Annotated in this window: 53 protein-coding genes, 3 tRNA genes and 1 riboswitch (2 of these 57 running past the window's edge); of the genes, 18 read left to right on the top strand and 38 right to left on the bottom strand. The window is 58.0% G+C overall.

Going from position 1 to position 56,366, the window contains the following annotated elements; translation table 11 throughout:
• Positions 1-810 carry the 5' portion of a GTP 3',8-cyclase MoaA gene (gene moaA / locus LAC65_RS04850; RefSeq protein WP_039383320.1) on the bottom strand. It extends 177 nt beyond the left edge of the window, so the window shows 810 of its 987 coding nt (coding positions 1-810); its start codon is at positions 808-810; its stop codon lies off the left edge, out of view.
• A riboswitch (molybdenum cofactor riboswitch) is annotated at positions 799-934 on the bottom strand. (Overlaps the previous gene by 12 nt.)
• Before the next feature lie 190 nt (positions 935-1,124).
• Here moaA and LAC65_RS04845 point away from each other — a divergent pair.
• A complete protein-coding gene (locus LAC65_RS04845) occupies positions 1,125-2,027 on the top strand; it encodes a gluconeogenesis factor YvcK family protein (RefSeq protein WP_039383318.1) in 903 nt (300 codons plus the stop codon).
• Positions 2,028-2,114: 87 nt separating this feature from the next.
• Here LAC65_RS04845 and uvrB read toward each other — a convergent pair whose 3' ends face one another.
• Complete coding sequence (uvrB, locus tag LAC65_RS04840) at positions 2,115-4,136, bottom strand: excinuclease ABC subunit UvrB (RefSeq protein WP_039383316.1); 2,022 nt, start codon at positions 4,134-4,136, stop codon at positions 2,115-2,117.
• 898 nt (positions 4,137-5,034) lie between these two features.
• On the opposite strand from uvrB, the gene LAC65_RS04835 reads away from it, so the two are divergent.
• A complete protein-coding gene (locus LAC65_RS04835; RefSeq protein WP_039383313.1) occupies positions 5,035-5,751 on the top strand; it encodes an ABC transporter ATP-binding protein in 717 nt (238 codons plus the stop codon).
• A gap of 22 nt (positions 5,752-5,773) precedes the next feature.
• Here LAC65_RS04835 and bioD read toward each other — a convergent pair whose 3' ends face one another.
• From bioD to bioB, 4 genes are read right to left on the bottom strand one after another with little or no spacing between them, the layout of a single operon-like run.
• Positions 5,774-6,442 (bottom strand): dethiobiotin synthase, encoded by a 669-nt coding sequence (gene bioD / locus LAC65_RS04830; protein ID WP_039383312.1) that lies wholly within the window; start codon positions 6,440-6,442, stop codon positions 5,774-5,776.
• Positions 6,439-7,194: a malonyl-ACP O-methyltransferase BioC gene (bioC, locus tag LAC65_RS04825; protein WP_039383310.1), complete on the bottom strand. Its 756-nt coding sequence runs from the start codon at positions 7,192-7,194 to the stop codon at positions 6,439-6,441. Before bioC ends, bioD begins: the two co-directional genes overlap by 4 nt.
• Positions 7,178-8,326, bottom strand: a complete 1,149-nt coding sequence (gene bioF, locus LAC65_RS04820; RefSeq protein WP_039383309.1) for an 8-amino-7-oxononanoate synthase — start codon at positions 8,324-8,326, stop codon at positions 7,178-7,180. The genes bioC and bioF overlap by 17 nt, the downstream gene beginning before the upstream one ends.
• Complete coding sequence (gene bioB, locus LAC65_RS04815; protein ID WP_039383306.1) at positions 8,327-9,358, bottom strand: biotin synthase BioB; 1,032 nt, start codon at positions 9,356-9,358, stop codon at positions 8,327-8,329.
• Positions 9,359-9,443: 85 nt separating this feature from the next.
• Between bioB and bioA the strand changes: the two genes are divergently transcribed.
• Positions 9,444-10,736, top strand: a complete 1,293-nt coding sequence (bioA, locus tag LAC65_RS04810; protein ID WP_039383304.1) for an adenosylmethionine--8-amino-7-oxononanoate transaminase — start codon at positions 9,444-9,446, stop codon at positions 10,734-10,736.
• Positions 10,737-10,803: 67 nt separating this feature from the next.
• Entirely contained in the window at positions 10,804-11,280 is a 477-nt protein-coding gene (locus LAC65_RS04805) for a kinase inhibitor (RefSeq protein WP_039383301.1), read from the top strand.
• A gap of 69 nt (positions 11,281-11,349) precedes the next feature.
• Here LAC65_RS04805 and pgl read toward each other — a convergent pair whose 3' ends face one another.
• Positions 11,350-12,336 carry a 6-phosphogluconolactonase gene (gene pgl, locus LAC65_RS04800; protein ID WP_039383299.1) on the bottom strand — a complete coding sequence of 329 codons (987 nt, stop codon included), beginning with the start codon at positions 12,334-12,336 and terminating at the stop codon, positions 11,350-11,352.
• A 148-nt stretch (positions 12,337-12,484) separates the two neighbouring features.
• Here pgl and LAC65_RS04795 point away from each other — a divergent pair, with 148 nt between their 5' ends.
• Positions 12,485-13,303: a pyridoxal phosphatase gene (locus tag LAC65_RS04795; RefSeq protein WP_039383296.1), complete on the top strand. Its 819-nt coding sequence runs from the start codon at positions 12,485-12,487 to the stop codon at positions 13,301-13,303.
• A 15-nt stretch (positions 13,304-13,318) separates the two neighbouring features.
• Here the strand turns inward: LAC65_RS04795 and modC are convergent, their stop codons facing one another.
• The 4 genes from modC to LAC65_RS04775 form a co-directional block, all read right to left on the bottom strand.
• The gene (modC, locus tag LAC65_RS04790) at positions 13,319-14,377 is read right to left on the bottom strand and encodes a molybdenum ABC transporter ATP-binding protein ModC (protein ID WP_039383294.1); all 1,059 of its coding nucleotides are present in this window, start codon (positions 14,375-14,377) and stop codon (positions 13,319-13,321) included.
• Entirely contained in the window at positions 14,377-15,069 is a 693-nt protein-coding gene (gene modB, locus LAC65_RS04785) for a molybdate ABC transporter permease subunit (protein WP_039383292.1), read from the bottom strand. The genes modC and modB overlap by 1 nt, the downstream gene beginning before the upstream one ends.
• Positions 15,066-15,839, bottom strand: a complete 774-nt coding sequence (gene modA, locus LAC65_RS04780; RefSeq protein WP_039383290.1) for a molybdate ABC transporter substrate-binding protein — start codon at positions 15,837-15,839, stop codon at positions 15,066-15,068. Before modA ends, modB begins: the two co-directional genes overlap by 4 nt.
• A 151-nt stretch (positions 15,840-15,990) precedes the next feature.
• A complete protein-coding gene (locus LAC65_RS04775) occupies positions 15,991-16,149 on the bottom strand; it encodes an AcrZ family multidrug efflux pump-associated protein (RefSeq protein ID WP_039383289.1) in 159 nt (52 codons plus the stop codon).
• A gap of 118 nt (positions 16,150-16,267) precedes the next feature.
• Here LAC65_RS04775 and modE point away from each other — a divergent pair, with 118 nt between their 5' ends.
• The 6 genes from modE (at position 16,268) to gpmA (ending at position 22,991) form a co-directional block, all read left to right on the top strand.
• Complete coding sequence (gene modE / locus LAC65_RS04770) at positions 16,268-17,050, top strand: molybdenum-dependent transcriptional regulator (protein WP_039383286.1); 783 nt, start codon at positions 16,268-16,270, stop codon at positions 17,048-17,050.
• Between the two features lie 74 nt (positions 17,051-17,124).
• Positions 17,125-18,609 carry a molybdate ABC transporter ATP-binding protein ModF gene (gene modF, locus LAC65_RS04765; protein WP_039383283.1) on the top strand — a complete coding sequence of 495 codons (1,485 nt, stop codon included), beginning with the start codon at positions 17,125-17,127 and terminating at the stop codon, positions 18,607-18,609.
• A gap of 258 nt (positions 18,610-18,867) precedes the next feature.
• Entirely contained in the window at positions 18,868-19,911 is a 1,044-nt protein-coding gene (galT, locus tag LAC65_RS04760; protein ID WP_039383281.1) for a galactose-1-phosphate uridylyltransferase, read from the top strand.
• A complete protein-coding gene (gene galK, locus LAC65_RS04755) occupies positions 19,912-21,060 on the top strand; it encodes a galactokinase (protein WP_039383278.1) in 1,149 nt (382 codons plus the stop codon).
• The gene (gene galM / locus LAC65_RS04750) at positions 21,054-22,088 is read left to right on the top strand and encodes a galactose-1-epimerase (protein WP_039383276.1); all 1,035 of its coding nucleotides are present in this window, start codon (positions 21,054-21,056) and stop codon (positions 22,086-22,088) included. Before galK ends, galM begins: the two co-directional genes overlap by 7 nt.
• Positions 22,089-22,238: 150 nt before the next feature.
• Positions 22,239-22,991: a 2,3-diphosphoglycerate-dependent phosphoglycerate mutase gene (gene gpmA, locus LAC65_RS04745; RefSeq protein ID WP_039383274.1), complete on the top strand. Its 753-nt coding sequence runs from the start codon at positions 22,239-22,241 to the stop codon at positions 22,989-22,991.
• Positions 22,992-23,048: 57 nt separating this feature from the next.
• On the opposite strand, the gene aroG is transcribed toward gpmA, so the two are convergent.
• Entirely contained in the window at positions 23,049-24,101 is a 1,053-nt protein-coding gene (gene aroG, locus LAC65_RS04740) for a 3-deoxy-7-phosphoheptulonate synthase AroG (protein ID WP_039383273.1), read from the bottom strand.
• Between the two features lie 295 nt (positions 24,102-24,396).
• On the opposite strand from aroG, the gene LAC65_RS04735 reads away from it, so the two are divergent.
• The 4 genes from LAC65_RS04735 to zitB all read left to right on the top strand — a co-directional run bounded on the left by LAC65_RS04735 (position 24,397) and on the right by zitB (position 29,430).
• On the top strand, positions 24,397-24,750 hold the full coding sequence (locus tag LAC65_RS04735; protein ID WP_082032651.1) for a YbgS-like family protein: 354 nt from the start codon (positions 24,397-24,399) through the stop codon (positions 24,748-24,750).
• Between the two features lie 105 nt (positions 24,751-24,855).
• Positions 24,856-25,440: a response regulator transcription factor gene (locus tag LAC65_RS04730; protein ID WP_039383269.1), complete on the top strand. Its 585-nt coding sequence runs from the start codon at positions 24,856-24,858 to the stop codon at positions 25,438-25,440.
• On the top strand, positions 25,422-28,496 hold the full coding sequence (locus LAC65_RS04725) for a hybrid sensor histidine kinase/response regulator (RefSeq protein WP_039383266.1): 3,075 nt from the start codon (positions 25,422-25,424) through the stop codon (positions 28,494-28,496). Before LAC65_RS04730 ends, LAC65_RS04725 begins: the two co-directional genes overlap by 19 nt.
• The gene (gene zitB / locus LAC65_RS04720; RefSeq protein ID WP_039383263.1) at positions 28,471-29,430 is read left to right on the top strand and encodes a CDF family zinc transporter ZitB; all 960 of its coding nucleotides are present in this window, start codon (positions 28,471-28,473) and stop codon (positions 29,428-29,430) included. The genes LAC65_RS04725 and zitB overlap by 26 nt, the downstream gene beginning before the upstream one ends.
• Here zitB and pnuC read toward each other — a convergent pair.
• Both pnuC and LAC65_RS04710 read right to left on the bottom strand, forming a co-directional pair.
• Positions 29,427-30,146 (bottom strand): nicotinamide riboside transporter PnuC, encoded by a 720-nt coding sequence (gene pnuC / locus LAC65_RS04715; protein WP_039383260.1) that lies wholly within the window; start codon positions 30,144-30,146, stop codon positions 29,427-29,429. The genes zitB and pnuC overlap by 4 nt on opposite strands.
• 155 nt (positions 30,147-30,301) lie before the next feature.
• Positions 30,302-30,805: a methylated-DNA--[protein]-cysteine S-methyltransferase gene (locus LAC65_RS04710; RefSeq protein ID WP_039383258.1), complete on the bottom strand. Its 504-nt coding sequence runs from the start codon at positions 30,803-30,805 to the stop codon at positions 30,302-30,304.
• Between the two features lie 159 nt (positions 30,806-30,964).
• On the opposite strand from LAC65_RS04710, the gene LAC65_RS04705 reads away from it, so the two are divergent.
• Complete coding sequence (locus LAC65_RS04705; RefSeq protein ID WP_039383254.1) at positions 30,965-32,446, top strand: AlkA N-terminal domain-containing protein; 1,482 nt, start codon at positions 30,965-30,967, stop codon at positions 32,444-32,446.
• A 191-nt stretch (positions 32,447-32,637) separates the two neighbouring features.
• Here LAC65_RS04705 and LAC65_RS04700 read toward each other — a convergent pair.
• The 13 genes from LAC65_RS04700 to cydA all read right to left on the bottom strand — a co-directional run bounded on the left by LAC65_RS04700 (position 32,638) and on the right by cydA (position 41,934).
• Positions 32,638-32,713: transfer RNA gene (locus LAC65_RS04700), tRNA-Lys, on the bottom strand.
• A 32-nt stretch (positions 32,714-32,745) separates the two neighbouring features.
• A tRNA-Lys gene (locus LAC65_RS04695) sits at positions 32,746-32,821 on the bottom strand.
• A 50-nt stretch (positions 32,822-32,871) separates the two neighbouring features.
• A tRNA-Lys gene (locus tag LAC65_RS04690) sits at positions 32,872-32,947 on the bottom strand.
• 166 nt (positions 32,948-33,113) lie between these two features.
• Entirely contained in the window at positions 33,114-33,902 is a 789-nt protein-coding gene (gene cpoB, locus LAC65_RS04685) for a cell division protein CpoB (protein ID WP_039383252.1), read from the bottom strand.
• A 9-nt stretch (positions 33,903-33,911) separates the two neighbouring features.
• A complete protein-coding gene (pal, locus tag LAC65_RS04680) occupies positions 33,912-34,439 on the bottom strand; it encodes a peptidoglycan-associated lipoprotein Pal (RefSeq protein ID WP_039383250.1) in 528 nt (175 codons plus the stop codon).
• Positions 34,440-34,506: 67 nt separating this feature from the next.
• The gene (gene tolB / locus LAC65_RS04675) at positions 34,507-35,802 is read right to left on the bottom strand and encodes a Tol-Pal system beta propeller repeat protein TolB (RefSeq protein ID WP_039383247.1); all 1,296 of its coding nucleotides are present in this window, start codon (positions 35,800-35,802) and stop codon (positions 34,507-34,509) included.
• A 117-nt stretch (positions 35,803-35,919) separates the two neighbouring features.
• Positions 35,920-37,275: a cell envelope integrity protein TolA gene (tolA, locus tag LAC65_RS04670; RefSeq protein ID WP_039383246.1), complete on the bottom strand. Its 1,356-nt coding sequence runs from the start codon at positions 37,273-37,275 to the stop codon at positions 35,920-35,922.
• A 25-nt stretch (positions 37,276-37,300) separates the two neighbouring features.
• On the bottom strand, positions 37,301-37,729 hold the full coding sequence (gene tolR / locus LAC65_RS04665) for a colicin uptake protein TolR (RefSeq protein ID WP_039383244.1): 429 nt from the start codon (positions 37,727-37,729) through the stop codon (positions 37,301-37,303).
• A gap of 13 nt (positions 37,730-37,742) precedes the next feature.
• A complete protein-coding gene (gene tolQ / locus LAC65_RS04660) occupies positions 37,743-38,429 on the bottom strand; it encodes a Tol-Pal system protein TolQ (protein WP_039383242.1) in 687 nt (228 codons plus the stop codon).
• On the bottom strand, positions 38,426-38,830 hold the full coding sequence (gene ybgC / locus LAC65_RS04655) for a tol-pal system-associated acyl-CoA thioesterase (RefSeq protein WP_039383240.1): 405 nt from the start codon (positions 38,828-38,830) through the stop codon (positions 38,426-38,428). Before ybgC ends, tolQ begins: the two co-directional genes overlap by 4 nt.
• Before the next feature lie 251 nt (positions 38,831-39,081).
• Entirely contained in the window at positions 39,082-39,195 is a 114-nt protein-coding gene (cydX, locus tag LAC65_RS04650; protein WP_071668990.1) for a cytochrome bd-I oxidase subunit CydX, read from the bottom strand.
• Positions 39,196-39,210: 15 nt separating this feature from the next.
• The gene (gene cydB, locus LAC65_RS04645) at positions 39,211-40,350 is read right to left on the bottom strand and encodes a cytochrome d ubiquinol oxidase subunit II (protein WP_039383238.1); all 1,140 of its coding nucleotides are present in this window, start codon (positions 40,348-40,350) and stop codon (positions 39,211-39,213) included.
• Between the two features lie 12 nt (positions 40,351-40,362).
• The gene (gene cydA, locus LAC65_RS04640) at positions 40,363-41,934 is read right to left on the bottom strand and encodes a cytochrome ubiquinol oxidase subunit I (protein ID WP_039383237.1); all 1,572 of its coding nucleotides are present in this window, start codon (positions 41,932-41,934) and stop codon (positions 40,363-40,365) included.
• Positions 41,935-42,382: 448 nt separating this feature from the next.
• On the opposite strand from cydA, the gene LAC65_RS04635 reads away from it, so the two are divergent.
• Positions 42,383-43,080 (top strand): IS1 family transposase gene (locus LAC65_RS04635; RefSeq protein WP_223429336.1). Its coding sequence is split into 2 segments (ribosomal slippage): positions 42,383-42,632 and positions 42,632-43,080, totalling 699 coding nucleotides; the frame shifts between segments, so codons are not numbered across the junction.
• A gap of 181 nt (positions 43,081-43,261) precedes the next feature.
• On the opposite strand, the gene sucD is transcribed toward LAC65_RS04635, so the two are convergent.
• From sucD to sdhC, 8 genes are all read right to left on the bottom strand, one after another.
• On the bottom strand, positions 43,262-44,137 hold the full coding sequence (gene sucD, locus LAC65_RS04630; protein WP_039383236.1) for a succinate--CoA ligase subunit alpha: 876 nt from the start codon (positions 44,135-44,137) through the stop codon (positions 43,262-43,264).
• Positions 44,137-45,303, bottom strand: coding sequence for an ADP-forming succinate--CoA ligase subunit beta (gene sucC / locus LAC65_RS04625; protein ID WP_039383235.1), 1,167 nt, complete (start codon positions 45,301-45,303; stop codon positions 44,137-44,139). The genes sucD and sucC overlap by 1 nt, the downstream gene beginning before the upstream one ends.
• A gap of 67 nt (positions 45,304-45,370) precedes the next feature.
• Complete coding sequence (gene odhB, locus LAC65_RS04620) at positions 45,371-46,585, bottom strand: 2-oxoglutarate dehydrogenase complex dihydrolipoyllysine-residue succinyltransferase (RefSeq protein ID WP_224144843.1); 1,215 nt, start codon at positions 46,583-46,585, stop codon at positions 45,371-45,373.
• Between the two features lie 15 nt (positions 46,586-46,600).
• Positions 46,601-49,408 (bottom strand): 2-oxoglutarate dehydrogenase E1 component, encoded by a 2,808-nt coding sequence (sucA, locus tag LAC65_RS04615; RefSeq protein WP_039383231.1) that lies wholly within the window; start codon positions 49,406-49,408, stop codon positions 46,601-46,603.
• A 206-nt stretch (positions 49,409-49,614) separates the two neighbouring features.
• The gene (locus tag LAC65_RS04610; protein WP_039383229.1) at positions 49,615-50,331 is read right to left on the bottom strand and encodes a succinate dehydrogenase iron-sulfur subunit; all 717 of its coding nucleotides are present in this window, start codon (positions 50,329-50,331) and stop codon (positions 49,615-49,617) included.
• A 14-nt stretch (positions 50,332-50,345) separates the two neighbouring features.
• On the bottom strand, positions 50,346-52,112 hold the full coding sequence (gene sdhA, locus LAC65_RS04605) for a succinate dehydrogenase flavoprotein subunit (RefSeq protein WP_039383226.1): 1,767 nt from the start codon (positions 52,110-52,112) through the stop codon (positions 50,346-50,348).
• Entirely contained in the window at positions 52,113-52,460 is a 348-nt protein-coding gene (sdhD, locus tag LAC65_RS04600) for a succinate dehydrogenase membrane anchor subunit (protein WP_039383223.1), read from the bottom strand.
• Positions 52,454-52,843, bottom strand: a complete 390-nt coding sequence (gene sdhC / locus LAC65_RS04595) for a succinate dehydrogenase cytochrome b556 subunit (RefSeq protein WP_039383221.1) — start codon at positions 52,841-52,843, stop codon at positions 52,454-52,456. Before sdhC ends, sdhD begins: the two co-directional genes overlap by 7 nt.
• Positions 52,844-53,475: 632 nt before the next feature.
• On the opposite strand from sdhC, the gene LAC65_RS04590 reads away from it, so the two are divergent.
• Positions 53,476-54,759, top strand: coding sequence for a citrate synthase (locus LAC65_RS04590; protein ID WP_039383219.1), 1,284 nt, complete (start codon positions 53,476-53,478; stop codon positions 54,757-54,759).
• A 71-nt stretch (positions 54,760-54,830) separates the two neighbouring features.
• Here LAC65_RS04590 and nei read toward each other — a convergent pair whose 3' ends face one another.
• The 3 genes in view from nei to LAC65_RS04575 are tightly spaced (at most 12 nt apart) and all read right to left on the bottom strand, a layout consistent with a single transcriptional unit that may run on beyond the window.
• Positions 54,831-55,619 (bottom strand): endonuclease VIII, encoded by a 789-nt coding sequence (gene nei / locus LAC65_RS04585; protein WP_224144842.1) that lies wholly within the window; start codon positions 55,617-55,619, stop codon positions 54,831-54,833.
• Between the two features lie 12 nt (positions 55,620-55,631).
• Positions 55,632-56,279 (bottom strand): pyroglutamyl-peptidase I, encoded by a 648-nt coding sequence (gene pcp, locus LAC65_RS04580; protein WP_039383214.1) that lies wholly within the window; start codon positions 56,277-56,279, stop codon positions 55,632-55,634.
• A 7-nt stretch (positions 56,280-56,286) separates the two neighbouring features.
• Positions 56,287-56,366 carry the 3' end of a DUF979 domain-containing protein gene (locus LAC65_RS04575; protein ID WP_039383212.1) on the bottom strand. The gene runs 937 nt beyond the window's last position, so only the last 80 of its 1,017 coding nucleotides appear in the window; the start codon falls outside the window, past its right edge — the gene reads right to left on this strand; it ends in the stop codon at positions 56,287-56,289.

Below are 56,366 nucleotides of genomic sequence, written 5' to 3'. Positions count from 1 at the left end.
CAGTTTACCGGTGGCCGAGACGCGCAGCCGGTTGCAGCTGGCGCAGAAATCTTTTTCATAAGGCATAATCAGGCCGACCTCACCCTGATAGTCGGGATGACGAAATACCTGTGCCGGCCCGTCGCTGCGGCCGCGCGGCTGCCGCTGCCAGCCCTGCACGATCAGCCGGTCGCGGATCACCTCACCGGAGATATGGTGACGCCGGAACAGATCGCCCCCTTCACCGGTTTCCATCAGCTCAATAAAACGCAGCTGAATCGGACGCGTGCGGATCCAGGCCAGAAACGTATCCAGACTCTGGCTGTTAACATCACGCATCAGCACGCTGTTAACTTTGACTTTTTCGAATCCGGCGTCAAACGCGGCGTCGATACCGGCCATGACCTCAGCAAATTTGTTCTGCCCGGTGATGGCATGAAACTGCCGCGCATCCAGGCTGTCCACGCTGACGTTAATGTGCGTCAGCCCTGCATCGCGCCATGACTGTACGTCACGCGCCATGCGATAGCCGTTGGTGGTCACCGCAATCTGTCGCAGCGCGGCGTTTTCACGCACGGCAGCGATGATGTCGGTAAAGTCGCGACGCATCGAGGGTTCACCGCCGGTAAGCCGGATCTTCTCCGTTCCCGCCGCGGTAAAGGCGCGGGTCACCCGGCGGATCTCATCCAGCGAGAGAAAGCTTTTGTTGCGGGTACTGCCAGGCTTGTAGCCGTCCGGCAGACAGTAAGTACAACGGAAATTACATACATCCGTGATCGACAGGCGCAAATAGTAGAAGCTGCGCGCCCAGGCATCTGTAAATTGTGGCACCTTAACACCTTTCCAAAGTCGGGAGATGCAGGCATTTCTTTCTGCACCCTGGCAGCATGACGCTGCGGCCAGGCGGCCCTATCATTTGACTTAGGCGCGCAAGGCTTGGGAGTTTGTTGTCATTGAGGACAACGCGGTCTCTGGATGGTAGCGCGCTTTGCGTCAGTCAGCCAGTCACTGCGTGCGTTGTATAACATGATATATAACGATTTTTCGCGGCATTATCGCAGCAGAATAGGCTAAACTGCGCCACATGACGCTGCCCCCGGCAGCAAAGAATTGGCTTTCAGCGCAGTGGACCGATAAGGAGCAGCATGAATCGAACGCTGGCAGATTTAGATCGCGTGGTGGCACTGGGCGGCGGACACGGCCTGGGCCGCGTCATGTCAGCGCTGGCGCCGCTGGGCTCGCGACTCACCGGTATAGTGACCACCACGGACAATGGCGGCTCCACCGGACGTATCCGCCGTTCAGAGGGGGGGATCGCCTGGGGAGACATGCGCAACTGTCTTAATCAGCTGATCACCGAGCCCAGCGTCGCTTCCGCGATGTTTGAATACCGTTTTGCCGGTAACGGCGAACTGGCGGGCCACAATCTTGGCAACCTGATCCTGAAAGCGCTGGATCATCTCAGCGTGCGTCCGCTGGAAGCGATTAACATTATCCGCAATCTGCTCAAGGTTGATGCGTTTCTCATCCCGATGTCAGAGCAGCCGGTTGATCTGGTCGCGCAGGATGCAGAAGGCAACATGGTGTATGGCGAAACCGCGATTGATGAGATGCGTCAGGCGCCTCAGGCGCTGATGCTGCATCCGGCGGTTAATCCCACCCGCGAAGCGCTGGACGCCGTGGCTGAAGCCGATCTGATCCTGATTGGCCCGGGCAGTTTCTATACCAGCCTGATGCCGATTTTGCTGATGGAAGAGATGGCGCGCGCGCTGCGGCGTACGCCCGCTACGATGGTATTTATTGGCAATCTTGGCCGCGAGCTTAGCCCGGCAGCCGCCCGTCTTAGCGTGGCAGATAAGCTGGCCATTATGGAGCAGGCGATTGGTAAACGGGTTATTGATGCCGTAGTGATCAGCCCGACTGCCGACACGCAGGGTCTGGCGCAGCGCATTATTGTGCAGGAGCCGCTGGAAGCTGAAGATATCCGTTATCGCCACGATCGACAGCTTCTGCGCCTGGCGCTGGAGCACGCCATCCAGGCGCTTTAAAGCCGCCAGCCGTATAAATACGCCAGGGCCGCATAAATGCGGCCCATGTGGAATGCGGCTCCTGCGGAATGCGGCACGGGTTGGTGGTTATGAGGCGGCAATAAACAGTTCGCGCAGCTCATGCAGCCGGTCGCGCAGGCTGGCGGCTTCTTCAAACTCCAGGTTTTGCGCATGCTGCTGCATCTGCGCTTCCAGTTCGTGAATTTTCTTCTGCATCGCCTGTGGCGTAAGCGCCAGGTAATCAGCATCATTCTCTGCTGCCGTGCGCGTGGCCGTTTTGCCTTTGCCGCGCGTTTTCACCACGTTTTTGCCCAGCTCAAGAATATCCGTGATCTTCTTATTCAGCCCCTGCGGCACAATGCCGTGCTCGGTGTTGTAGCGCTCCTGCTTCTCGCGACGTCGCTCTGTCTCTTCAATCGCGCGTGCCATAGAGGGCGTGATTTTATCAGCATAAAGAATCGCTTTGCCGTTCACGTTACGCGCTGCACGACCAATCGTCTGGATCAGGGAGCGTTCTGAACGCAGGAAGCCCTCTTTGTCGGCGTCGAGAATCGCCACCAGGGAGACCTCCGGCATATCAAGTCCCTCACGCAGCAGGTTAATCCCTACCAGCACGTCAAACTCGCCCAGGCGCAGGTCGCGAATAATCTCCATGCGCTCAACGGTATCGATATCAGAGTGCAGATAGCGCACCTTCTCACCATGCTCTTCAAGATATTCAGTGAGGTCTTCAGCCATACGCTTGGTCAGCGTCGTCACCAGCACGCGTTCGTTGATCTCCACGCGTTTGCGGATTTCAGAGAGCAGATCATCCACCTGTGTGCCGACCGGGCGCACCTCAAGAATGGGATCGAGCAGACCTGTCGGACGCACTACCTGATCGATCACTTCCGTGCCCGATTTTTCCAGCTCATATTTACCCGGCGTGGCGGAGACATAAATGGTCTGCGGGGCCAGCGCCTCAAACTCTTCAAACCGAAGCGGACGGTTGTCCAGCGCGGACGGCAGGCGGAAGCCGTACTCCACCAGCGTCTCTTTACGCGCGCGGTCGCCGCGATACATGCCGCCAATCTGCGGAATCGTGACGTGCGACTCATCCACCACCAGCAGACCATCGGCCGGCAGATAGTCAAACAGGGTCGGCGGCGCTTCACCCGGTCCGCGTCCCGAGAGATAGCGGGAGTAGTTCTCAATCCCCGAGCAGTAACCCAGCTCGTTCATCATCTCCAGGTCAAACTGGGTGCGCTGCGTAATGCGCTGCTCTTCCAGCAGCTTGTTGTTTTCCAGCAGCACCTTACGGCGCAGGGCCAGCTCATCTTTGATCTCTTCCATCGCCTGCAGGATGCGCTCGCGCGGCGTAACGTAGTGCGTTTTGGGATAGATGGTAAAGCGCGGGATCACTGACTCAATTTGTCCGGTAAGCGGATCAAATAGTGAGAGCCGCTCAACCTCTTCATCAAACAGCTCCACCCGCAGAGCCATATCGTCGGACTCCGCCGGGAAGATATCGATCACCTCCCCGCGCACGCGGAACGTACCGCGCTGAAACGCCTGATCGTTACGCGCATACTGCAGCTCAGCCAGACGCCGTAAAATACTGCGCTGATCGATGATCATACCGCGCGTCAGATGCAGCATCATTTTCAGATAGAGATCGGGATCGCCCAGACCATAAATTGCCGAGACCGACGCGACCACGATGACATCGCGTCGTTCCAGCATCGCTTTGGTGGCGGAGAGGCGCATCTGCTCAATGTGCTCGTTCACCGCCGCATCTTTTTCAATAAAGGTGTCAGAACTCGGCACATAGGCTTCAGGCTGATAGTAGTCATAGTAAGAGACGAAAAATTCTACCGCGTTGTCCGGAAAAAACTCTTTCATCTCCCCATAGAGCTGCGCCGCCAGCGTTTTATTAGGCGCCAGAACCATCGTCGGCCGGTTGAGATCGGCAATCACATTGGCAACGGTAAAGGTTTTGCCCGATCCCGTTACGCCGAGCAGGGTCTGATGCGCAAGGCCATCTTCCAGCCCCTCCTCCAGACGGCGGATCGCTTCAGGCTGATCGCCTGAAGGCTTAAAGGCGGAGTTGAGTTTAAAGACTTTGCTCATGATTTCAGAATTCCTGCTGAAGAAAAGGGCTGGCAGGCTGATAATTCTACTCTGCTATGGCGATTTTGCCAGAAAAAAACACTGGATATATTTACAGATAAACGCCACGATGGTCCTGCTGCCCGTGGCGCCGCTTCAGAGGCATTAAAGCGGCAGCTGGCTAAAATATGTCGCGCCAGGTTATCCCCAGGCGGGCCGGGCTTTTAACAATTGTCAAGAGAACGTCATTAAAATGCAGCGGTAAACTTCAGCCGGAGTTTTACAGGCTTGCTTTTAGATAACATACTGAATTTAATGAAAATAGACCAAAAGCCCAGTTTCGCAGCATAATGTATCCAGGCCGCGTATTTCCTCGCTTGCGCCCGGTTTTCAGTCGCTAATGCACAAGGTTATCCACAGGAATAGTGGATAAGTGAAGCCAGCCCCGAGCCCGCAGGCTGTGTATAAAAAATCCCGCCCTCTTCTGCGCTAACAAAAAAATTTTTTTTATGATTATTTTTCCAGCAGGGCTGGCGCAATTAACTATTCTTTTTTGATTCCACAGCGCCGCCACGCCTGGGCTGCGCTGTTTTCCTGCACTGGACCGCTGCCTTATTAATGAACAGATGCACCAGAAAAGCTTAGTAATCAGCACCGTCAAAGTGCAGCAGCTTAATCACCCCTTTTCACAGTTAAGATTTCCTGATGTGTAAGGCACAATTACGGGCATTTATTAACGACAGAAACGCAGGATTATCGATCTGGCCCGTTGATTGCATCTCTTTTCCGGCGGCAGAACATTCAGGTTTAACAGGGACGCCCTGATGTCTGATACCACCGCGTTACTTAATCTGTCACTGCATGCCAGACGACACAGAGCGGGTGCATTCAGGCTAACTATCTGTAAGGAGAAGATCAGATGCTGAGTTTACGTTCGGTGAATCAGTTTTATGGCCAGAATCAGATTCTGTGGGATGTCGATCTTGATCTGCCTCCGGGATCCTGCACTGGCGTGCTGGGCAGTCCGGGGATGGGGAAAACCACGCTGGTAAACTGCATTATGGGCCATCTGCCGGTCAACAGCGGCTCTATCTGCTGGCAGGAGGCGGGCTATCCGCCGGAGAACCTGTTGCTGCAGCCCGCCGTGCAGCGGGCGCGGATGGGCATCGGATATGTGCCGCAAAAGCGCCATATCTTTACGCAGATGAGCGTTGAGGACAATCTGCTGATCGCCCTGCTGGCGGCTGAAGATGATCGCAACCGCGCCATTCCGGAGATGGTGTTTGAGCTGTTTCCCGCGCTCTATTCACTGCGCCATCAGCGCAGCGGTGAGCTGCCGGTTAATCTGCAGCAGCAGCTGGCACTGGCGCGCGCGCTGGTGCTGAAACCGCGCCTGCTGATCCTCGATGAGCCTTCCGGTACGATGTCGCCGTGGCTGGAGGAGGAGACGGGCAACCTGATCCGGCGGCTCAACCGGGAGTATGGTCTGACCATCCTGCTGCTGGAGCAGCACGTCTCGTTTATACGCCGCGTCGCCGACTACTTTCTGCTGCTGCACCGCGGACGTAATGTGGCGCAGGGGCGCGTTGCGCAGCTGGACGATCTTACCGTGAACAAATGGCTGACGCCGACCTGATCTCTTAAGGGATGCTTATCGCTCAGGGCAGCGTCAGGTAGCGTCCGCAGGTCGCCTGCTCCGTCCCGGACGCCAGCCAGGGGATTTCGCCCAGAAACGGCGCGTCGATGCGCTGGCGCAGCGACGCAATATATTCACGATGCCGCTTGCCCGGCGGCTGAATATCGTTTGCGATCCAGCCTGCCAGTGGTAAGCCGGCTGCCTTGATCGCCGCAGCGGTCAGCATGGCGTGATTAATACAGCCCAGCTTTACGCCCACCACCAGGATCACCGGCAGCTGCTCTGCGATGACCCAGTCCGCATAGGTCTGCGTCTCAGAAAGCGGCGTAAACCAGCCGCCCGCCCCCTCAACCAGCAGCCATTCAGCCTGCGCTTCCACGCTGCGCAGACCCGCCGAGAGCTGTGCAAAGTCGATCGGCCTGCCCTCTTCTGCGCTCACGATATGCGGTGAGGTCGGCTCCATAAATGCCAGCGGGTTAACCTGTTCATAGCGCAGCGGCACGCTGCTGTAGCGCTGCAGCGCCAGCGCATCGCTGTTGCGCACGCCCTCCGCCGTCATCTCACAGCCCGACGCTATCGGTTTATACCCTGCCGTACGCAGCCCGGCAGCGCTGGCCGCCTGCAGCAGCGCGCCGCTGGCAACTGTTTTTCCCACTTCGGTGTCGGTTCCGGTGATAAACCAGCGTTTCATTTTTGCAAAACTCCATACATCAGGTGATAAGTGAGGCGATAGCCCTGTTCATCCTGCGGCCAGTACCGCTCAAGCTGCGCCAGCTGCTGACGCGTCAGTACGCTGTTGCTGCGTCCGCCGTGCAGGTGGGTCGCGCCAATTCCCTTCAGCGAGCGCATCGCACTCAGCGCATCCGGAAAGTGCAGCGTGATGATCTGCTGCGTGCTGCGCAGCGGCTGCGCCCGCGCGGCAGCGGTAACCTCACCGGCCTGAAGAAAGCGGTTGGCGTGACGACGGGAATCTATCGCTGCCCATGCGCGATCCACCTCCGGCAGCGATCCCGCCAGCAGCGTGGAAAAAAGCGCGGTGCCGCCGGGCCGCAGCACGCGATAAAATTGCTGCAGAGCCACGCTCAGATCGCTGCTCCACTGCACCGCCAGGTTGCTCCAGACGCCATCCACGCTGCCGTCAGCCAGCGGCAGCCGGTCGATATCGCCCTGCAGATAATGGTGTGCCGATCGCTGGGCGCGCGCGGCGTCCAGCATCGGCAAAGAGAGATCGAGCGCGGTTACCCGACGGTCGCGATCGCGCCAGTACCGGCTGTACCAGCCGGTGCCGCAGCCGGCATCGAGCAGGTGCGGACCAAATCCGGCTGGCGCACAGGCCAGCAGCGCATCGCCGCTCAGGCGCTGCAGCGCGGCGTGCTGCTCATAGTGTGGCGCGGCGCGGCCAAACGCCTGCGCCACCGCCTGCTTGTTAACCTGCAGCGTCATACAGCGCCTCCAGCAGCGCGTCGATATCTTCCGGCTCATGCGCCGCCGTGAGGGTAATGCGCAGCCGGGCCGTACCGGGCGGCACGGTAGGCGGACGGATGGCGCTGACCCAGCATCCCGCCTGCGCCAGCCGCTGCGAGAGCGCCAGCGCGGCCGCGTTCTCCCCCACAATCAGCGGCTGAATGGCGCTCTCTGAGGCGGGGAGGCTCCACGGCAGCTGCGCTGCGCCGGCGCGAAAGCGGCTGATATTGGCCCGCAGTCGTGCCCGCAGCGCATCGCCCTGCTGCACCTGCTGCAGCGCCGCCAGCAGCGCGCAGCACTGCGCCGGCGGCATGGCGGTAGAGTAAATAAGGTGGCGCGAGAACTGTTCAACGTAATCGGCGGTCGCATCATCGCACAGCAGCGCTGCGCCGCTGACGCCAAAGCCTTTGCCAAACGTCACCACCAGCAGCTCGGGTTTTACCTGCTGCTGCCAGCAGCTGCCGCGCCCCTGTTCACCGCTCACGCCAATGCCGTGCGCGTCATCGACCAGCAGCCAGCCGTCCGCAGCCCGGGTCGCCGCAGCAATCTCCGCCAGCGGTGCGCTGTCGCCATCCATGCTGAAAACGCCTTCGGTGACCACCAGCGTGGCGCCCGCCCCCGGCTGCGCCAGCAGCTTTTGCAGACCTGCCGGCTGATTATGCGCAAAACGCCGCAGCGTGGCCGGGCTGTGACTGGCAGCATCCAGCAGCGACGCGTGCGCCAGTTTATCCGCCACGATGCGGTCCTGCTTTTGCGCCAGCAGATGCACAATCGCCTGATTAGCGGCAAAGCCGGAGATAAACAGCAGCGCGCGTGAATAGCCGAGCCAGCCTGCCAGCTGCTGCTCCAGCTCTGCGTGATAACGGCTATAGCCGGTCACATACGCGGACGCCCCTGCCCCGGCTCCCGCCTGCGCCGCACCCTGCTGCCAGGCCGCAATCACCGCCGGATGCTGGCTCAGCCCGAGATAGTCGTTACCGGAGAAGTGGCGATAGCGCTGACCGTCCAGCGTGATTTCCCGCACGCTGTTCTGCTCAACACAGCGCCGGTAGCGCCAGCCTTCCGCGTCCCGGCGCGCCTGCAGCGCTTCGGTAATACGTTCAGCCCACATTTACACCGCCGCGTTGTAAAACTGCGGCGTGTCGGCCTCAGCCAGCTGCGCCTGCAGCTGATGCTGCTGTGCCTTATCCCCGCTCGCGGTTGTGGTATGTTCCGGATTCAGCCCCAGCTTGCGGAACAGGATCAGATCTTTATCCTCCTCCGGATTGGGCGTGGTCAGCAGTTTGCAGCCATAGAAAATAGAGTTAGCGCCCGCCATAAAACACATCGCCTGCGTCTGCTCGCTCATCTGCTCACGCCCCGCTGAGAGACGCACGTGCGAAGAGGGCATCATGATGCGCGCTACGGCGATAGTGCGGATAAAATCAAACGGCTCCACGTCAGCGTTATCCGCCATCGGCGTGCCTTTGACTTTTACCAGCATGTTGATCGGCACGCTCTCTGGCGGCACCGGCAGGTTTGCCAGCTGCACCAGCAGTCCGGCGCGATCCGTCACCGTTTCACCCAGACCGACAATGCCGCCGGAGCAGACCTTGATACCGGCCCTACGCACTTTATCCAGCGTATCGAGACGCTCCTGGTAGGTACGGGTCGTGATGACGCTGCCGTAAAATTCCGGTGAGGTATCCAGGTTATGGTTGTAGAAATCGAGTCCGGCCTCTGCCAGACGCTGCGCCTGGTTTTGTTCCAGCGTCCCCAGCGTCATGCAGGTTTCCATGCCGAGCGCTTTCACGCCCTGCACCATCTGCTCCAGATAAGGCATATCGCGTTCGTGCGGGTTTTTCCATGCGGCGCCCATGCAGAAACGGCTGGAGCCGGCCGCTTTAGCTTTACGCGCCGAGGCGAGCACCGCCTCCACCTCCATCAGCCGTTCTGACTCCAGTCCGGTTTTGTAGCGCGCGCTCTGCGGGCAATATTTACAATCTTCCGGGCAGGCGCCGGTTTTAATCGACAGCAGCGTGCTGACCTGTACCTGACGTGGGTCAAAATGCTGGCGATGCACCTGCTGCGCCTCAAACATCAGTTCCAGAAAAGGTTTATCAAACAGGGCCTGGGCCTGGGCCAGTGTCCAGCGGTTAGCCATTACATACTCCAAAAAGGGGTTCATCCCGACAATGATCGTGGTTATACTTGTAAACTAAATCTTTTCAAAATGGTTTACAAGACAGATGTTCACGCCTGACGACCTCGATTTTGACCGCCAGCATATCTGGCATCCCTACACCTCAATGCGCGACCCGCTGCCCTGTTATCCGGTGGTGGCTGCCCAGGGTTGCCAGCTGCAGCTGGCAGATGGACGCGAGCTGGTTGACGGTATGTCGTCATGGTGGGCGGCGATCCACGGCTACAATCATCCGCGTCTCAACCAGGCACTGCAGCAGCAGATGGCGCAGATGTCACACGTGATGTTCGGCGGTATTACCCATCCGGCAGCAGTCGCGCTGAGCCGTCAGCTGGTGGCGATGACGCCTGAAGCGCTGGAGTGCGTGTTTCTGGCTGACTCCGGATCCATTGCGGTGGAAGTCGCGATGAAAATGGCGCTGCAGTACTGGCTGGGTCGCGGCGAGAGGCGCCAGACATTCCTGACGCTGAAGCGCGGCTATCACGGCGATACGTTTGCGGCGATGGCGGTATGCGATCCGGAAAACTCAATGCACAGCCTGTGGCGTGGCTATCTGCCGGAGCATCTGTTTGCCGCTGCGCCGCAGTGCGGTTTCACTGATACATGGGATGATGCCGATTTCAGCGACTTCGCCCGGCTGGCGGAGCAGCACCATCGCGACATTGCCGCGGTGATCCTGGAACCGATTGTGCAGGGTGCGGGCGGGATGCGCTTTTACCATCCGCGCTATCTGCAGCAGGTGCGGGCGCTGTGCGATCGCTACGGGCTGCTGCTGATCGCCGATGAGATCGCCACCGGCTTCGGCCGCAGCGGCAAGCTGTTTGCCTGTGAACACGCGGGCGTGACACCCGATATTTTATGCCTCGGCAAAGCGCTGACCGGCGGGATGATGACGCTCGCCGCCACGCTGACCACGCGCGAGGTGGCTGACACCATCAGCCGCAGCGCCGCTGGCTGCTTTATGCATGGCCCGACCTTTATGGGCAACCCGCTTGCCTGCGCGGTCGCGGCTGAAAGTCTGGCCATGGTGGCGGAAGGAGAGTGGCAGACGCAGGTCGCGGCCATTGAGCAGCAGCTGCAGCGGGAGCTGCTGCCGCTGCAGCTGCATCCCGCCGTGGCGCAGGCGCGCGTGCTGGGTGCCATTGGCGTTATCGAAACGCATCAGCCGGTGAATATGGCCGCGCTGCAGCAGTTCTTTGTTGAGCGCGGCGTCTGGATCCGCCCGTTTGGCCGGCTCATCTATCTGATGCCACCTTATCTGATTTCTGCGCAGGCGCTGAGCCAGCTCACCCGCGCCATTCGGGACGCGCTGGATCACGCTGGCCATTTTCAGCCCTGACGCCGCTGGTATCTGCTGCGCTTTTGCACCATGATGACCTTCCGCGATTAGTAAAAAAGGAGGAGTTATGCGCCTGTTTAGTCAGGATTTTAACGACGGCGATAAGATGCCAGAGCGCCACGTGTTTAACGGCATGGGTTATCAGGGCGATAACCTGTCGCCCCATCTCGCCTGGGATGAGGTGCCGGAAGGCACTAAGAGCTTTGTTGTCACCTGCTACGATCCCGATGCGCCCACCGGTTCCGGCTGGTGGCACTGGGTGGTAGCCAATATTCCGGCTGACGTCACCGTGTTGCCGCAGGGCGCCGGTTCCGGCGTGGCGGAGCTGCCTGAAAGCGCTATCCAGACCCGTACCGACTTCGGCCAGACCGGCTACGGCGGCGCCGCACCGCCGCAGGGTGAATCACACCGCTACATTTTCAGCGTGCACGCGCTGGACGTGGAGACGCTGGATGTGGATGAAGGCGCCAGCGGCGCAATGGTCGGCTTTAACGTGCATTTCCATGCGCTTGCCAGCGCATCGGTTACGGTAAAATACGCCTGATCGCACCGGGCGCGCTTCGCTGCGCACCCTGATAAAGGTCGCCTCTGAGGGCGACCTTGCGTGACATCATTACGCCAGCGCGAGGATCGCTACCCACATCGGCCCCTGCCCGACCGCATAACGCGCCAGCGGCTGCAGCAGGCCACGCTCCGCAATCCGGTACACTTCAATATGATGCGATTTCTGTCCCGCAGCCACCAGGTAAGCGCCACGGCTATCGATATTAAAACCGCGCGGCTGCGTTTCCGTTGGCTGATGGCCCTCAATGGTCAGCGCATCGCCCGCTTCACTGACGCTGAACACGGTAATCGTGCTGCTGGTGCGATCGCAGGCGTAGAGCGACCGGCCATCCGGTGTGATATGAATATCTGCCGCCCAGCGTGTGCCACTGAAATCAGCCGGCATCATATCCAGACTTTGTACGCACCTCATCTCGCCCTGCAGTGACCAGACATCCACCGTGCTGTTGAGTTCATTGACCACATAGCCATAAGCGCCGCCGGGATGAAACGCCATATGGCGCGGGCCTGCGCCTGCGGCAGTATTGACGTCTGCCTGCGCGTGCGGCGTCAGCGTGCCATCCTGATGCAGCTGAAAACGGCAGATGCGATCCTGCTTCAGCGCCGGCACCAGCAGCGTCTCGTTATCCAGGTCGATGTTGGCGGAGTGGCATCCCTCAAGGCCGTTGATCACCTGCGACGGGGCCTGCGGCAGGCCGTTCTCATCCAGCGGACTGATGCTGACGCAGGCGTCGTTATAGGAGCCGCAAAAGAGAAACCGGCCTTCGCGATCGGTGGAGATATGCGTCGGGCTGCCTGGCAGCGGCGCTTCACCCGCCAGCGTCAGCGTTCCGTCTGCGGCGATGCGGTAGGCGAGCACGCGAAAATCGGGACGTACGCCCACATAAAGAAAATCTTTTTTCGGGCTCACCACCATTGGCTGCACCTGACCGGCCACATCGGTAACCTGCAGTAGCGTCAGCGCGCCATCTTCCTGAAGCTGCCAGGCGTGGATCTGCTGGCTCTCGGGACTGGCGGTATACACGACTTGTTTCATGCGTTTTTCCTTATTCGCTGCCTGATGAAAGGGATAACTGTAGCCTGTTTCAGCCGGCTACGCTGGCGGGATTTTTGCCCGCTTTTTTGTCTCAGCGCGGCTGGCAGGTGTAGACTTGATGCCTGGTTATTCAAAGACGGAACCCGTAATGAGCTATCGCGTAATCGCCCTCGATCTGGATGGCACCCTGCTGACACCCAATAAAACTATTCTGCCTGAATCTCTGGAGGCGCTGGCCCGCGCGCAGCAGGCGGGCGTTAAAGTGCTGATCGTTACCGGTCGCCATCACTGCGCTATCCACCCTTTTTATCAGGCGCTGCAGCTTGATACACCCGCAATCTGCTGTAACGGTACCTATTTGTATGATTATCAGGCAAAAAAAGTGCTGGCCGCCGATCCGCTGGCGAAAAGTCAGGCTGCAAGGGTAATAGAGATGCTTGACGAGGAGAACATTCACGGTCTGCTGTACGTCGACGATGCCATGCTCTACCAGGAGCCGACCGGTCACGTCACCCGCACGCTGAACTGGGCGCAATCGCTGCCGGAAGCGCAGCGCCCGCTGTTCCTGCAGGTGCCCAGCCTGGCGCAGGCGGCGCAGGATGCTGAAGCGATCTGGAAGTTTGCCCTGTCACATCCGGATACCCGCGCATTACAGCAGTTTGCTGAACGTACCGAAGCGGAGCTGGGCCTGGCGTGTGAATGGTCCTGGCACGATCAGGTTGATATCGCCCAGGCGGGTAACAGCAAAGGCAAACGCCTGGCGCAGTGGGTGGAGAGCCAGGGCTTCAGCATGCAGGAGGTGCTGGCGTTTGGCGATAACTATAACGACCTTAGCATGCTGGAGCAGGTGGGGCTGGGCGTGGCAATGGGCAACGCCGATGATGCCATCAAAGCGCGCGCGGCCGAGGTGACCGGCACCAACCTTGAGCCGGGCATTGCAGAGATTATTCGCCGGGAAGTGCTGTGACGGCAGCCGCCTCCGTCAGGCAATAACTGAAACGCTTTTGAGCTGGACATAGAGCCACTGATCGACGCGAATGCCCAGCTCATCGCGTGCCCACGGCGTGATGCGTGCCCAGAGCTCGCTGCTGCCGATGCGGACCCTGACTTCGACCTGATCGTCAATATCCAGCAGCTCCATGACCTGCGCAGGCAGAATGTTACGCACGGAGGTATGCTGGGCTGGCTGCAGCGCCAGTGAGACATCGGCTGACGCGATGCGAATGCGCAGCGTGCTTTTTGCTGGCAGGTTAACGCGACTCACCCAGATATGCTGATCGCCCAGCAGCAGTGCGGTCATGGGATAGTAAGGATGCTGCTCCAGCACCTGCACGCGCAGCACGCTGGTGCGTTCGCTGACCGGCAGCCAAGGGCGCATTGCGCTGCTGCTCCAGACTTTCTCCAGCGGGCCTGCCGCTTTAACGCTGCCGTTATCCAGCACCAGCACATTGTCCGCGAGCTGCACAATCTCATCCAGGCTGTGCGAAACGTAGAGCACCGGCACGGCAATCTGCTTTGTCAGCTGCTGCAGCCACGGCAGCAGCTCACGCTTGCGCGGCAGATCCAGTGACGCCAGGGGTTCATCCATCAGCAGCAGATCGGGCGCACTCAGCAGCGCCCGGCCAATCGCCACGCGCTGTTTTTCACCGCCTGAAAGCGTGGCCGGAAAGCGATCCAGCAGCGCATCCAGTCCCAGCAGCGTCACCAGCTGCGCAAACTGCGGCTTCATTGATGCGGCCATGCTGTACTGCAGATTGCCGCGCACCCGATAGTGCGGAAAGAGTCGCGCGTCCTGAAACACATAGCCGATACGCCGCTGCTCCGGCGGCAGATTGATGCCGCGCGCGCTGTCAAACAGCAGCCGCTCATTGATCTGTATGCGGCCCAGCTGCGGCTGGGTCAGGCCGCTGATAGCGTTGATCAGCGACGTTTTACCCGCGCCCGAGACGCCAAACACGGCGGTAATACCGTGCGCCGGCAGCGTCGTATCCAGCTCCAGCAAATGATCACCCAGCCGCTGGGAAAACTGCAGCGTCAGCATCAGGCGATCCCCCAGCGTTTGCGGCCCCAGCGCGCCAGTAATTCTGACGCCACCAGCGACAGCAGCGCCAGTGCGATAGCCACCGCACAGAGCCGCGCGGCGGTGCTTTCTGCACCCGGCGTTTCAATCAGGGAAAACATCGCGGAAGGAATGGTACGGGTTTCTCCGGGGATATTGGAGACAAAGGTGATCGTGGCGCCAAACTCCCCCAGCGAACGGGCAAACGCCAGCACGGTACCGGCAATAATGCCCGGCAGCGTCAGCGGCAGCGTAATAGTAAAGAAGACCCGCCAGCGCCCCGCTCCCAGCGTTCGCGCGGCCTGCTCCAGCCGGGTATCCACCGCCTCCAGCGCCAGCCGGATGGCGCGCACCATCAGCGGAAATGCCATCACCGCCGCCGCCAGCGCCGCACCGCGCCAGCTGAAGGCGAAGGTAAAGCCAAACCACTCCCAGAGCCAGGCACCGATCGCGCCGCGACGTCCCAGCGCCAGCAGCAGCAGATAGCCCACCACTACCGGCGGCAGCACCAGCGGCAGATGCACCAGGCTATCGAGCAGCGTTTTACCCGGAAAACGGCAGCGTGCCAGAATCCAGGCCATGAGAATGCCAAACGGCAGGCTGCACAGCACCGCCACGCAGGAAACTTTCAGGCTGAGCGCAACAGCCTGCCACTCGGGATCGCTCAGTATCATTTTTTCGGCGTAAATCCATACTGTTTAAAAATAGCTGCGGCCTCAGGTCCCTGCAGATAGTGCCAGAAGGCGCTGACCGCCGCGTTCTGATGCGCTTTGACTATGGCCATCGGATACTCCACCGGCGGATGAGAATCGGCGGGAAAACGCCCGGCTACAACAACCTCTTTACTCGCGACGGCGTCAGATCCATACACGATGCCATAGGGGGTTTCGTTACGCTCAACCAGCGCCAGCGCGGCGCGCACGTTGCTGGCTGGCGCAAGCTGTGACGCGAGCTGCTGCCAGGCGCCCAGCTTCTGCAGCGCTGCTTTAGCGTAAATCCCGGCGGGCACATGTGCCGGATCGCCCACCGCCAGACGCTGCCCCTGCAGCAGATTTTTCCAGTTGGTGGCGGCAGAGATGGTTACGGGTGCCGCGCCGGCAGCTTTAGGCGCGATCAGCACCAGATCGTTACCCAATAGCGTTACGCGCGTCTCCGCTTCAATGCTCTGCTTTGCCGCCGCATCATCCATCCACTGCTGATCGGCAGAGATAAAGAGATCGGCCGGCGCGCCCTGTTCAATCTGGCGTGCCAGCGTGGAGGAGGAGGCAAACGAGGAGACCACTTCGGTCCCACTCTGCTGCTGATAGCGGGTAGCGATCTCCTGCAGCGCATTGGTCAGTGATGCTGCAGCAAACACCGTAATTTTATCAGCCGCCACCGCCTGGCCCGCCAGCGAAAGGGTCAGCGTAGCCGTAGCCAGCCAGTAAGAAGATTTGTTCAGCATGTAAGACTCCCTGTTTCGTTGTATACCGAATGATACAACGCCTGGGCAGATGCCGCTATGCGCAGCATGCGGATAAATATTATCAGAGTGGGTATCGGCAGGAGCGGACGGAAATTGATAAAAAAACGCCCGCAGCGTGCGGGCGGGTCAATCAGTGCTGTGAGCTTTTCGCCGGGCGGTCATTGCGGCGGCCAAATTTGGAGATAATGTTAAACACCTCTCCGAGGCCGTAAATCAGACCCAGCATAATCGCCATCACAATCGGCACCATGATGACCGCGACGGCCAGGCTTTTTATCAGTTCCAGCATGGAAACCTCACGCAGAATTTAAAAAAGTGATTGTAGCGGCAGCGGAAAAAAAGGCACTGCCCTTTTCGTGCTTTTACTTTACGCCGTACACTACCCGCTTCCGACTAAAGGAGCTGACATGCAAGCCGATCTCTCACTTCATATTCGTCTTCAGCAGAAACTGTTTGCCGATCCGCGCCGTATTGAACTGCTGCGGCGGGTTGCTGAGACGGGGTCAATCAGTCAGGGTGCCCGGCTGGCGGGCATCAGTTATAAAAGCGCCTGGGACGCCATCAACGAGATGAACCAGCTGGCGGATGAGACGCTGGTTGAGCGGGCTACCGGCGGCAAAGGCGGCGGCGGCGCCCGTCTGACGCGCTATGGCGCACGACTGATCCAGCTGTTCGATCTGCTGGCGCAGATCCAGCAGAAAGCGTTTGATGCCCTGCAGCAGGATAACCTGCCGCTCGACAGCCTGCTGGCTGCGATTGCGCGCTTCTCGCTGCAGACCAGCGCGCGTAATCAGCTGTTTGCCACCGTGCGCAGCCGTGATAACCGGCCGGTGCAGCAGCATATTGAGGTGGTACTGGCCGATGGCGTGACCCCGGTTAACGTGGCGCTGACCGCGCGCAGCGCGCAGCGGCTGCAGCTGGTACCCGGAAAAGAGGTGCTGGTGCTGATTAAAGCGCCGTGGATCCGGCTCGGTGACGAAGGAGAACCCGGCGATAACGCCCTCTCTGCTCAGGTCAGCGCCATTGAAGAGGGAGAAGAGATGAGCGAAGTGCTGCTGACGCTGAGCGGTGGTGAAACGCTGTGCGCTACCCTGAGCGCAGCGCAGCTGGCGCAACAGCCGCTGCGGCCAGGCGACGCAGTCACCGCCTGCTTTAGCGCTGAACAGGCGATTATTGCCACGCTAATCTGACGCCTCTGCCCTGATTGACTTCCGTAGCAGCGGCCGTTACAACAGTAACAACGATGCACAAACCGGAATACATCATGTCTTTATTGCATATTTCGCAAGGCACATTTCATCTTAGTCACCATCGCGCGCTCAGCATTAACGCGCTGACCGTTCAGCGCGGTGAGAGCTGGGCCTTTGTTGGCGCTAACGGCAGCGGTAAATCTGCCCTGGCCCGGGTGCTGGCAGGTGAACTTAACGCGGGAAAAGGCCACTTCAGCAGCGATTTTCGCCGGCCGATCCGCCTCTCATTTGAGCAGCTGCAGCAGCTGGTGAGTGAGGAGTGGGAGCGCAATAACACCGATATGCTCAGCGAAGGGGAAGAGGATACCGGCCGCACCGCTGCAGAGATCGTCCAGGCGGACGTCAGCGATGAAGCCCGCTGCCGCGCGCTGGCGCAGCAGTTTGGTATCCAGGATTTGCTGGATCGCCGCTTTAAATATCTTTCTACCGGTGAAACCCGCAAAACTCTGCTTTGTCAGGCGCTGATGGCAGAGCCGGATCTGCTGATCCTTGATGAGCCGTTTGACGGGCTGGACGTCGCGTCGCGCGCCAGCCTCACCGCGCTGCTGCAGCAGCTGCATACGCAGGGCTATACGCTGGTGCTGGTGCTGAACCGGTTTGAAGATATCCCCGATTTCATTCAGCAGGCGGGCGTGCTGGCAGAGTGCACCCTGACCCACGCCGGTGACCGCAGGACGCTGCTGGCGGAAGCGCTGGTGGCCCAGCTGGCGCACAGCGAACGATTGCAGGGCATGGCGCTGCCGGAGGCAGATCGCCCCGATCTGCTGCCGGCGCTGGCCGTTGACACGCCACGCGTAATACTGCGTCATGGCAGGGTCGCCTATGATGATTGTCCTATCATCGATAACCTCAGCTGGCAGGTTAACGCCGGCGAACACTGGCAGATTACCGGGCCAAACGGCGCCGGCAAATCCACCCTGCTTAGCCTGGTGACCGGCGATCATCCGCAGGGCTACAGCAACGACTTAACGCTGTTTGGCATCCGGCGCGGCAGCGGCGAAACCATCTGGGATATTAAGCAGCATATCGGCTACGTCAGCAGCAGCCTGCACCTTGACTACCGGGTAAGCTGCAGCGTGCGCACCGTGGTGCTCTCCGGCTTTTTTGACTCGATTGGCCTTTACCAGGCCGTTTCAGAGCGGCAGAAAGCGCTGGCGCGTCAGTGGCTGGCGCTGCTCGGCATGGATAACGCGCTGGCAGATGCCCCTTTTCACAGCCTCTCCTGGGGTCAGCAGCGGCTGGTGCTGATTGCGCGCGCGCTGGTTAAACATCCCGCCCTGCTGATTCTGGATGAGCCGCTGCAGGGGCTGGACCCGATTAACCGTCAGCTGGTACGCCGCTTTACGGATGTGCTGATTGGTGAAGGCCGCACCCAGCTGCTGTTCGTCTCGCACCACGCTGAAGATGCGCCGCGCTGTATTACCCATCGCCTCAGCTTTGTCAAAACCCCACAGGGTTACTGTTATCAGCAGGAGGCGTTGCGCACGCCGCAGCCCTGACCGCGTTCTGCCCCGCTTACTCTGCCTTGCCGATCGCCTGCTCCGTCAGGCAGGCGACCGGTGCCTCACCTGCCAATGTAATCGCTACCACTAATCTGTGCTAAATTTGAATCCATCTGTTTCACAGACCGCAAAATTAAGAATAAGCGACTTGTGTAAACGATACCATTTATCCAGACTTGATCACGCTTTTGCCTGCGGGCATATGCTAGTTTGAGCGCAGAAAACGTTTACTGTTTGCCGTTACCAGGACAAGTTATGCAAAAATTTAATCCGGTGGATCATCCGCATCGCCGCTATAACCCGTTAACCGATCAGTGGGTCCTGGTGTCACCGCACCGGGCGAAACGCCCGTGGCAGGGCGCGCAGGAGACGCCAGCGCGTGAGACGCTGCCGGCGCACGATCCCGACTGCTTTCTGTGCGCGGGCAATACCCGTATCACCGGTGATAAAAACCCTGATTACACCAACACCTATGTCTTCACTAACGACTTTGCTGCGCTGATGGAGGAGACCCCGGATGCGCCGCAGAGCGACGACCTGCTGATGCGCTGTGAAAGCGCCCGCGGCACCAGCCGGGTGATCTGCTTTTCGCCCGATCACAGCAAAACGCTGCCGGAGCTGTCGCTGAGCAACCTCGAAGCCATTGTTGCGACCTGGCAGCAGCAGAGCGCTGAGCTGGGGCAGCACTATCCGTGGGTGCAGGTGTTTGAGAACAAAGGCGCGGCCATGGGCTGCTCCAATCCGCATCCGCACGGTCAGATCTGGGCTAACAGCTTTCTGCCTAATGAAGCGCAGAAAGAGGATGATAACCAGCGCCGTTACTATGCCGAAAAAGGCACGCCGCTGCTGCTGGATTACGCGGCACGCGAGCAGCAGGACGGCAGCCGTACCGTCGTGGAGACGGCACACTGGATCGCCGTAGTACCGTGGTGGGCCGCCTGGCCGTTTGAAACCCTGCTGCTGCCAAAAACGCACGTAAAACGCCTGACCGAACTCAGCGCAGAGCAGAGCAGCGACCTGGCGCGCGCGCTTAAGCTGCTGACCAGCCGCTATGACAATCTGTTCCAGTGCTCATTCCCCTATTCGATGGGCTGGCACGGCGCGCCGTTTACCGAAGAGGCCGGCGATCACTGGCAGCTGCATGCGCACTTCTATCCACCGCTGCTGCGCTCGGCAACGGTGCGTAAATTTATGGTCGGCTATGAGATGCTGGCTGAAACCCAACGTGATTTAACGGCGGAGCAGGCAGCAGAACGTCTGCGCTCTGTCAGCGATATCCATTTTCGTGAGGCGCAATAAATGTCTTTGAAATCGACTACCCGGCAGCTGTTCGCTGACACCTTTGGTTATGCTGCCACCCATACCATTCAGGCGCCGGGCCGCGTCAATCTGATTGGTGAACACACCGATTACAACGACGGCTTTGTGCTGCCGTGCGCTATCGATTATCAGACGATAATCGCCTGCGCACGCCGCGACGATCGCCAGGTCCGGGTGATCGCCATGGATTATGACAACCAGCAGGATAGCTTCTCGCTGGATGCGCCGATCGAACCGGTAAAAGAGCCGATGTGGGCCAACTATGTGCGCGGCGTGGTGAAACACCTGCAGCAGCGTGACGCCGGCATCGGCGGCGTGGATATGGTGATCAGCGGCAACGTGCCGCAGGGCGCCGGCCTCAGCTCCTCTGCGTCACTGGAAGTGGCCGTCGGCACGGTATTCCGTGAACTCTGGCAGCTGGATCTCGATGGCGCGGCGATTGCGGTCAACGGCCAGGAGGCGGAGAACCAGTTTGTTGGCTGTAACTGCGGCATTATGGATCAGCTGATTTCAGCACTCGGCAAACAGGATCATGCCATGCTGCTCGACTGCCGCACCCTGGCGACCCGTGCGGTGCCGATGCCGGACAACGTCGCCGTGGTTATTATCAACAGCAATTTCCGCCGCTCGCTGGTAGGCAGTGAATATAATACCCGCCGCGAGCAGTGTGAGACCGGCGCGCGCTTCTTTAACAAACCGGCGCTGCGCGACGTCACGCTGGAGGAGTTTGAAGCACGCGAGCATGAGCTGGATAAGCTGGTGGCGAAGCGCGTGCGTCATGTTATTACCGAAAACGCCCGGACGCTGGAAGCGGCCGACGCGCTGAGTCAGAGCGATCTTGAACGCATGGGCGAGCTGATGGCGGCTTCACACGCCTCTATGCGCGACGATTTTGAGATCACCGTGCCGGCAATCGATCAGCTGGTGGCGATTGTTAAACAGGAAGTGGGTCCGCACGGCGGCGTGCGCATGACCGGCGGCGGCTTTGGCGGCTGCATCGTGGCGCTGATGCCGGCAGAGCGGGTAGATCAGGTCAGAGCGGCCGTGGCGGAAAAATATGAAGCGCAGACCGGTATCAAAGAAACCTTCTACGTCTGCAAGGCCTCAGAGGGAGCGGGTCAATGGTAAGCGACGTCAACTCCCATGCGCCAGACGGACAGCCGTGGCGCATCACGGTTCTGCGCAACCGTCACGGCATGGTGGCCACCTTTATGGACTGGGGTGCCACCTGGCTTTCGGCGCGCGTGCCGATGCGGGATGGCAGCGTGCGTGAAGCGCTGCTGGGCTGCGCTACGCCGTCAGATTATCTGCATCAGGACGCCTATCTCGGCGCCACGATTGGCCGCTACGCCAATCGCATCGCGCAGGCTGAGCTAAAGACGCTTAATCTGAAGCTGGCTGCCAATCAGGGGCCGCATCAGCTGCACGGCGGGCCGGAAGGGTTTGACAAACGCCGCTGGCAGATTGTCAGCCAGAGCGACAGCAGCGTGCACTATCGGCTCGACTCGCCGGATGGCGATCAGGGCTATCCGGGTAATCTTATCGCCTCCGTGACCTATGAACTGACGGAGGATAATACGCTGGCGATCCGCTATCAGGCGGAGACCGATCGCGCCTGCCCGGTTAACCTGACTAACCACGCCTACTTTAACCTTGATGCGCATCATGGCGACGCCCGCCAGCATCGGTTACAACTGCAGGCAGATCGTTACCTGCCGGTAGACAGCGCGGGCATCCCCGCTGCGCCGCTGAAAGCCGTTGCGGCGACCAGCTTCGACTTCCGCCAGCCTAAGCGCGTGGCGGACGAGTTTCTGGCTGATGCCGATCAGCAGGCGGTCAAAGGCTACGATCACGCGTTTTTACTGAACGCGGCAGGTGACATCACGCAGTGTGCCGCCGGACTCTGGTCCGCTGACGGCGCGCTGCAGCTCAGCGTGTTTACCACGGCACCTGCGCTGCAGTTCTATACCGGCAACTACCTGGCGGGAACGCGCGCCCGCGAGCAGGAGAGCTATACTGCTTTCCAGGGCATTGCGCTGGAGAGTGAATTTTTACCCGATTCGCCTAACCATAGCGAGTGGCCGCAGCCCGATTGCTGGCTGCAACCCGGTGACATCTGGCGCTCAGAGACGCGGTATCGCTTTACGGCACACTGAGACGACGGCTGAAAAACGCGCACTGCGTATGCGACAGACTTACGCCGTGCGCCGTTTTCCGTTATGGTATGGCGCTATCAGTGTGCCGCCGCTTCAGGCGGCCGCAGCCGGGTTCATTACTAATCTACTTAAGCATTAAGGAGTAAAGCTATGGCCGTAACTAAGCTGGTTCTGGTCCGTCACGGCGAAAGCCAGTGGAATCAGGAAAACCGCTTCACCGGATGGTATGATGTGGATCTCTCTGACAAAGGTCGTACCGAAGCGAAAGCGGCGGGTCAGCTGCTGAAGAAAGAGGGCTTCGTGTTCGATTTCGCCTATACCTCCGTGCTGAAACGTGCCATCCACACCCTGTGGAACGTGCTGGATGAACTGGATCAGGCCTGGCTGCCGGTAGAGAAAACCTGGCGTCTGAATGAGCGTCACTACGGTGCGCTGCAGGGGCTGGATAAAGCAGAAACCGCGGCTAAATATGGTGATGACCAGGTTAAGCAGTGGCGTCGTGGTTTTGCCATTACTCCGCCAGAGCTGGATCGCAGCGATGAGCGTTTCCCCGGCCACGATGCGCGTTACAAATCACTGACCGAGGCGCAGCTGCCTACCACCGAGAGCCTGGCGCTGACCATCGACCGCGTTATCCCTTACTGGAACGAAACCATTCTGCCGCGCATTAAAAGCGGTGAGAAAGTTATCATTGCCGCACACGGTAACTCGCTGCGCGCGCTGGTAAAATATCTCGATAACATGAGCGAAGATGAGATCCTCGAACTGAACATCCCGACCGGCGTGCCGCTGGTGTATGAGTTCGATGAAAACTTCAAGCCAATCAAACACTACTATCTGGGTGATGCCGATGAGATCGCAGCGAAAGCCGCGGCCGTGGCAAACCAGGGTAAAGCGAAGTAAACCTCCGCAGTAAACCTGAAGGCCAGACGTTTGTCTGGCCTTTTTTATGCGTCACGCTCAGCCGCGACGGGTACGGATCGCCTGCGCCAGCTGACGCAGCGCTGTTTCCGTATCTTCCCAGCCAATGCAGGCATCGGTTACGCTCTGGCCGTATACCAGCGGCTTCCCGCTCTCCAGGCTCTGATTGCCTTCCACCAGATGGCTCTCAATCATCACGCCGGTAATCGCCTGCTCGCCGCCGGCAATCTGCTGTGCCACATCTTCCGCCACAACCATCTGCCGCTGGAACTGCTTGCTGCTGTTGGCATGGCTGAAATCGATCATCACCTGCGGACGCAGGCCCGCTTTTTCCAGCCCGCTCTTCACTGCCGCAACGTGCTCAGCGCTGTAGTTTGGCTCTCTGCCGCCGCGCAGGATGATGTGGCAATCTTCATTGCCGCGCGTCTCAACGATAGCCGAGTGCCCATATTTGGTTACTGACAGGAAGCAGTGCGGCGCGCTGGCCGCGCCAATGGCGTCAATAGCGACTTTGATCGTGCCGTCGGTGCCATTTTTGAACCCTACCGGACAGGAGAGACCGGAAGAGAGTTCGCGATGCACCTGCGATTCGGTGGTGCGTGCACCGATGGCGCCCCAGCTCATCAGATCGGCCATATATTGCGGCGTGATCATATCCAGAAACTCGCCGGCAGCTGGCAGACCGGTGTCATTGATATCCACCAGCAGCTTACGTGCCAGACGCAGTCCTTCATTAATCTGAAAGCTGCCATCCATGTGGGGATCGTTAATCAGCCCTTTCCAGCCCACCGTGGTGCGCGGCTTTTCAAAATAGACGCGCATCACCACTTCCAGCTCGCCGCTCAGCTCATCGCGCAGCGTCAGCAGGCGTGCAGCGTACTCTTTCGCCGCTGCCGTGTCGTGGATTGAGCAGGGACCGATCACCACCAGCAGGCGATCGTCCTCGCCATGCAAAATGCGGTGAATGGCCTGACGCGCCTGCGATACGGTCGCCGCCGCGCGCTCCGTTGCCGGATATTTCTCCAGCAGCGCTACCGGGGGAAGTAACTCTTTGATCTCTTTAATGCGCAAATCGTCGTTCTGGTAATCCATACTTATTCCATTCAGATTTTCGCCCTGCGTGCGCCGGACGTAACCCCTTCAATCTATCCCTTCAGCCGGCATGAGTAAATTAAGAGCGTTATGAAAATGCTTTTGTCTCATTTGCATTTATAGAGCCATAGACTAAGCTTTTAAACGTAAGCACTGAGGAACGAGTCGCTTACACTATATATTTTTACGCCGAACACTCCTGACGAAATTTAATTTCGTTACGGCCCGCTTTTTTCGTCACACAGCACCCGTGGGTGTCAAACGGCAACTATCCATTTATTACAGGAGCATAATGATGAATAAGTTTGCAATTGTTTTTCTGACGGCAGCAATGACTCTGGGTAGCGGTGCAGCGATGGCTGCAAACAACAATGGACAGGCCAACGCATCAGCTGAAGCGGGTGCGGCAGCGGGCGGCGCAAAACAGAATCTGCCTCCGCACAATGTTGATAATAGCGATATCAACACCGGCAACACCAATACCAACGGCGCAGCAATGTCAGGCACTGAGTCAGGCGATATGTCTGCCAAAGAGGTGCACAAAAACACCATGTGTAAAGATGGCCGCTGCCCGGACATGAACAAAAAAGTCGAAACCAAATCGGGTAGCGACAACGTGAATACCAAAACCGACGGCACAACTCAGTAAGAGATGTCTCTGCGGTAATCAGGGCGAGCGCAGGCTCGCCCTTTATTTTTGCCGGCCCCGCTTTTCCGCTATGCTAACCGCCATGAAATTCACAGGAACGGTGACATGGCTACCCTACTGCTTATTGACGATCACCCGCTGGTTGAAGTCGCACTTCAGGCTGCCTGCCAGCACGCCCCTATTCCTCTGCAGCTCTATGCCGCCGCTGATGAATCTCAGGCACGCGCCTGCCTGCAGCAGCATAATATTGACGTCATTATTCTTGATATCGGCCTGCCGGATTGTGATGGTCTGGAGCTGCTGCGCCGCCTGCGCGCCCGCGATGCACAGCGCCCGGTGCTGATCTACTCTGCACAGCAGAGCCGCCACACCTTACTGAGCGCCGCTTCGCTGGGGGCGGCAGGCTATGTGGTGAAAAGCCAGAGCATGGCTCAGCTGCTCAGCGCCATCCTTGCAGTGCTGGGGGGACAGCAGGCCTTTCCGCCGCTGCCGGAGCGCCTGGACCTGCCGTTGACGGAGAAAGAGCAGCAGATTGTAGCGCTACTGGTGCGCGGCCTCTCTAACCTGCAGATTGGTGAGCAGCTGCATATCAGCAATAAAACCGTCAGCACGCATAAAAAAAATATCATGGCCAAGACCGGCGTGACCTCGGTGGTTGAGCTGGCTGAACTGTGGAAAGCGCAGCAGTGAAGCGGCTCTGGCTGCTCTGCTTGCTGCTGGTAGCCGGCGCACGCGCTGAACTGCTGCCCGCCAGCAGCGTCATGCTGCCTGCGGTTATGCCGGTGCCTCACGCTGCGCCACCGCCCGCCACGCAGCTGCGCGTGGCGGTGCCGGTGCAAAATAGCGCGCCCTGGTCGATGCGCATCGGCGATCGCCTGTGGGGCATTGATGCTGACTATCTCAGCGCCCTCAGCCAGCAGAGCGGCGTACGGTTTCAGCTGCAGGGCTACCCTGACCGGAGCGCGCAGCTGCAGGCGCTGAAGCGCGGTGAGGTGGACCTGGTTTTGACGACTGAAAGCGCACCGCTGCCTGCCGGCGCCTCGCTCAGCGCCAGCTGGTTCAGCACGCCGCTCCGTATTTACCGCAACCGTGCAAATCAGCGCGCGGTAATGTTTAACAGCGATAACGCTCAGCTGACGATTGCCGGCAGCACGCTGACGCAGCTGCCGCCGGAGCTGGCAGCGCGCCACCGCTGGCATCCGCTGGCCGGCAACTTACAGGCGCTCTACGCCCTGCTCAATCAGCAGAGTGATTATCTGGTCGCCGATGAAGCCAGCGCCGGCTTTCTGCTCAGCCAGCTGCAGCAGGGAGAGATCTACCAGATCACCGCCGATCCGGATGCGGTACTGACGCTACGCACGATCGCCCGCGATCCGGCGCTGACAACATGGATCGATGCGCAGCTTCGCCTGCTGCCGGCGGAGTTCAGCCGGCAGGTTGCTCAGCGCTGGAGCCCGCCGCTGCCGCGCTATCAGGATACGCAGACGCTGATGCTCAGCCCGGCAGAGCAGCAGTGGCTGGCGGCGCATCCCGTTGTCACCTACGCCGCCGCGCCAGATAATGCCCCCTGGAGCTACCGGGACGCCAGCGGTAACGCGCGCGGCTTTGGTATTGACCTGCTTAATGCGCTGGGCCAGAGCACCGGCATCCGCTTCACGCCGCGCTGGGTCGCTAACCCGCAGCAGGCGCAGGCGCTGCTGGCACAGCAGGCGGTGATGCTTACGCTGCTGGAGCCTCTGGATACGCCCGATGCGGCCTCCACCACGCTTCCGGTATGGCGTGCTATCTGGGGCGTTTACAGCCGGATGCCGCTTGCGCCTGCCGACTGGTCCTCGCTGCAGGGCAAACGTCTTGGCGTACTGCGCGGCGATCTGGCCCGTCAGCTGCTGCCGCCGGGTATTACGCCACAGTGGTTTGACGACCGCACCCGGCTCTGGCAGGCGCTCGGCAGCGGACAGATTGATGCGCTGGTGGATAATGTGATCTCAGCACGCTGGCGGCTGGCCAGCCGCGATGACACCGCGCTGCGTCTGGCGTTTGCCGCCAGCGATATCGCCTGGCCGATGGCGCCCCGGGTAACCCCGCAGCAGCCGCAGCTGCGCGCCCTGCTCGATCGCGCGCTGCAGCAGATACCGCCAGAAACGCTGAACCAGATGCGGGCAAGCTGGGCGCAGCCGCCGCAGCCCGGCAGCACGATGATGATGCGCAGCATACCAAAACTGCTGCTGTTTGCAGCGGCGCTGATTATTGCAGGGCTGCTGCTGCTGCAGCTGCGTCACGTGCTGCAGCAGCGGCGTGAACGGCGGCAGCGCGCAGAAGCGGAGCGCGCCAGTGCGGCTAAAAGCCAGTTTCTCGCGACCGTCAGTCATGAACTGCGCACGCCGATGCAGGCGATTCTTGGCCTGCTGGAGCTGGAACAGCAGCAGCATGTGCCCTCACGGGTCGCGCTGATGCACAGCAGCGCCCGCTCGCTAATGGCGCTGCTGAACGATTTGCAGGATCATGCGCGGATTGAGAATCAGAGTTTCCGCCTGAATCCGCACCCGCTGAATCTCTCCCGCTGGCTGCAGCAGCAGCGGCAGCTTTACCATCCGCTGATGCGCCCCGGCGGTCCGCAGCTGCGCGTAACGGCCCTGACGCCGCTGCCCGCCAGCGTGCTGCTGGATAGCGATCGCCTGCAGCAGGTCATTAATAACCTGGTGGCTAATGCACTGAAGTTCACCCGTGAAGGCGAAATAAGCCTTACGCTGGCGGCAGAGGAGCAGATTACGCTTGTTGTGACGGACAGCGGCAGCGGCATTCCGCTCAGCGAACAGGCACACCTGTTTGAGCCATGGTATCAGGCGCCGTCTGGCCGGCGTCATGCGGTACAGGGCAGCGGTCTGGGGCTCTTTATCTGCCGGGAAATCGTACAGCGAATGGGCGGTACGCTGCAGCTGAGCTCTGCGCCGGGCCAGGGCACACGCGTCAGCGTAACGCTGCCGCTGACGCCCTGTGACATTGCGGATGCCGGCGACGATCCGGTCTGGCCGCGCTATCCGCAGCTGCGGGTGGCGATTGTTGACGATCATCCCGCTAATCTGCTGGTGCTGCAGCAGCAGCTGGCTGCTTTTGGCATTCAGGCTGAGACCTTTGATGCGGGACGCGCCCTGCTGCTCGCCGATGCCAGGCAGCCGTTTGATGTGCTGTTTATCGATCAGATGATGCCGCATCCCGATGGCCTGACGCTGCTGCGCATTCTGCGCCGCCGCCAGCGGCAACGACCACACCCTGCCCTGCGCGTGATCTGTTCCGCCGACGTGCAGCGCTTGCGCCTGCCTCTGCAGGCGCATGAGGCGCAGCTGGTGAAGCCCGTTACGCTGCAGGCGCTGGCCGCGCTGCTGGCGCAGGCGCAGTCCGATCCGCTGGCGCAGCTGCCGGCAACGCTGCAGCAGCTGGCTCAGCACGACGCCAGCTGGCTGCCGCGCATCAGTGAAACGCTGCAGCGCGCCGTTACGCAGGATCGCGATGCGCTGCTGCAGGCCAGCGGGCAGCGCGACTGGGCGGCGATTGAAAAAGCGGCTCACCGCCTGAAAGGCAGCTGGCTGATGCTGGGCATTGAAGATGCCGCCGGAGCGTGTCAGCAGCTGATTGACGCCGCGAAACAGCAGCAGCTCCATCCTGACACGCTCAATTTACTGATATTATTAACCAACAGGCTACTCAACCAACTGGAACGCTATGGCACACTCTCACTCTCACGGTGACCACAATGCTAATCGCACCCGCCTGGCGGCGGCGTTTAGCGTCACGGCACTGTTTATGCTGGCCGAAGTGATCGGCGGCCTTCTTTCAGGTTCACTGGCGCTGCTGGCCGACGCCGGACATATGCTGACCGACGCCGCCGCCCTGCTGATGGCGCTGCTGGCGGTGCAGTTTGCGCGCCGTAAACCCAATGCGCGGCATACCTTTGGCCTGCTGCGTCTGACCACCCTGGCGGCGTTTGTAAACGCGATTGCGCTGCTGGTGATCACCGTGCTGATTGTCTGGGAGGCGATCCGGCGTTTTACTCATCCGCAGCCGATTGAGGGCGGCCTGATGCTCGGTATCGCTATCGCCGGGCTGTTTGCTAACCTGCTTTCATTCTGGCTGCTGCATCGCGGCAGCGGCGAGAAAAATCTCAACGTGCGCGCCGCCGCGCTGCACGTCATGGGCGATCTGCTTGGTTCGGTGGGCGCCATTGCCGCCGCGGTTATCGTTATGCTTACCGGCTGGACGCCCATCGATCCGATTCTTTCACTGCTGGTTTCCGTGCTGGTGGTGCGCAGCGCCTGGGCGCTGCTGCGTGAAAGCCTGCATGAGCTGCTGGAGGGTGCACCGGTGAATATCAATATTGATAAGCTGGCGCGCGAGCTGAAGCTGAACATCGATGAGGTGCGTAACGTTCACCATATTCACCTGTGGCAGGTGGGAGAGAAGCCAGTGCTTACGCTGCATGTTCAGGTGGTGCCGCCGTACGATCACGACGGCCTGCTGCGAAAAATTCATCACTATCTGCATCAGCACTATCAGATTGAACATGCCACGGTGCAGATGGAGTATCAGGCGTGCAGCCTGCCCGACTGCGCGCTCGGTTCAGAACACGCCGCTGATGACGATCATCATGCGGTGCTGGACGGACACGCGCATCATCATCACTAACCCGCCAGCGCACGTGAGCCCTGCTCGCGTGCGCTCTGTATCCACAGACGCGAGCCGTTCAGCGCAATCAGCGTGAGAATGGCGTACTCCAGCGACATCGCATATACCCCCTGCCGGGCAAAAATCATCACGCTAATGACGTTGATGACCACCCACAGCAGCCAGTTTTCGACATATTTACGCGTCATCAGAATCATTGCCACGACAGAGAGCACCATCATGCAGGAATCCCAGAAGGGAAACGCGTCAGGCTGCAGCTGCGGCATGCTGACCTGCAGGCCGATTCCCTGCATGATCTGCACTGCGCTGCGGGTAAGGAAGCCAAACACCATGTCGATATAGCGCGTCATCAGCGCAATCGCAATAACGCAGGCGGCGCCCCATGCCAGCGCTTTCGGCGGCGACAGCCAGCGAATTTTTAACGCGCGCTCATGGTCACTGGTTTGCCGGCTCCATGCGTACCAGCCATAGAGATTGGCGACAAAGAAAAAAAGCTGCAGCAGCAGGCTGGCGTAGAGCTGGATCTGAAAGAAAATCACCGCAAACAGCGTGACGTTGATCAGGCCAAACAGGTAGTTACTGATTTTTTCCTGGCTTGCCAGCCAGATACAGAGCAGCCCGGCCAGCGTGCCGAACGCTTCAATCCATGAGAGGTCGTATCCGCCGGCGCCCAGAGGGATATGTACCAGGATATTTTGCGTGCTGAAAATGTCCATTACTGGCTCCTGTGCCTGAAATGCAGGGTGCGTAAAAGAGCGGTTCGCCTGCCGCCGATCCGGTGGCGCACTACCGCATCAGTGTTTTATGTAATTAACAACAGAAGCCACGAAAATACTATAAAGCATAATAAATCGCTATTTAGTTTTTTATACTAAACAACCGGCGCACCCGGTTCTTTACCTGCCCGCTCCAGCTCCAGCAAAAACGCCTTAACCGGCAGGCCACCGGCAAAGCCGGTCAGTTTGCCGTTGCTGCCAATGACGCGGTGGCATGGAGCCATAATAGAGAGCGGGTTTTTGCCGTTGGCAGCCCCCACCGCGCGTACGGCTTTGGGATGCCCAATCTGCTCGGCTATCTGCCGGTAGCTGCGCGTCTCTCCAAATGGGATGGTCAGCAGGGCGGCCCATACCTTTTGCTGGAACGGCGTGCCGGACGGGTCGTAGCTCAGGGTAAAACGCTGCCGGGTGCCGGCAAAATACTCCTGCAGCTGACGCTCCGCCTCGCACAGCACCGGGTGCGACTCGTTACGTGACAGCGGCGTCAGCGGCACGCGCTGCGATCCTTCATTTTCCCACAGCACGGCTGCCAGGCCTTTATCGCTGGCAATCAGCGTCAGCTCGCCGACCGGCGTCACGATGGTTTTAGTATGGTACATAACAGATCTCCACAGTGGATGACTCCCGACTATTATTGCATTAATCGCGCCGCAAACTGGCTGTTTTCGGACAGGCACATAAACTGATTAGCTGTCCGAAAGCAGCGTGTTTCCGCACCCGGACTGCGCCATGATGCCCTTTATTTACCGGAGAAGACGATGCTTGATCCTGAAATTGCTTACCAGGCGCTGACGTCGCGCGACAGTCGCTTTGACGGGCTGCTCTACGTGGGCGTAACCTCAACCGGTATTTACTGTCGTCCTGTCTGTCCGGTGCGCAAACCGCTGCTGAAAAACTGCCGCTTTTTTCATAACGCAGAAGCAGCGGAAAAGGCGCGCTTTCGCCCGTGCCTGCGCTGCCGCCCGGAGCTGGCGCCGGGATTTGCGCCGGTAGATAACCATCACCGCATTGCCGATCGTCTGATCCGTCGCGTTGAAGAGGGCATGCTGGAGGAGCAGACCTCGCTGGCAGATATTGCCGGTGAGTTCTTTCTGAGTGAACGTCAGCTGCGGCGCGTTATTCAGCAGGAGCTGGGCGTTTCGCCGCTGGAGCTGCGTCAGACGCGGCGTATGCTGCTGGCCAAACAGCTGCTGACCGAAACCGCGCTGCCCGTAACGGAGATCGCTTACGCCAGCGGCTTTCGCAGCCTGCGCCGCTTTAATGATGTGTTTCAGGCGCGCTATCACATGACGCCTTCCGCGCTGCGTAAGCGGAGCCAGCCGGAAGGCGCTGCGCTGCCACAGCAGAGCGCCACCCTGCAGCTGAGCTACCGTCCACCCTATGACTGGGCGGCGATGCTGGAGTTTCTTGAAGCGCACGTCATGAAGCAGGCTGAGTGGGTGGCCGATGGCGCTTATCACCGCACCGTCGCGCTGGGCGGCTGTCGCGGCTGGGTGCGCGTCAGCGCCCTGCCCGATAAGCATGCGCTGCAGGTTGAGTTCACTACCACACTGACGCCGGTGCTGCCTGCCCTGCTGCGCCGGCTGCGCGATCTGTTCGATCTGGATGCTCAGCCGCAGGCGGTGAGCGAGCTACTGGGCCGCGATCCGCTGCTGGCAGAGAGCCTGGCGCGCCACCCGGGCCTGCGCGTGCCCGGCGCGTTCGATGCGTTTGAGTTAAGCGTGCGCGCGATTCTCGGCCAGCAGGTTACGGTAAAAGCGGCTGTAACGCTCAGCAGCCGTCTGACGGAGCGCTTTGGCGAGCCGCTGGAGACGCCCTGGCCAGCGCTCTCCCGCCTCTCTCCGGACGCGGCCACGCTGGCAGCAGCAACGGTCGATGATATTGCGGTGCTCGGCATAGTCAGCGCCCGTTCAAATGCGATTATCGCACTGGCCCACGCCTGCGCCAGCGGCGCGCTGCGCTTTAACGGATCTCTGCCGCCGGATACTGTACAGCAGCAGCTGCTGGCGCTGAAGGGGGTCGGCCCGTGGACCGCCAGCTATATCGCCATGCGGGCACTACGCTGGCCTGATGCTTTCCCGAAAGAGGATATCGCTATCCGTAATAATCTCGGTGGCGTAACGGCCAGAGAGGCAGAGCAGCTATCGCAGGTCTGGCGGCCATGGCGCAGCTATGCCGTGCAGCATATCTGGAAAAGCCTGATGCCCGAAAAAGCCTCCCGGAAAAAGCCGGCACGGTAGCGGCCAGGGCGCCATAAATGGCGCCCCTGCGGATAGATGGGCATATTCCGTCAACGCAAACGCATTACCGCTCCTCATACCCGTAGGGGTCGCATTAATGCGACCCTGGTGTATTAATGCGCGTCTGTGGGGGGGCATTACCGTACTGCGGAAAACGAAAAAAGCGCCCGTTGGGCGCTTTTTTCTGAATCTGGTGGGTCGTGCAGGATTCGAACCTGCGACCAATTGATTAAAAGTCAACTGCTCTACCAACTGAGCTAACGACCCGCTGTGGAAGCGGCTTACAACTTTAAACTTGATGGTGGGTCGTGCAGGATTCGAACCTGCGACCAATTGATTAAAAGTCAACTGCTCTACCAACTGAGCTAACGACCCATCAAGGTTGTGAAGCTAACTGAAGAACCCGCCTGAACCTGTGGTTGAGATGGTGGGTCGTGCAGGATTCGAACCTGCGACCAATTGATTAAAAGTCAACTGCTCTACCAACTGAGCTAACGACCCATCTTCAGCGTCGCCGATACGCATTTACATATGTCCCGGCAACGGCGGCATATATTACTGATTTAGCGGGAGGGCGCAACCCTTATTTTCCCGCAGATAGCTCAACTGCTTACCTTTCAGGCGGCAAGACCAGAAATCAGGCGAAATCTGGTCTTTTTCGTACAAATTACAATCCGGCCAGCCGCTTTTGCGCCTGCTTTGCTGACTCACTATCCGGGAACTGCTTGATCACCTGCTGATAAACCGCTTTGGCTTTTGCCGTGTCTTTTTTATCCTGCATGATCACGCCAACCTTAAACAGCGCTTCCGCCGCTTTCGGTGATTTGGGATAGTTCTTCACCACCGAGGCAAAATAGTAAGCCGCATCGTCCTTCTTGCCTTTGTTGTAATGCAGCTGCCCCAGCCAGTAGTTGGCATTTGGCTGATAGGTAGAGTCAGGATACTTCTTCACCCATGCCTGCAGTGCAGAGATAGCCTGATCGTACTGCTTCTTCTCCAGAATCAGCGCGACGGCAGCGTTGTAATCGGTATTTGCATCGCCGGTTTGTGCAGGTGCGGCAGCCGTATTACTGCTACCCGCATCAGCGTTTCCCGCTGCGGCACCGGCAGCATCAGCGTTACCGCCGCTCTGTGCAGCGGACTGGCTGCTGCTTAACGTGTCGAGCTGCTGGTAAAGCTGCTTCTGACGCTCAACCGCCTGGTTAAGCTGATAGCTGTTCTGCTGGATCTGCCCGCGCAGGGAATCGATGTCGCTCTGATTATCGCTCATCTGCTGCTGTAACTGCTGCAGCAGCTGCGCCTGAGCATTGGAGATACGTTCAAGAGTGGTGACACGGTCTTCGACCGAGCCTGAGCCAACGCTACTGATTGACGCCTGGGCATTAGCGGCCCAGGGGGCCGCTACGCCAACCAGTAACGACAGACCCGCAAGGGATAGTCTGAAGTTACTAATCATATGATTCTCTTAGTAAACCAGTACGGCACGACGGTTTTTAGCATACGCTGATTCGTCATGGCCCAGTACGGCTGGTTTCTCTTTACCGTAAGATACGATAGACATCTGATCGGCAGAGACGCCTTTGCCCTGCAGATACATTTTCACTGCGTTAGCACGACGCTCGCCCAGCGCGATGTTGTACTCTGGCGTGCCACGCTCATCCGCATGACCTTCGATAGTCACTTTGTAAGACGGGTTGCCGCGCAGGAAAGCTGCGTGCTGATCCAGCATCTGAGCATAGTCAGACTGCACGTCATACTTGTCCAGACCGAAGTAAACGATGTTGTTCTGCTGCAGCTGCTGCATCTGCAGACGCGCCTGCTCGTCAGAAGACATGTTGCCGCCGTTCATGCCAGCGCCAGAGCCCGCACCGTACGCACCATCAGCACCCATACCGGACTGATCGTTGTTGTTGTTTTTGTGTGAGCTACAAGCAGCGACTGCAATCACTGGCAGAGCCAGCATTAAACCCTTCAGCATTTTGTTCAGTTGCATTTCTTTATCCTATTATTTTGTTTGCCATACATTGACTCCCCCGCCGACGAGGCAAGGGAGCGATGCATCACAGATACGGCGACCAGGCAGGTGATTTTACCTGTCCATCAGTTGCCGGAAGACGCGCTTTGAAACGCCCGTCAGTTGAAACCAGCTGCAGCACGGATCCCATCCCCTGAGTAGAGCTGTAGATAACCATGGTGCCGTTTGGTGCCAGACTTGGCGTTTCATCCAGGAACGTGTCCGTTAACGTCTGAACGGCTCCCGTTTCCAGATCCTGTTTGGCGACGTGCTGCGCGCCACCGGCGCTGCTGATCATCACCATGGTTTTACCGTCGGTCGACACATCCGCATCCTGGTTCTGTTTGCCTTCCCAGGTAATACGCTGTGGCGCGCCGCCGTTAACACCGACTTTATAAATCTGCGGTGCACCCGCCTGATCCGAGGTATACGCCAGGGTCTGGCTATCCGGGAACCAGGTTGGCTCAGTGCTGTTATAGCGGCCGTCTGTTACCTGACGGATCTGACCTGAGCCCAGGTCCATTACATAGAGATTCAGGCTGCCCGTTTTAGAGAGGGCGAAAGCCAGCTTAGAACCATCCGGTGAGAACGATGGTGCACCGTTGTGACGCGGGAAGGAGGCAACCTGACGAATAGCGCCATTTGCCAGCGTCTGGATCACCAGCGCTGATTTGCCACTCTCAAACGTAACGTAGGCCAGTTTGCTGCCGTCAGGTGACCAGGCCGGTGACATCAGCGGCTGCGGTGAACGGTGTACCACAAACTGGTTGTAACCATCGTAGTCAGACACGCGCAGCTCATACGGGAACTGGCCGCCGTTGGTCTGCACAACATAAGCGATACGGGTGCGGAATGCGCCTTTAATGCCGGTCAGCTTCTCAAAGACTTCGTCACTGGCGGTATGCGCCGCATAGCGCAGCCACTGTTTTGTTACTTTGAAGGAGTTTTGTGCCAGTACGCTGCCCGGTGCACCACCGGTGTCGACCAGCTGATAGGCGACCTGATAGCTGCCATCGGCGTTAGGTGAGACCTGACCGACCACCACGGCATCAATACCCAGCGCGCTCCATGCGGCAGGCTGAACTTCCTGCGCACTGCCGGGCTGCTGCGGCAGACGTGAGCGATCCAGCGGATTGAATTTACCACTGTTGCGCACGTCAGCTGCCACAATACCGCCGACATCTTCTGGCGCCGCGCCAGGTCCGGCCCATTTAAACGGTACTACACCAATCGGACGGGCAGTGTTAACGCCCTGCGTAATTTCAATGCGTACTTCTGCGTGCAGCACAGCGGCCCACAGCAGTACAAAAAAACCTAAGGTTACACGAAGTGCCTGCTTCATCTTATCTCCCTTACCTGAACCTGAGTTCACGATAATTCGCACAGTTCCTGAAAAAACACGAGTATTTTATAGAATACGGCAAGCTAACCTTAGTTCAACCTGCCGTACGTTACTGCATTATTGCGGCCTGAAACGCATTGGTGCGTTTTTAAACACTTCATACACCGCCTGCGAAGGTGGCTTAGGAATACGCGCCTGCTTCGCAGCGGCAATGGCAGCCTGGCAAAGTGCCGGATCGCCCCCTTCCGATTTCACATCAATCAGCAGCCCATCGGGTGCCAGCTTAATACGTAAATCGCAGCTCTTACCGCGATAGAGATCGGCATCATAGAAGCGGCTTTGGATGGCGCTGGTGATCTGGCCCAGATAGGCGTTGACCTCAGCACCCGATGCACCCGCTTTCTTCTGATTGCCCTGCCCTGCTGCACCACCGCCGCCGGCTGCAGCGCCACTCTTCGGCGCGTTTTTACCGGAGGAGAGGCCGCCCAGCAGATCGTCAACATCGCTTTCGCCCTGCGCGGCTTCAGCAGCAGCCTTTTTCTTCGCGTCCGCGGCTGCTTTGGCTTTCGCCGCTGCATCTGCTTTTGCTTTAGCGGCTGCATCCGCTTTCGCTTTGGCAGCGGCGTCTGCTTTCGCTTTTGCCTCAGCGGCCGCCTTCTCTTTAGCCGCTTCAGCTGCTTTCTCTTTAGCAGCTTCCGCAGCTTTCTCCTTCGCCGCCTCTGCTGCTTTCTCTTTGGCTTCCTGCGCAGCTTTGGCTTTCGCCTCTGCCGCTGCTTTAGCTTTGGCATCGGCCGCTGCCTGCGCTTTCGCTTCCGCCTGCGCTTTGGCTTTCGCCTCAGCTGCCGCTTTCGCCTGCTCTGCCGCTTTCTCTTTTGCAGCATCCGCTGCCGCTGCTTTCGCCTGCTCTTCTGCCTGTTTCTTCGCCTCGGCAGCAGCCTGCTTCGCTTCAGCCGCTGCGGTTGCTTTCGCTTCTGCTGCTGCTTTAGCGCGCGCGTCTGCTTCTGCTTTCGCATCCGCTTTCGCCTGTGCGGCAGCGGCTTCAGCCGCTTTTTGCTGCTCCTGAGCCTGCTTTGCAGCCGTTTCGGCCGCTTTCTGCTGCTCAGCCTGCTGTTTAGCCTGCTCTTTCGCTTCCTGCTGCGCCTGCAGCCGCTCTTTTTCCAGCGCTTTCAGACGCTGCTGCTCAGCGGCCTGTTTTTGCTGTAGCTCTTCTGCCTGCTGCTGCGCCTGCTTTTTCCGCTGCTGTTCTGCACGCTGGCTGTCGCTCTGCTGATTTTGCTGACGATTATATTGTTCAACCACAGCACCGGGATCGACCATGACGGCATCAATATCGCTACCGCCGCCACCGCCGCTCGCTTCAATATGTTCGTTGAACGAGCTCCAGATCAGCAGCGCAATGAGCACGATGTGCAGCGCCACCGAAACGATGATTGCGCGTTTCAACTTCTGGTTCTGTTCGGTTGCCTTCGACACTCTCGGTTCCCAAAAACAAGTCGCGTTAAATCGGCTGCGTCATCAGACCGACTGATTTGACGCCAGCCTGATGAAGCAGGTTCAGCGCTTTAATGATTTCGTCGTAAGGCACATCTTTGGCCCCGCCAATCAGAAACACGGTTTTAGGATTGGCTTCAATACGACGCTGCGCTTCACTCACAACCTGCTCCGGCGGCAGCTGGGTCATACGATCGTGATCCACCACCAGGCTATATTGTCCTACACCGGCCACTTCAACAATCACCGGTGGATTATCATCGCTGGCAACCGTTTTAGAGTCAGTGGCGTCCGGCAGATCAACTTCCACGCTCTGCGTAATGATTGGCGCGGTTGCCATAAAGATAAGCAGCAGCACCAGCAGTACATCGAGCAGCGGAACAATGTTGATTTCCGACTTAAGATCGCGGCGTCCGCGACCACGGGTTCTGGCCATCGTAAACCTCGACTTACTTCGTATTGTCGCTAGAGAAAGCCTGACGATGCAGGATAGCCGTGAACTCTTCCATAAAGTTATCGTAACCCTGCTCCAGCTTGTTAACGCGCTGGTTCAGACGGTTATAGGCCATGACCGCCGGGATCGCGGCAAACAGGCCGATCGCAGTGGCGATCAGCGCTTCTGCGATACCCGGTGCCACCATCTGCAGCGTGGCCTGCTTGACTGCGCCCAGCGCGATGAAAGCGTGCATGATCCCCCATACGGTACCAAACAGACCGATATAGGGACTGATTGAACCCACGGTGCCGAGGAAAGGAATGTGGGTTTCCAGCGCTTCCAGCTCGCGGTTCATGGAGATACGCATAGCACGGCTTGCCCCCTCAACCACCGCTTCCGGCGCATGGCTGTTTACGCGGTGCAGGCGGGCAAACTCTTTGAAGCCGGCGTAGAAAATTTGTTCAGATCCGCCCAGCTCATCACGGCGTCCCTGGCTCTCCTGATAGAGACGCGAGAGTTCGATACCGGACCAGAACTTATCTTCAAACGCGTCCGCTTCGCGCCCTGCCGCATTCAGAATGCGCGTACGCTGGATAATGATTGCCCAGGAGGCAATAGAAAAGCCGATCAAAATCAACATGATAAGTTTGACCAGAAGGCTCGCCTTCAGGAACAAATCAAGAACATTCATGTCAGTCACTGCTTGAACTCCGCGACAATAGACTTGGGAAGCGCAATCGGCTTCATCAGGTGTGGGTTAATGCAGGCGATCAGGACATCCGCCTCGTTGAGCACCCTGCCTTCAGCATTGACGATACGCTGGGTGAAGGTCATGGTTGCGCGGGTCATTGAGGTCACTTCGGTCTGTATCTCCAGAAGGTCGTCAAGGCGAGCCGCGGCGATGAACTCCACCGTCATGCGCCGTACCACAAATGCGACCTGCTCTTCTAACAGGACGTGTTGATTGAAATGGCGCTGACGCAGCATTTCGGTACGTGCTCGTTCATAAAAAGCAAGATAGCTGGCGTGGTAAACCACACCTCCGGCATCGGTATCTTCATAGTAGACCCGCACCGGCCAGCGAAACAGCGTTGTACTCACTCTACATCCCGGTCTCATTTTTAAACGTTGCTACTATACGCAAGAGCGATCCGCTTGGGAATGGTCCGCCAGAGCCAGAAGAAAATAATTATCTGACGGTAACAACCAGAAGGAATTACTCAACATTTCCTGACCTGATGCTGACAAAAGTCCTGGTCTGCAGTCAGGCGAGTGTGCCGTTAACAGGCACAAAAAAAGGGCCCGTCCGGACCCCTTTATTACCCCATGCTACCGGCCAGCATGCTGACCGATCAGGCGTTGTCATCCTGTGCACGGTTTGCATCTCTCTGCTCCAGCGCCAGGGCGGTGATCACACCTAATGCGCAGGCCAGCAGCGTGCCGAGGATCCAGGCAAAATACCACATGCAAAAGCTCCTTAATCAGTAGAGAGAGTGCGTGTTGCGTTCAATATCATCTTGGGTAATGCGACCGAACATTTTGTAGTAGCACCAGCTGGTGTAGGCCAGAATGATCGGCACAAAGATGAGTGCGGCGATGGTCATAATCTTCAGCGTCAGCAGGCTGGAGGTGGCATCCCAGAGGGTCAGGCTGCTACCCGGCACGGTGCTGGAGGGCATGATAAACGGGAACAGCGCAATACCGGCGGTCATGATGACGCAGGCCAGCGTCAGGGAAGAGAAGATGAATGCCCAGGCGCCCCGCTCGCCGCGCGAACAAAGTAGTGTAAGCAGCGGCAGAACAGCGCCCAGCAGCGGAAACGCCCACAGCAGCGGCATCTGCTCAAAATTACGCAGCCAGGCACCCGCCTCGCGCACCACCTCTTTGCCCAGTGGATTAGAGGCTGCGTGGTGATCGATAACGCTTTTCACTACATAGCCGTCAAGGCCATATTTTACCCACAAGCCCGCCAGCACAAAGGCGATGAGCATCACCAGCGCCCCCGCCTGCGCCGCGCTGCGCGCACGTAAATGCAGCTCACCGCAGGTGCGCATCTGCAGATAGGTGGCGCCCTGGGTCAGGATCATCGCCACGCTGATGACTCCCGCCAGCAGGCCAAATGGATTGAGCAGCTGGAAGAAATTGCCGGTATAGAACAGACGCAGATAGCTATCTGCATGAAACGGCACCCCCTGCAGCAGATTGCCAAAGGCAACGCCTATCACCAGCGGCGGAACAAAACTGCCGGCAAAGATGCCCCAGTCCCACACGGCACGCCAGCGCCTGTCTTCAATTTTGGATCGATAATCAAAACCCACCGGGCGAAAAAAGAGCGAGGCGAGCACCAGAATCATGGCGACATAGAAACCAGAGAAAGCGGCGGCATAGACCATGGGCCAGGCGGCAAACAGCGCACCGCCAGCCGTGATCAGCCAGACCTGATTGCCGTCCCAGTGCGGTGCAATCGTGTTGATCATAATACGGCGCTCGGTGTCGCTGCGTCCGAGCACGGGCGTCAGCATACCGACCCCCATATCAAAACCGTCCGCCACGGCAAAGCCGATCAGCAGTATGCCAATCAGCAGCCACCAGACAAAACGTAACACTTCGTAGTCAAACATGGTTGCTCTCCTTTAGCCGCGCTCTGGCTGCGTAGCGTTCTGCACTGATTCATTGTGATAGCGGCCGGTTTTCAGGCTGCCCGGCCCCAGGCGGGCAAACCGGAACATCAGATACATCTCTGCCACCAGAAACAGCGTGTAGAGTCCGCAAATCAGCGTCATCGAAAACAGCACGTCTCCCACGGTCAGCGAAGAGTTCGCTACGGCGGTGGGTAACACTTCACCGATTGCCCACGGCTGACGCCCGTACTCCGCAACAAACCAGCCCGCCTCAATAGCGATCCACGGCAGCGGAATGCCATACAGTGCGGCTTTCAGCAGCCAGCGCTGCTGACCGATCCGGTCGCGGACTACGCTCCAGAATGAGAGGGCAATAATCGCCAGCAACAGCGCGCCGCACAGCACCATGATACGGAAGGCAAAATAGAGCGGCGCCACGCGCGGAATGGCGTCTTTCACCGCCTGTTGTATCTGCGCTTCGCTGGCATCGGTGACCGTCGGGGTGTAGCGCTTAAGCAGCAGGCCGTAGCCAAGATCCTGCTTGCTGGCTTCAAACGCGCGGCGGACTTCCGGGTCCTGATTGCCGCTGCGCAGCGCATTGAGCAGGCCATACGCTTTGATGCCGTTACGGATCCGCACCTCATGCTGCGCCTGCAGTTCTTTCAGGCCGGTAACGGGTTTATCCACTGAGCGCGTGGCGATAAGGCCAAGCAGATACGGAATCTGAATCGCATATTTGTTCTCCTGCGTCTCCTGATTCGGTATACCAAATAGCGTAAAGGCGGCGGGTGCCGGCTGGGTCTCCCACTCCGCCTCGATTGCAGCCAGTTTGGTTTTCTGGACATCCCCCATCTCGTAGCCCGACTCATCGCCGAGTACAATCACCGAGAGCACCGCCGCCATGCCAAAACTGGCCGCAATGGCAAAGGAGCGGCGGGCAAACGCCACATCACGCCCTTTAAGCAGATACCAGCCGCTGATCCCCAGAACAAACATGGCGCCAGCGGTATAGCCCGCTGCCACGGTATGCACAAATTTCACCTGTGCGACCGGGTTAAGCACCAGCTCTGAAAAGCTCAGCATTTCCATACGCATGGTTTCAGCGTTGAATGCTGCGGCGATGGGATTTTGCATCCAGCCATTGGCCACCAGGATCCAGAGCGCAGAGAGGTTGGATCCCAGCGCCACCAGCCAGGTGACCGCCAGATGCTGAACTTTGCCCAGCCGATCCCAGCCAAAGAAAAACAGCCCGACAAAGGTGGATTCAAGAAAGAACGCCATTAATCCTTCGATGGCCAGCGGCGCCCCGAAAATATCGCCGACGTAGTGGGAGTAATAGGACCAGTTAGTGCCGAACTGGAACTCCATGGTAAGTCCGGTGGCCACGCCCAGCGCAAAGTTGATGCCAAACAACTTGCCCCAGAATTTGGTCATATCTTTATAAATCTGTTTGCCCGACAGCACGTAGACGGTTTCCATGATCGCCAGCAGAAACGCCATACCCAGCGTTAATGGTACGAACAGAAAGTGGTACATCGCCGTCAGGGCAAACTGTAAGCGCGACAGCTCGACAATATCTAACATGAGAACTCCTTGCTCTTCGCATGCCGCTGTGTTGCCGGACGGTAAACGGCGCAACAGCGTGCAGGAACGGCTGATTATTAATTCCGGTTTTATTACCCGCAGATAGCGCAATCCGCGGCCCGAAATGAGCGAGTAATAGTGGTGATAATTCCCTGAAAATATCGCCTCACATTTCTGTCATGCAGGCGTCAGCGTCAGATGCCACAATATTGATCCGGGGGCATACGACTCAGACGGCTGTTATCCGTGGCAAAACTGTGATTTGATGCAGCGCAATTTATACCGGCCGGGTTGTTTTTAGCCAGCAGTAAAGTTTGCTATAACACGCTATTATTTGATCTGGATTAAGATATAAAGTTTACGAATATGTAGCCTGAAAGAGTTGTTAAAGCGGGTGATGCTGCCAACTTACTGATTTAGTGTATGATGGTGTTTTTGAGGTGCTCCCGTGGCTTCTGTTTCTATCAGCTGTCCCTCCTGTTCAGCTACTGACGGGGTGGTGCGTAACGGCAAAAGCACTGCCGGACATCAGCGCTATCTCTGCTCTCACTGCCGTAAAACATGGCAACTGCAGTTCACTTACACCGCTTCTCAACCCGGTACGCACCAGAAAATCATTGATATGGCCATGAATGGTGTTGGATGCCGGGCAACCGCCCGCATTATGGGCGTTGGCCTCAACACGATTTTACGTCACTTAAAAAACTCAGGCCGCAGTCGGTAACCTCGCGCATACAGCCGGGCAGTGATGTGATTGTCTGCGCTGAAATGGACGAACAGTGGGGCTACGTCGGTGCTAAATCACGTCAGCGCTGGCTGTTTTACGCGTATGACAGGATACGGAGGACGGTTGTGGCGCACGTCTTCGGTGAACGCACTCTGGCCACACTGGAGCGTCTTCTGAGCCTGCTGTCGGCCTTTGAGGTCGTGGTATGGATGACGGATGGCTGGCCGCTGTATGAATCCCGCCTGAAGGGAAAGCTGCACGTAATCAGCAAGCGTTACACTCAGCGAATTGAGCGGCATAACCTGAATCTGAGACAACATCTGGCAAGGCTGGGACGGAAGTCACTGTCGTTCTCAAAATCGGTGGAGCTGCATGACAAGGTCATCGGGCATTATCTGAACATAAAACACTATCAGTAAGTTGGAGTCATTACCGTTAAAGCGATGTCAAAAGCTGCCGCGTTTAATTAAAATTACGATTACCTTTTCTGTGAGTTATTAACTTTAAAATCCGCCGCGCAGGATAATAAATAAAAACCGCTACGCTGCAGGCATAAAAAAAGCCACCCGCAGGTGGCTTATGCTTATTCAGTCAGCGCAATCAGTTAGCAGGCAGAACTGCTTTTACCGCATCACCGATATCGGCCAGGCTGCGGACAGTTTTCACACCTGCCGCTTCCAGCGCAGCAAACTTCTCGTCAGCCGTGCCTTTACCGCCGGCAATGATGGCGCCAGCATGGCCCATACGTTTGCCTTTCGGCGCCGTTACGCCTGCGATATAGCCGACAACCGGCTTGGTGACGTGCTCTTTGATAAAGGCTGCCGCTTCTTCTTCCGCGCTGCCGCCGATTTCACCGATCATCACAATCGCTTCGGTCTGCGGATCGTCCTGGAACATCTGCAGGATATCGATGAAGTTAGAGCCCGGGATCGGGTCGCCACCGATACCGACACAGGTAGACTGGCCATAGCCAATATCTGTGGTCTGCTTAACCGCTTCATAGGTCAGGGTGCCGGAACGTGACACGATGCCCACGCGGCCTGGCTGGTGAATGTGGCCTGGCATAATGCCGATTTTGCATTCGCCTGGGGTGATCACGCCAGGGCAGTTAGGGCCAATCATGCGCACGCCTGCTTCATCCAGCTTCATTTTCACAGTCAGCATATCCAGCGTCGGGATACCTTCAGTGATGGTGATGATCAGCTTGATGCCCGCGTCGATCGCTTCCAGGATACCGTCTTTGCAGAACGGAGCCGGAACGTAGATAACCGTGGCCGTTGCGCCGGTCGCTTCTACCGCTTCACGCACGGTATTGAACACCGGCAGGCCCAGATGGGTAGTGCCGCCTTTACCTGGCGTTACGCCGCCAACCAGCTGCGTGCCATAGGCCAGCGCCTGCTCAGAGTGAAAAGTCCCCTGGCCACCGGTGAAACCCTGGCAGATGACTTTGGTGTTCTTGTCGATCAGAATGGACATTATTTACCCTCCGCTGCAGCAACAACACGCTGTGCCGCGTCTGTCAGGCTGGTTGCTGCAATGATGTTCAGACCGCTGTCCGCCAGTTTCTTAGCGCCCAGCTCAGCGTTGTTACCTTCCAGACGTACCACTACCGGCACGTTGACACCCACTTCTGCCACTGCGCCGATGATGCCATCAGCGATCAGATCGCAACGGACAATACCGCCGAAGATGTTAACGAATACCGCTTTTACCGCGTCGTCAGAGAGGATGATTTTGAAGGCTTCGGTTACGCGCTCTTTAGTTGCGCCGCCGCCGACATCAAGGAAGTTTGCAGGCTGGCCACCGTGATGCTTCACGATATCCATTGTGCCCATCGCCAGACCCGCACCGTTGACCATACAGCCAATGTTGCCTTCCAGCGCGACATAGTTCAGCTCCCACTGCGTTGCGTGCGCTTCGCGTGGATCTTCCTGGCTTGGATCGCGCATTTCGCGCAGTTCAGGCTGGCGGAACAGCGCGTTGCCGTCTGCGCCCAGCTTGCCATCCAGGCAGATCAGGTCGCCCTGTTTGGTGATCACCAGCGGGTTGATCTCAACCATCGCCAGATCGCGCTCCAGGAACATGGTAGCCAGACCCATAAAGATTTTGGTGAACTGGCTGACCTGCTTACCGGTCAGACCCAGTTTGAACGCCAGTTCGCGGCCCTGGTATGGCTGCGGTCCCGCTAACGGGTCGAGCGCCATTTTGTGGATCAGGTGCGGAGTCTCTTCCGCCACCTTTTCAATTTCCACACCGCCTTCGGTTGATGCCATGAAGATCACGCGGCGCGTAGCGCGATCGACGACCGCACCCAGATAGAGTTCCTGATCGATATCGGTTGCCGCTTCAACCAGAATCTGGTTAACCGGCTGGCCCAGCGCATCTGTCTGATAGGTCACCAGACGTTTACCCAGCCAGTGCTCAGCAAATGCACGGATCTCTTCTTTACTTTTCACTACCTTCACGCCGCCCGCTTTACCACGGCCACCGGCATGAACCTGACATTTCACTACCCACGGGCCTGCGCCAATTTTTGAGGCGGCTTCTTCGGCTTCACGTGGCGTGGTGCAGGCATAACCAGTCGGTGCTGGCATACCATACCGTGCAAACAGCTGCTTCGCCTGGTATTCGTGTAAGTTCATGATGTTCTATCCATTCAGATCTGAAACATTTAAATGTGGGCGCGCATCGCTGCGCGCCCGGCGAAAATCAGACATCCAGCAGCAGACGAGCCGGATCTTCCAGCATCTCTTTCACTGCGACCAGATAGCCTACCGATTCACGGCCATCGATCAGACGGTGATCGTAAGAGAGCGCCAGATACATCATCGGCAGGATCACCACCTGACCATTGACCGCCATTGGACGATCTTTAATGGCGTGCATGCCCAGAATGGCGCTCTGCGGCGGGTTAATGATTGGCGTTGACATCAGCGAACCAAACACGCCGCCGTTGGTGATGGTGAAGTTACCGCCGGTCAGCTCTTCAACTGTCAGCTTGCCATCACGGCCTTTCACCGCCAGCTCTTTAATTTTCTTCTCGATATCCGCCATGCTCAGCGCATCCACATCTTTCAGCACTGGCGTCACCAGACCGCGCGGCGTAGAAACGGCGATGCTGACATCGAAGTAGTTGTGGTACACCACATCTTCGCCATCGATAGAGGCGTTCACTTCCGGGAAGCGCTTCAGGGCTTCAACGACCGCTTTGATGTAGAAGGACATAAAGCCCAGGCGTACACCGTGACGTTTTTCAAACGCCTCACCATACTGCTTGCGCAGATCCATGATGGGCTTCATGTTGATTTCGTTGAACGTGGTCAGCATGGCGGTGCTGTTTTTCGCTTCCAGCAGACGCTCAGCCACGCGTTTGCGCAGGCGGGTCATCGGCACGCGCTTCTCGCTACGGTTAGCAACCGGAGCCGGAGCCGCCGCTTCAGCAGCCGGAGCCGCTTTCGCTTCCGGCTTTTTCGCCAGGTGCTTTTCAATATCTTCGCGCGTCAGTCGGCCACCCACGCCGGTGCCTTTGATCTGGCTGGCGTCGAGATTGTTTTCCGCGATCAGACGGCGTACAGCAGGGCTCAGCGCGTCGCTGCTCTCTTCTTCCAGCGACGCGGACTGGCGCTGTGCCGGTGCAGATTTATTGCTCTCAACTTTCGCTGAGGTCTCTTTCCCGCCGCTGTTGCCCTCTTTCAGGCGACCAAGCAGCTGGCGCGAGGTGACGGTAGCACCCTCTTCTTCCAGCACGGCTTCCAGAATACCATCAGCAGCAGCAGGAACTTCCAGCACCACTTTATCGGTTTCAATTTCGACCAGCACTTCATCACGGCTGACTGCATCGCCAGGTTTTTTGTGCCAGGTTGCAACCGTTGCGTCCGCTACGGATTCAGGTAAATCGGGAACGAGAATTTCTACGCTACTCATTTTCTTTCCTTTTTATTAACCAAGGTTCAGCGCGTCGTTGACCAGGTCTTGCTGCTGTTGTTGATGTACGGACATATAGCCCACGGCCGGTGAAGCAGATGCCGGACGGCCTGCGTAACGCAGCGACGCACCAAAGGGAACCACTTCGCGGAAATGATGCTGACTGCAATACCATGCGCCCTGATTGAGCGGCTCTTCCTGACACCAGACGAAATCCTGGACATGGGCGTAATCTTTTAACGCTTCCTGTACCGCTTTGTGCGGGAAAGGATAGAGCTGCTCGATGCGCACAATGGCAACATCGCTCTGCTCGTTTTTGCGACGCTGTTCCAGCAGATCGTAGTAGACCTTACCTGAACAGAGCACCACGCGTTTAACCTGCTGCGGATCGAGCGCATCGATCTCGCCAATCGCCGGCTGGAAGCTGCCGTTTGCCAGATCGTCCAGGCTGGAGATCGCCAGCGGATGACGCAGCAGCGACTTCGGCGACATCACAATCAGCGGACGGCGCATACCGCGCAGCGCCTGACGACGCAGCATGTGGTAAACCTGAGCCGGGGTAGATGGCACGCAAACCTGCATATTCTGCTCAGCGCAGAGCTGCAGATAACGCTCCAGGCGCGCTGAGGAGTGCTCCGGACCCTGACCTTCATAGCCGTGCGGCAGCAGCATCACCAGGCCACACATGCGGCCCCACTTCTGCTCGCCCGAGCTGATGAACTGATCGATAACCACCTGTGCGCCGTTGGCAAAGTCACCAAACTGCGCTTCCCAGATGGTCAGCACGCGCGGCTCTGCGGTGGCGTAGCCATATTCAAACGCCAGTACCGCCTCTTCCGACAGCACGGAGTCCCAGACTTTGAACTCTCCCTGACCATTATGAATATGGTGCAGCGGCGTATAGGTAGAGCCATTCAGCTGGTTGTGGATCACCGCATGGCGGTGGAAGAAGGTGCCGCGTCCGGAATCTTCGCCAGAGAGACGCACCGGAATGCCTTCATCCACCAGCGTGGCGTAGGCCAGATTCTCTGCCCCGCCCCAGTCAAACGGTTTGTTGCCTTCCGCCATCTCTTTGCGGTCGTTGTAAATTTTGGCCACGCGCGACTGCACTTCAACCGCTTCCGGAACCGTGCTGATACGGCGCGCCAGCTCCTGCAGGCGTTTCAGCTCAACCGTTTCCGGGTAGCTCTCATCCCACTCGTGGTTGAGATAAGGGGACCAGGTAAACGAGTGCAGGCTCATCGGGCGCCATTCCGGCACCACGCACTCACCGGCATCCAGCGCATCGCGATAGAGGTTAACCAGTTCAGTGGCATCTTCCTGCGAGGCTACGCCCTGGCTCTGCAGGCGGTCGGCGTAAAGTTTACGCGGCGTCGGATGCTTTTTAATCTTCTGATACATCAGCGGCTGCGTTGCACTTGGCTCATCCGCTTCGTTATGGCCATGACGGCGATAGCAGACCAGATCGATAAAGACATCACGCTTAAAGGTGTTGCGGTAGTCGAGCGCCAGACGGGTAACAAAAGCAACGGCTTCCGGATCGTCCGCGTTCACGTGGAAAATAGGTGCCAGCACCATCTTACCGATATCAGTACAATAAGGCGTGGAGCGCGCATCTCTTGGATTTGACGTGGTAAAGCCAACCTGGTTATTGATCACGATACGCACCGTACCGCCAACTTCATAACCACGCGCCTGCGACATGTTCAGGGTTTCCTGCACCACACCCTGACCAATTACCGCTGCGTCACCGTGAATAGTGATAGGCAGAACTTTGTTACTGCCCGGCTCAGAGAGACGATCGAGGCGGGCGCGTACGGAGCCCATGACAACCGGGCTGACAATCTCCAGATGCGACGGGTTAAACGCCAGTGCCAGATGCACCAGGCCCCCTTCGGTTTCAACATCGGAAGAGAAGCCCATGTGGTATTTCACATCACCGGTACCCAGATGCTCTTTGTGCTTGCCGGCGAACTCATCAAACAGATCCTGCGGCTTTTTGCCCAGTACGTTGATCAGCACGTTCAGACGTCCGCGGTGCGCCATACCCAGCACCACTTCGCGCGTGCCGCTTTTCCCTGCGTGGCGAATCATTTCGCGCAGCATAGGCACCAGCGCATCGCCACCTTCCAGTGAGAAGCGTTTGGCGCCGGGGAATTTCGCCCCAAGATATTTTTCCAGACCTTCGGCTGCGGTCAGCTCTTTCAGGAAGCCTTTTTTCTCTTCCGCGCTGAATGAAGCCTGTCCAGCCACTGATTCAAGACGCTGCTGGATCCAGCGTTTCTCTTCAGTGTTGTTAATGTGCATATACTCTGCGCCAATCGACCCGCAGTAGGTCTGCTGCAGGGCGGCGTAGAGATCGGCCAGCTTCATCGTCTCTTTGCCAATCGCAAATGAGCCTACGTTGAAGCTTTCCTGAAAATCGGCGTCGGTCAGATCGTGAAAGGCCGGGTCGAGATCGGCCACGATATCCTGTTTCCACAGGCCAAGCGGATCAAGATTAGCGTGCTGATGGCCGCGGAAACGGAACGCGTTAATCAGCTGCAGGACTTTAACCTGTTTGGAGTTAGTAGCCGGATCGGTAACGGTAGAGGTGTAGCGGGTAGCATCCTTCGCCAGGCGGCGGAAATAGTCACGCGTCGTGGAGTGAAACTGCTCTGGTTTTACGCCGGTACCTGGCAACTGCTGGAACAGGTCGCGCCACACTTCATCAACAGAGTCAGGATCGGTCAGGAAATCCTCATAGAGTTGCTCTATGTAAGACTGGTTCGCGCCGGCCAGCCAGGAGGAGTCCAGCCAGGGTTTCATCGCGCTGTTCTGCATTGTGATCCCTTAAGCATTAAGCTGCTTTTTATGAGGTTTCATTTGTTGCCGCTTTCACGGCTTGCCGTAGTGAGTTCAGCGATACGAACCTGTGCGCTACCGGCGCCGGGCCCGTAAGGGAACCTTTATAAGCGTGGTCAGCACCGCGCTTATAGAGGCTTCCATACGCTGCCGGGAACCTGAGTTCCCGGCAGGACTTCTTAGCTTTACGCCCCGCGCTGCAGCAGCATCGACTTGATATGGCCGATGGCGCGCGTCGGGTTCAGCCCTTTCGGACATACGCTCACACAGTTCATGATGCTGTGACAGCGGAATACGCTGAAAGCATCACTCAGATTGTCGAGACGCGCATCCGTTTCCGTGTCGCGGCTGTCAATCAGGAAGCGATAGGCAGCCAGCAGACCGGCCGGACCGATAAACTTATCCGGGTTCCACCAGAACGACGGGCAGGAGGTTGAGCAGCAGGCGCAGAGAATACACTCATACAGGCCATCAAGGTGCTCACGCTCCGACGGGCTCTGCAGATGCTCACGCGCCGGCGGATTCTCACCGTTGTTCAGCAGGAACGGTTTGATTTTCTCATACTGCGTATAGAACTGGCTCATGTCGACCACCAGATCGCGCACAACCGGCAAACCTGGCAGCGGGCGAATCACGATCTTTTTACTGCCGTTACCCAGTGCTGAGACCGGAGTAATGCAGGCCAGACCATTTTTGCCGTTCATGTTCAGACCATCTGAGCCGCAGACACCCTCGCGGCACGAGCGACGAAACGCCAGCGTTGGATCCTGCTCTTTCAGCCGAATCAGCGCATCCAGCAGCATCATGTCGCGCCCGTCTTCCGACTCCAGGGTGTAATCCTGCATGCGCGGCTTGTCATCGACGTCCGGGTTATAACGGTAGATTGAAAATTCGAGTTTCATCATGACCTCCGCAATTAATAGGTACGCGCTTTCGGCGGGAAGGCCGCGCGCAGTTTCGGCTGCATGTTCACCTCACGGCGCGTCATGCTTTCCGTTTGCGGAACATAGAGACTGTGACACAGCCAGTTTGCATCATCACGCTCCGGATAGTCGAAGCGGCTATGTGCGCCACGGCTTTCAGTGCGGAAGTTTGCGGCAACCGCGGTTGCATAAGCGGTTTCCATCAGGTTATCCAGCTCCAGACATTCGATACGCTGCGTATTGAAATCGGGTGAGCGGTCATCCAGACGCGCACTCTTCAGACGCTCGCGAATCGCTTTCAGCTCGGCCAGGCCTTCACGCATGGCGTCACCTTCGCGGAACACTGAGAAGTTGTTCTGCATGCAGCGCTGCAGCGCTTTGCGGATTTCCACCGGATCTTCACCCGTGGTGTTATTTTCCCAGCGATTGAAGCGCGCCATCGCCGCATCGATCTCTTCCGCGGTAGCATCGCGCAGCTCGCCCTGCTCAGCGATACACTCCATCAGGTGCACCCCTGCCGCGCGACCAAATACCACCAGATCCAGCAGTGAGTTACCGCCCAGACGGTTAGCACCGTGCACCGATACGCAGGCGATCTCGCCAACCGCAAACAGGCCCGGGATCACTTCATCTTCGCCCTGTTCATTCACGCGCAGCGCCTGTCCGGTGACGCGGGTCGGAATACCGCCCATCATGTAGTGACAGGTTGGAATAACCGGAATCGGCTCTTTAACCGGATCGACATGCGCAAAGGTGCGCGACAACTCAAGAATGCCAGGCAGGCGCGACTCAAGCACCTCAGCCCCAAGATGATCGAGCTTCAGTTTGATATGCGGACCCCACGGGCCATCGCAGCCGCGACCTTCACGGATCTCAACCATCATTGAACGCGCAACAACATCACGGCCCGCCAGATCTTTGGCGTTTGGCGCATAGCGCTCCATGAAGCGTTCGCCATGTTTGTTCAGCAGATAGCCGCCTTCACCACGGCAGCCCTCGGTGACCAGCACGCCCGCACCCGCAATACCGGTTGGGTGGAACTGCCACATCTCCATATCCTGCATCGGTACGCCGGCACGGATTGCCATGCCAACGCCGTCGCCGGTATTGATGTGTGCGTTAGTGGTGGACTGGTAGATACGTCCCGCGCCGCCGGTTGCCAGAATAGTCGCTTTGGCTTTGAAGTAGACGGTTTCACCGGTTTCAATGCAGATAGCGGTACAACCCACAATCGCACCATCTGCGTTTTTCACCAGATCCAGCGCATACCATTCGGAGAAGATGGTGGTTTTGTTTTTCAGGTTCTGCTGATACAGCGTATGCAGCAGCGCGTGACCGGTACGGTCAGCGGCCGCAGCGGTACGTGCGGCCTGCTCGCCGCCAAAGTTTTTGGACTGGCCACCAAATGGACGCTGATAAACGCGGCCATCTTCTAAACGGGAGAACGGCAGTCCCATATGCTCCAGCTCCAGAATCGCTTCCGGACCGGTTTTACACATATATTCGATCGCGTCCTGGTCCCCGATGTAGTCGGAACCTTTTACGGTATCGTACATATGCCATTCCCAGTTATCGTCATGGGTGTTACCCAGCGCAACGGTAATGCCGCCCTGCGCCGATACGGTATGGGAACGGGTTGGAAAAACTTTCGATAACAGGGCACAGCTCTGGCCCGACTGGGAGATTTGCAGTGCCGCGCGCATACCCGCGCCACCTGCGCCGATCACCACGGCATCAAATTCTCTGACTGGCAAATTCATTTACACACCCCACACAACAACAGTGCCATAAACGGCATACGACAACAGCGCGACCACACTAACCAGCTGCAGCAACAAACGCGGCGCCAGCGCTTTCACGTAGTCAGTCAGTACCTGCCACATACCGATCCAGCCGTGAACCAGAATGGAGAACAGGGTCAGCAGCGTAAACACTTTGGTGAAGGAGGAGGCGAAAAAGCCGCGCCAGACATCATAGGTCAGCGTATCGGTCATGACGACGAAACCGAGCAGATAGATGATGTAGAGCGTAATCAGGATTGCGGAAGCACGGACCAGAAGCCAGTCGTGGATACCGTTGCGTCCTAAAGCAGAAGCATTGCTTACCATACGAGGACTCCAGCCAGAATTGAGAGCACGACAGTGATAACAAAAACCGCCTGCGCGGTACGGGTTCCCACCTGCAGGGTCTCTGCGGTAAAGCCAAAATCTGCCAGCATATGACGGATACCGCTTGCCGCATGATAGGCCAGCGCGGTCAGAATGCCCCACATAATGAATTTGGCAAAGAAGCTATCCATGATGGATGCCGCCTGCTGAAAACCTTCGGGAGAGGAGAGAGAGAGACCCAGTAACCAGAGCAGAATTCCGAGAGCGACAAACGTAATCACGCCGGAGACGCGGTGGAGAATGGACGATATTGCAGTAACGGGAAACCGGATCGTCGTGAGATCCAAGTTAACAGGTCTTTGTTTTTTCACGGTTTTGCCCACACAGCTCTTTTTTATTTTGCTTCCTCCGGTCCTGAGTTGCAGCAGAGCACTGAGCGTGTTCAGACAACAACCGCCACCAAAATAGCAACATCCAGTGTTAAATGAAGCGGGTAAAACGCTGGGTGGCTCCTGGTGTCAGGGTATTCCGGAGACCTGGCGGCAGTATAGGACGATCACATTCTGATTACAATTCCCCTACAATCTGTTTGGTCACATTTAAGCTGAACAGTGATCAGGGTCACGATTTTCACAAAATATACATTTTTAATTATCTGATTTGACAATAGATCAACATTTCAGTTACAAACAATCGCACTAAAGCCCTATGATGCACAAAAGTTATGGGGATACACTTTCCCCTAAGCTCAAGTTATGTAACATTGCCCTAACGAGCAACATAAACCGTCAGGTTATTGGTTACCAAGAAGTTATGTCGTGACAGGATCTTTAACATCTGCGATGAGCGCCATGTCATGTCCGAATATCCTTGCCCCGGATGCCTTAGTACTGCGTAACCTCATTACGTGCAGGTTATTGCCAGGTGATAATCTGAAGCGAGTGGTGTTACGCAACATGCGAACTATTCTGGTGTCTAAAGATCCTTACTTACCCAGGCGCTATGGAGACGAAAAATGACAGATAAAAAAGTGACGCTGACCCTACAAGACAACAACACGCTTGAACTGGATGTGATGCAAGGCACGCTGGGACAGGATGTTGTTGACGTCCGCGCCCTTGGCTCACAAGGCCTGTTTACATTTGACCCCGGCTTTACCTCTACCGCGTCGTGTGAATCCAAAATAACGTTTATTGATGGTGATGAAGGCATTCTGCTGCATCGCGGTTTCCCGATTGACCAGCTGGCGACCCACTCAAATTATCTGGAAGTCTGTTATATCCTGCTGTACGGCGAAGCGCCTACTCAGGAGCAGTTCAAAGAGTTCTGCACGACCGTTACCCGTCACACCATGATTCACGAGCAGATCACCCGTCTGTTCCACGGTTTCCGTCGTGACTCACACCCGATGGCCGTTATGTGCGGCGTAACCGGTGCGCTGGCCGCGTTCTATCACGACTCGCTGGATGTAAACATTGAGCGCCATCGCGAAATCGCTGCGTTCCGCCTGCTGTCGAAAATGCCTACCATGGCAGCCATGTGTTACAAATATTCTATCGGTCAGCCTTTTGTTTATCCGCGTAACGACCTCTCCTATGCCGGCAACTTCCTGCATATGATGTTTGCCACACCGTGTGAAGAGTACAAAGTGAATCCGGTGCTTGAGCGCGCGATGGATCGTATTCTGATCCTGCACGCCGATCACGAACAGAACGCCTCCACCTCTACCGTACGTACCGCAGGGTCATCCGGGGCTAACCCGTTTGCCTGTATCGCGGCCGGTATCGCTTCACTCTGGGGGCCGGCACATGGCGGCGCCAACGAAGCTACCCTGCGTATGCTGGAAGAGATCAGCACCGTAGAGCACATTCCGGAGTTTGTGCGCCGTGCTAAAGATAAGAATGACTCGTTCCGCCTGATGGGCTTTGGTCACCGCGTTTACAAGAACTACGATCCGCGCGCCACCGTGATGCGTGAGACCTGCCATGAAGTGCTCAATGAGCTGGGTATGAAAGATGACCTGCTGGAAGTGGCGATGGAGCTGGAACACATTGCGCTGAACGACCCCTACTTTATCGAGCGTAAACTCTATCCAAACGTCGATTTCTACTCCGGCATCATTCTGAAAGCGATGGGCATCCCTTCTTCAATGTTTACCGTAATCTTTGCGATGGCGCGTACCGTTGGCTGGATTGCACACTGGAAAGAGATGCACGATGAAGGCATGAAAATTGCCCGTCCGCGTCAGCTCTATACCGGTTATACCGAGCGTCCGTTTGAGTCAGCGCTGAAAAAATAAGCGCCGTCACGCCATAAAAAAGGGCAGATTCTTCTGCCCTTTTCTTTTGCCCGCAATCTGCCCACGTCTGGCTACAGCTGGCACCCCGGACACCAGTAAAAAGGACGTGATGAGAGCACGCCTTTCTCAATCAGCGTACCGCAGCGCCGGCACTTTTTGCCCTGCCGGTGAAAGACTTCAAAGCGAAACGCCGCCTCTTCATGATACTTCTTCATGCTGCCACGCATTTTGTAAGAGAGACGCGGGATCGCCAGCAGCGCGTCACTGAGCTTGTCGAGCTGAGCGTCATCCAGATCCTGCGCCCGGTGCTGCGCGCGCAGTCCGGCGTGCCACAGGATCTCCACCCGCAGATAGTTACCCAGCCCGGCCAGAAAAGCCTGATCCAGCAGCAGGCCGCTGAACTGCCGGCGCCGGAACCGCGGCGAAAGCAGGCGTTCGCGCACCTCCGTGACGGTCAGCGTGGCATCCAGCACATCCGGCCCGACGCGCTGCAGAAACGGGTGTGCACCGAGCGTGTCCGCATTCAGCAGTTCAATATCAGACGCGCTGTAAAGCAGAATGGCTTTATCGGCGCTCTCCAGCCGCACCCGCAGCTGCCGGGTGGTCGCGGGCTGCGTGCCTGCGGCAACGACCCGCCAGACGCCGTAGAGCTGATTGTGACTGTAAAGCGTCAGGCCATTAGAGAAGTGGGTCAGCAGCGCTTTACCGCGCGTTTCAATAGCGTTAACCGTTTCGCCCAGCAAGGCGGGCTCATAGGTTTTCAGCGATGGAAAAGCAAACCACACATCGGTAAGGGGCTTGCCCACGATAGCGGCTTCCAGCTGATCCGCCGCCCGGCGGATCTCCGGTCCCTCTGGCATACAGACTCCTGATTAGTGTGTTGCGCCACCCGCAACACGGATGTCGTCATGGGTGTTCATCATGACCTGAATGGCGATCTCCAGCGCCTGCGTCACGCTGCTAACGGACATGCTCGGCGCGCCAGGATGATTCACCGCCTGCTGCGGCATCCAGGGAATGTGCATAAATCCGCCGCGTGCCGGACTGCCGTGGGTGTGCAGCCAGTGCAGCAGAGAGTACATCACGCTGTTGCAGGTAAAGGTGCCGGCCGTTTGCGAAACCGAGGCGGGAATGCCTGCCTCCCGCAGCGAGGCGACTATCGCTTTAATGGGCAGCGTGGCAAAGTAGGCCGCCGGGCCTCCCGCTACGACCGGCTCATCCACCGGCTGCTGCTGCTGGTTATCGGGGATACGCGCATCGTGAATATTGATCGCTACCCGCTCCAGCGTAATATCGCAGCGACCGCCCGCCTGCCCCACGCAGAGAATGCCATCGGGCTGCAGCGTAGTCAGCGCGTCAGTCAGCACCGCACCGCAGGTTGCAAACACCACCGGCAGCTGGCGTACCACTACCCGCACGCCAGCCAGCATTTTACCGTCAAAGTCGCGCACCGCCTCCCAGGAAGGATTGAGACGCTCACCGCCAAACGGCTCAAAAGCCGTTAACAACACCGTTTTCATTACTGCCTCACAAAAACATCAGGAAGTAGAGCAGGAAAATATTCACTAACAAGAGTAGTACACCGGTAGGAACCTGAGCCTTGATCA

Source organism: Pantoea eucrina (assembly GCF_020079945.1).
In the GTDB taxonomy this organism is placed as follows: Bacteria; Pseudomonadota; Gammaproteobacteria; order Enterobacterales; family Enterobacteriaceae; genus Pantoea; species Pantoea eucrina.
The sequence above is the reverse complement of the archived record's forward strand: the minus strand, read 5'-3'. Positions and strand labels throughout refer to the sequence as shown.

What these genes read in the sequence shown, in the direction of transcription:
- bioA (WP_039383304.1), top strand. Translation starts at nt 9,444, where the DNA reads ATGTTCACGCCTGACGACCTCGATTTTGACCGCCAGCATATCTGGCAT.
- galK (WP_039383278.1), top strand. Translation starts at nt 19,912, where the DNA reads ATGTCTTTGAAATCGACTACCCGGCAGCTGTTCGCTGACACCTTTGGT.
- LAC65_RS04730 (WP_039383269.1), top strand. Translation starts at nt 24,856, where the DNA reads ATGGCTACCCTACTGCTTATTGACGATCACCCGCTGGTTGAAGTCGCA.
- nei (WP_224144842.1), bottom strand. Translation starts at nt 55,619, where the DNA reads ATGCCAGAGGGACCGGAGATCCGCCGGGCGGCGGATCAGCTGGAAGCC.
- cydX (WP_071668990.1), bottom strand. Translation starts at nt 39,195, where the DNA reads ATGTGGTATTTTGCCTGGATCCTCGGCACGCTGCTGGCCTGCGCATTA.
- gpmA (WP_039383274.1), top strand. Translation starts at nt 22,239, where the DNA reads ATGGCCGTAACTAAGCTGGTTCTGGTCCGTCACGGCGAAAGCCAGTGG.
- cydB (WP_039383238.1), bottom strand. Translation starts at nt 40,350, where the DNA reads ATGTTTGACTACGAAGTGTTACGTTTTGTCTGGTGGCTGCTGATTGGC.
- LAC65_RS04835 (WP_039383313.1), top strand. Translation starts at nt 5,035, where the DNA reads ATGCTGAGTTTACGTTCGGTGAATCAGTTTTATGGCCAGAATCAGATT.
- cpoB (WP_039383252.1), bottom strand. Translation starts at nt 33,902, where the DNA reads ATGATTAGTAACTTCAGACTATCCCTTGCGGGTCTGTCGTTACTGGTT.
- LAC65_RS04590 (WP_039383219.1), top strand. Translation starts at nt 53,476, where the DNA reads ATGACAGATAAAAAAGTGACGCTGACCCTACAAGACAACAACACGCTT.
- modB (WP_039383292.1), bottom strand. Translation starts at nt 15,069, where the DNA reads ATGATACTGAGCGATCCCGAGTGGCAGGCTGTTGCGCTCAGCCTGAAA.
- pal (WP_039383250.1), bottom strand. Translation starts at nt 34,439, where the DNA reads ATGCAACTGAACAAAATGCTGAAGGGTTTAATGCTGGCTCTGCCAGTG.
- sucA (WP_039383231.1), bottom strand. Translation starts at nt 49,408, where the DNA reads ATGCAGAACAGCGCGATGAAACCCTGGCTGGACTCCTCCTGGCTGGCC.
- LAC65_RS04610 (WP_039383229.1), bottom strand. Translation starts at nt 50,331, where the DNA reads ATGAAACTCGAATTTTCAATCTACCGTTATAACCCGGACGTCGATGAC.
- sucD (WP_039383236.1), bottom strand. Translation starts at nt 44,137, where the DNA reads ATGTCCATTCTGATCGACAAGAACACCAAAGTCATCTGCCAGGGTTTC.
- LAC65_RS04775 (WP_039383289.1), bottom strand. Translation starts at nt 16,149, where the DNA reads ATGCTGGAACTGATAAAAAGCCTGGCCGTCGCGGTCATCATGGTGCCG.
- bioC (WP_039383310.1), bottom strand. Translation starts at nt 7,194, where the DNA reads ATGACGCTGCAGGTTAACAAGCAGGCGGTGGCGCAGGCGTTTGGCCGC.
- pcp (WP_039383214.1), bottom strand. Translation starts at nt 56,279, where the DNA reads ATGAAAACGGTGTTGTTAACGGCTTTTGAGCCGTTTGGCGGTGAGCGT.
- modE (WP_039383286.1), top strand. Translation starts at nt 16,268, where the DNA reads ATGCAAGCCGATCTCTCACTTCATATTCGTCTTCAGCAGAAACTGTTT.
- LAC65_RS04795 (WP_039383296.1), top strand. Translation starts at nt 12,485, where the DNA reads ATGAGCTATCGCGTAATCGCCCTCGATCTGGATGGCACCCTGCTGACA.
- sdhA (WP_039383226.1), bottom strand. Translation starts at nt 52,112, where the DNA reads ATGAATTTGCCAGTCAGAGAATTTGATGCCGTGGTGATCGGCGCAGGT.
- LAC65_RS04845 (WP_039383318.1), top strand. Translation starts at nt 1,125, where the DNA reads ATGAATCGAACGCTGGCAGATTTAGATCGCGTGGTGGCACTGGGCGGC.
- sdhD (WP_039383223.1), bottom strand. Translation starts at nt 52,460, where the DNA reads ATGGTAAGCAATGCTTCTGCTTTAGGACGCAACGGTATCCACGACTGG.
- LAC65_RS04705 (WP_039383254.1), top strand. Translation starts at nt 30,965, where the DNA reads ATGCTTGATCCTGAAATTGCTTACCAGGCGCTGACGTCGCGCGACAGT.
- tolB (WP_039383247.1), bottom strand. Translation starts at nt 35,802, where the DNA reads ATGAAGCAGGCACTTCGTGTAACCTTAGGTTTTTTTGTACTGCTGTGG.
- galT (WP_039383281.1), top strand. Translation starts at nt 18,868, where the DNA reads ATGCAAAAATTTAATCCGGTGGATCATCCGCATCGCCGCTATAACCCG.
- bioF (WP_039383309.1), bottom strand. Translation starts at nt 8,326, where the DNA reads ATGTGGGCTGAACGTATTACCGAAGCGCTGCAGGCGCGCCGGGACGCG.
- bioD (WP_039383312.1), bottom strand. Translation starts at nt 6,442, where the DNA reads ATGAAACGCTGGTTTATCACCGGAACCGACACCGAAGTGGGAAAAACA.
- tolR (WP_039383244.1), bottom strand. Translation starts at nt 37,729, where the DNA reads ATGGCCAGAACCCGTGGTCGCGGACGCCGCGATCTTAAGTCGGAAATC.
- sucC (WP_039383235.1), bottom strand. Translation starts at nt 45,303, where the DNA reads ATGAACTTACACGAATACCAGGCGAAGCAGCTGTTTGCACGGTATGGT.
- LAC65_RS04805 (WP_039383301.1), top strand. Translation starts at nt 10,804, where the DNA reads ATGCGCCTGTTTAGTCAGGATTTTAACGACGGCGATAAGATGCCAGAG.
- uvrB (WP_039383316.1), bottom strand. Translation starts at nt 4,136, where the DNA reads ATGAGCAAAGTCTTTAAACTCAACTCCGCCTTTAAGCCTTCAGGCGAT.
- modF (WP_039383283.1), top strand. Translation starts at nt 17,125, where the DNA reads ATGTCTTTATTGCATATTTCGCAAGGCACATTTCATCTTAGTCACCAT.
- odhB (WP_224144843.1), bottom strand. Translation starts at nt 46,585, where the DNA reads ATGAGTAGCGTAGAAATTCTCGTTCCCGATTTACCTGAATCCGTAGCG.
- aroG (WP_039383273.1), bottom strand. Translation starts at nt 24,101, where the DNA reads ATGGATTACCAGAACGACGATTTGCGCATTAAAGAGATCAAAGAGTTA.
- modC (WP_039383294.1), bottom strand. Translation starts at nt 14,377, where the DNA reads ATGCTGACGCTGCAGTTTTCCCAGCGGCTGGGTGATCATTTGCTGGAG.
- pgl (WP_039383299.1), bottom strand. Translation starts at nt 12,336, where the DNA reads ATGAAACAAGTCGTGTATACCGCCAGTCCCGAGAGCCAGCAGATCCAC.
- LAC65_RS04710 (WP_039383258.1), bottom strand. Translation starts at nt 30,805, where the DNA reads ATGTACCATACTAAAACCATCGTGACGCCGGTCGGCGAGCTGACGCTG.
- zitB (WP_039383263.1), top strand. Translation starts at nt 28,471, where the DNA reads ATGGCACACTCTCACTCTCACGGTGACCACAATGCTAATCGCACCCGC.
- galM (WP_039383276.1), top strand. Translation starts at nt 21,054, where the DNA reads ATGGTAAGCGACGTCAACTCCCATGCGCCAGACGGACAGCCGTGGCGC.
- cydA (WP_039383237.1), bottom strand. Translation starts at nt 41,934, where the DNA reads ATGTTAGATATTGTCGAGCTGTCGCGCTTACAGTTTGCCCTGACGGCG.
- bioB (WP_039383306.1), bottom strand. Translation starts at nt 9,358, where the DNA reads ATGGCTAACCGCTGGACACTGGCCCAGGCCCAGGCCCTGTTTGATAAA.
- pnuC (WP_039383260.1), bottom strand. Translation starts at nt 30,146, where the DNA reads ATGGACATTTTCAGCACGCAAAATATCCTGGTACATATCCCTCTGGGC.
- modA (WP_039383290.1), bottom strand. Translation starts at nt 15,839, where the DNA reads ATGCTGAACAAATCTTCTTACTGGCTGGCTACGGCTACGCTGACCCTT.
- LAC65_RS04735 (WP_082032651.1), top strand. Translation starts at nt 24,397, where the DNA reads ATGAATAAGTTTGCAATTGTTTTTCTGACGGCAGCAATGACTCTGGGT.